This is a genomic window from Cytobacillus sp. QJM3NY_8, from assembly GCF_056173585.1.
The window spans coordinates 2686711-2744381 of the sequence record NZ_CM149681.1; the positions used below are offsets into that span (position 1 = coordinate 2686711).

The 57671-nt window shown below is 43.7% G+C and carries 57 protein-coding genes (2 of these 57 only partly in view); 3 read left to right on the plus strand and 54 right to left on the minus strand.

The window, feature by feature from the left end; translation table 11 throughout:
• Nucleotides 1–514, minus strand: the beginning of a protein-coding gene (locus AC0VZ9_RS13990) for a methyl-accepting chemotaxis protein (RefSeq protein WP_009334422.1). It extends 740 nt beyond the left edge of the window; the window shows 514 of its 1254 coding nt (coding positions 1–514); its start codon is at nucleotides 512–514; its stop codon lies off the left edge, out of view.
• 220 nt (nucleotides 515–734) lie between these two features.
• Entirely contained in the window at nucleotides 735–1895 is a 1161-nt protein-coding gene (locus AC0VZ9_RS13995) for an MFS transporter (RefSeq protein WP_009334421.1), read from the minus strand.
• 245 nt (nucleotides 1896–2140) lie between these two features.
• Between AC0VZ9_RS13995 and AC0VZ9_RS14000 the strand changes: the two genes are divergently transcribed.
• Both AC0VZ9_RS14000 and AC0VZ9_RS14005 read left to right on the plus strand, forming a co-directional pair.
• Nucleotides 2141–2305: a hypothetical protein gene (locus AC0VZ9_RS14000; RefSeq protein ID WP_009334420.1), complete on the plus strand. Its 165-nt coding sequence runs from the start codon at nucleotides 2141–2143 to the stop codon at nucleotides 2303–2305.
• A 319-nt stretch (nucleotides 2306–2624) separates the two neighbouring features.
• Nucleotides 2625–3647, plus strand: a complete 1023-nt coding sequence (locus tag AC0VZ9_RS14005) for a DUF1646 family protein (RefSeq protein ID WP_251174542.1) — start codon at nucleotides 2625–2627, stop codon at nucleotides 3645–3647.
• Nucleotides 3648–3702: 55 nt separating this feature from the next.
• Here the strand turns inward: AC0VZ9_RS14005 and AC0VZ9_RS14010 are convergent, their stop codons facing one another.
• From AC0VZ9_RS14010 to AC0VZ9_RS14240, 47 genes are all read right to left on the minus strand, one after another.
• Nucleotides 3703–4680, minus strand: a complete 978-nt coding sequence (locus tag AC0VZ9_RS14010) for a quinone oxidoreductase family protein (RefSeq protein WP_475396353.1) — start codon at nucleotides 4678–4680, stop codon at nucleotides 3703–3705.
• Nucleotides 4681–4806: 126 nt separating this feature from the next.
• Nucleotides 4807–5946: a glycerate kinase gene (locus AC0VZ9_RS14015; RefSeq protein ID WP_009334417.1), complete on the minus strand. Its 1140-nt coding sequence runs from the start codon at nucleotides 5944–5946 to the stop codon at nucleotides 4807–4809.
• A 21-nt stretch (nucleotides 5947–5967) separates the two neighbouring features.
• Entirely contained in the window at nucleotides 5968–7251 is a 1284-nt protein-coding gene (locus AC0VZ9_RS14020) for a GntP family permease (RefSeq protein WP_180321090.1), read from the minus strand.
• Between the two features lie 106 nt (nucleotides 7252–7357).
• Entirely contained in the window at nucleotides 7358–8458 is a 1101-nt protein-coding gene (locus tag AC0VZ9_RS14025; RefSeq protein WP_009334415.1) for a CdaR family transcriptional regulator, read from the minus strand.
• Between the two features lie 105 nt (nucleotides 8459–8563).
• Complete coding sequence (locus AC0VZ9_RS14030) at nucleotides 8564–9172, minus strand: precorrin-2 dehydrogenase/sirohydrochlorin ferrochelatase family protein (protein WP_009334414.1); 609 nt, start codon at nucleotides 9170–9172, stop codon at nucleotides 8564–8566.
• The gene (locus tag AC0VZ9_RS14035; protein ID WP_264159241.1) at nucleotides 9153–9926 is read right to left on the minus strand and encodes a sirohydrochlorin chelatase; all 774 of its coding nucleotides are present in this window, start codon (nucleotides 9924–9926) and stop codon (nucleotides 9153–9155) included. Before AC0VZ9_RS14035 ends, AC0VZ9_RS14030 begins: the two co-directional genes overlap by 20 nt.
• Nucleotides 9927–9955: 29 nt before the next feature.
• Nucleotides 9956–10732 (minus strand): uroporphyrinogen-III C-methyltransferase, encoded by a 777-nt coding sequence (gene cobA / locus AC0VZ9_RS14040; protein WP_009334412.1) that lies wholly within the window; start codon nucleotides 10730–10732, stop codon nucleotides 9956–9958.
• A 162-nt stretch (nucleotides 10733–10894) separates the two neighbouring features.
• On the minus strand, nucleotides 10895–11494 hold the full coding sequence (gene cysC / locus AC0VZ9_RS14045) for an adenylyl-sulfate kinase (protein ID WP_009334411.1): 600 nt from the start codon (nucleotides 11492–11494) through the stop codon (nucleotides 10895–10897).
• A 12-nt stretch (nucleotides 11495–11506) separates the two neighbouring features.
• Nucleotides 11507–12652 carry a sulfate adenylyltransferase gene (gene sat, locus AC0VZ9_RS14050; RefSeq protein WP_009334410.1) on the minus strand — a complete coding sequence of 382 codons (1146 nt, stop codon included), beginning with the start codon at nucleotides 12650–12652 and terminating at the stop codon, nucleotides 11507–11509.
• Between the two features lie 26 nt (nucleotides 12653–12678).
• A complete protein-coding gene (locus AC0VZ9_RS14055; RefSeq protein WP_009334409.1) occupies nucleotides 12679–13743 on the minus strand; it encodes an inorganic phosphate transporter in 1065 nt (354 codons plus the stop codon).
• 15 nt (nucleotides 13744–13758) lie between these two features.
• Complete coding sequence (locus AC0VZ9_RS14060; RefSeq protein WP_009334408.1) at nucleotides 13759–14475, minus strand: phosphoadenylyl-sulfate reductase; 717 nt, start codon at nucleotides 14473–14475, stop codon at nucleotides 13759–13761.
• Nucleotides 14476–14579: 104 nt separating this feature from the next.
• Complete coding sequence (locus AC0VZ9_RS14065; protein WP_372675480.1) at nucleotides 14580–14702, minus strand: YezD family protein; 123 nt, start codon at nucleotides 14700–14702, stop codon at nucleotides 14580–14582.
• Nucleotides 14703–15408: 706 nt separating this feature from the next.
• Complete coding sequence (locus AC0VZ9_RS14070; protein ID WP_009334407.1) at nucleotides 15409–16473, minus strand: M14 family zinc carboxypeptidase; 1065 nt, start codon at nucleotides 16471–16473, stop codon at nucleotides 15409–15411.
• A gap of 261 nt (nucleotides 16474–16734) precedes the next feature.
• A complete protein-coding gene (locus AC0VZ9_RS14075) occupies nucleotides 16735–17721 on the minus strand; it encodes a Gfo/Idh/MocA family protein (RefSeq protein WP_475396354.1) in 987 nt (328 codons plus the stop codon).
• Between the two features lie 96 nt (nucleotides 17722–17817).
• The gene (locus AC0VZ9_RS14080) at nucleotides 17818–18651 is read right to left on the minus strand and encodes an ABC transporter ATP-binding protein (RefSeq protein ID WP_009334405.1); all 834 of its coding nucleotides are present in this window, start codon (nucleotides 18649–18651) and stop codon (nucleotides 17818–17820) included.
• Nucleotides 18652–18772: 121 nt separating this feature from the next.
• Nucleotides 18773–19315 (minus strand): gamma carbonic anhydrase family protein, encoded by a 543-nt coding sequence (locus AC0VZ9_RS14085; RefSeq protein ID WP_009334404.1) that lies wholly within the window; start codon nucleotides 19313–19315, stop codon nucleotides 18773–18775.
• Between the two features lie 18 nt (nucleotides 19316–19333).
• The gene (locus AC0VZ9_RS14090) at nucleotides 19334–20845 is read right to left on the minus strand and encodes a tripartite tricarboxylate transporter permease (RefSeq protein WP_475396355.1); all 1512 of its coding nucleotides are present in this window, start codon (nucleotides 20843–20845) and stop codon (nucleotides 19334–19336) included.
• A gap of 30 nt (nucleotides 20846–20875) precedes the next feature.
• Entirely contained in the window at nucleotides 20876–21382 is a 507-nt protein-coding gene (locus tag AC0VZ9_RS14095; RefSeq protein ID WP_009334402.1) for a tripartite tricarboxylate transporter TctB family protein, read from the minus strand.
• Nucleotides 21383–21468: 86 nt separating this feature from the next.
• Nucleotides 21469–22290, minus strand: a complete 822-nt coding sequence (locus AC0VZ9_RS14100) for an enoyl-CoA hydratase-related protein (RefSeq protein ID WP_009334401.1) — start codon at nucleotides 22288–22290, stop codon at nucleotides 21469–21471.
• Nucleotides 22291–22309: 19 nt separating this feature from the next.
• The gene (locus AC0VZ9_RS14105; protein ID WP_009334400.1) at nucleotides 22310–23530 is read right to left on the minus strand and encodes a CaiB/BaiF CoA transferase family protein; all 1221 of its coding nucleotides are present in this window, start codon (nucleotides 23528–23530) and stop codon (nucleotides 22310–22312) included.
• 157 nt (nucleotides 23531–23687) lie between these two features.
• A complete protein-coding gene (locus AC0VZ9_RS14110; RefSeq protein WP_009334399.1) occupies nucleotides 23688–24341 on the minus strand; it encodes a GntR family transcriptional regulator in 654 nt (217 codons plus the stop codon).
• A gap of 264 nt (nucleotides 24342–24605) precedes the next feature.
• On the minus strand, nucleotides 24606–25595 hold the full coding sequence (locus AC0VZ9_RS14115) for a tripartite tricarboxylate transporter substrate binding protein (RefSeq protein ID WP_009334398.1): 990 nt from the start codon (nucleotides 25593–25595) through the stop codon (nucleotides 24606–24608).
• Between the two features lie 360 nt (nucleotides 25596–25955).
• Complete coding sequence (locus tag AC0VZ9_RS14120; protein WP_475396356.1) at nucleotides 25956–27290, minus strand: (Fe-S)-binding protein; 1335 nt, start codon at nucleotides 27288–27290, stop codon at nucleotides 25956–25958.
• A 16-nt stretch (nucleotides 27291–27306) separates the two neighbouring features.
• Nucleotides 27307–28743, minus strand: coding sequence for an FAD-binding oxidoreductase (locus AC0VZ9_RS14125; RefSeq protein ID WP_009334396.1), 1437 nt, complete (start codon nucleotides 28741–28743; stop codon nucleotides 27307–27309).
• Between the two features lie 12 nt (nucleotides 28744–28755).
• The gene (locus AC0VZ9_RS14130) at nucleotides 28756–30651 is read right to left on the minus strand and encodes a sigma 54-interacting transcriptional regulator (protein WP_192908650.1); all 1896 of its coding nucleotides are present in this window, start codon (nucleotides 30649–30651) and stop codon (nucleotides 28756–28758) included.
• Between the two features lie 122 nt (nucleotides 30652–30773).
• The gene (locus AC0VZ9_RS14135; protein WP_009334394.1) at nucleotides 30774–31472 is read right to left on the minus strand and encodes a hypothetical protein; all 699 of its coding nucleotides are present in this window, start codon (nucleotides 31470–31472) and stop codon (nucleotides 30774–30776) included.
• Between the two features lie 29 nt (nucleotides 31473–31501).
• A complete protein-coding gene (locus AC0VZ9_RS14140; protein ID WP_475396357.1) occupies nucleotides 31502–32668 on the minus strand; it encodes a pyridoxal-phosphate-dependent aminotransferase family protein in 1167 nt (388 codons plus the stop codon).
• A gap of 639 nt (nucleotides 32669–33307) precedes the next feature.
• Nucleotides 33308–33499 carry an IDEAL domain-containing protein gene (locus AC0VZ9_RS14145; protein WP_009334392.1) on the minus strand — a complete coding sequence of 64 codons (192 nt, stop codon included), beginning with the start codon at nucleotides 33497–33499 and terminating at the stop codon, nucleotides 33308–33310.
• 192 nt (nucleotides 33500–33691) lie between these two features.
• A complete protein-coding gene (gene mdh, locus AC0VZ9_RS14150; RefSeq protein ID WP_217024666.1) occupies nucleotides 33692–34642 on the minus strand; it encodes a malate dehydrogenase in 951 nt (316 codons plus the stop codon).
• A 36-nt stretch (nucleotides 34643–34678) separates the two neighbouring features.
• Nucleotides 34679–35065 (minus strand): BMC domain-containing protein, encoded by a 387-nt coding sequence (locus tag AC0VZ9_RS14155; RefSeq protein WP_009334390.1) that lies wholly within the window; start codon nucleotides 35063–35065, stop codon nucleotides 34679–34681.
• A 1-nt stretch (nucleotide 35066) separates the two neighbouring features.
• The gene (locus AC0VZ9_RS14160; RefSeq protein WP_019383115.1) at nucleotides 35067–35339 is read right to left on the minus strand and encodes a EutN/CcmL family microcompartment protein; all 273 of its coding nucleotides are present in this window, start codon (nucleotides 35337–35339) and stop codon (nucleotides 35067–35069) included.
• Nucleotides 35321–35995 (minus strand): hypothetical protein, encoded by a 675-nt coding sequence (locus AC0VZ9_RS14165; RefSeq protein WP_475396358.1) that lies wholly within the window; start codon nucleotides 35993–35995, stop codon nucleotides 35321–35323. The genes AC0VZ9_RS14160 and AC0VZ9_RS14165 overlap by 19 nt, the downstream gene beginning before the upstream one ends.
• The gene (locus AC0VZ9_RS14170; protein WP_009334387.1) at nucleotides 35992–36645 is read right to left on the minus strand and encodes a phosphate propanoyltransferase; all 654 of its coding nucleotides are present in this window, start codon (nucleotides 36643–36645) and stop codon (nucleotides 35992–35994) included. Before AC0VZ9_RS14170 ends, AC0VZ9_RS14165 begins: the two co-directional genes overlap by 4 nt.
• 31 nt (nucleotides 36646–36676) lie before the next feature.
• Nucleotides 36677–36970: a BMC domain-containing protein gene (locus AC0VZ9_RS14175; RefSeq protein WP_009334386.1), complete on the minus strand. Its 294-nt coding sequence runs from the start codon at nucleotides 36968–36970 to the stop codon at nucleotides 36677–36679.
• Nucleotides 36971–36986: 16 nt separating this feature from the next.
• The gene (locus AC0VZ9_RS14180) at nucleotides 36987–38516 is read right to left on the minus strand and encodes an acetaldehyde dehydrogenase (acetylating) (protein WP_009334385.1); all 1530 of its coding nucleotides are present in this window, start codon (nucleotides 38514–38516) and stop codon (nucleotides 36987–36989) included.
• Between the two features lie 34 nt (nucleotides 38517–38550).
• A complete protein-coding gene (gene eutL, locus AC0VZ9_RS14185) occupies nucleotides 38551–39204 on the minus strand; it encodes an ethanolamine utilization microcompartment protein EutL (RefSeq protein WP_009334384.1) in 654 nt (217 codons plus the stop codon).
• A gap of 12 nt (nucleotides 39205–39216) precedes the next feature.
• Nucleotides 39217–40233, minus strand: a complete 1017-nt coding sequence (gene eutC / locus AC0VZ9_RS14190; RefSeq protein ID WP_475396359.1) for an ethanolamine ammonia-lyase subunit EutC — start codon at nucleotides 40231–40233, stop codon at nucleotides 39217–39219.
• Between the two features lie 12 nt (nucleotides 40234–40245).
• Nucleotides 40246–41610, minus strand: a complete 1365-nt coding sequence (locus AC0VZ9_RS14195) for an ethanolamine ammonia-lyase subunit EutB (protein ID WP_009334382.1) — start codon at nucleotides 41608–41610, stop codon at nucleotides 40246–40248.
• A 17-nt stretch (nucleotides 41611–41627) separates the two neighbouring features.
• Nucleotides 41628–43076 carry an ethanolamine ammonia-lyase reactivating factor EutA gene (locus tag AC0VZ9_RS14200; RefSeq protein WP_475396360.1) on the minus strand — a complete coding sequence of 483 codons (1449 nt, stop codon included), beginning with the start codon at nucleotides 43074–43076 and terminating at the stop codon, nucleotides 41628–41630.
• A 161-nt stretch (nucleotides 43077–43237) separates the two neighbouring features.
• Complete coding sequence (locus AC0VZ9_RS14205; protein ID WP_009334380.1) at nucleotides 43238–43738, minus strand: EutP/PduV family microcompartment system protein; 501 nt, start codon at nucleotides 43736–43738, stop codon at nucleotides 43238–43240.
• Between the two features lie 15 nt (nucleotides 43739–43753).
• Entirely contained in the window at nucleotides 43754–44095 is a 342-nt protein-coding gene (eutS, locus tag AC0VZ9_RS14210; protein ID WP_009334379.1) for an ethanolamine utilization microcompartment protein EutS, read from the minus strand.
• Between the two features lie 28 nt (nucleotides 44096–44123).
• Nucleotides 44124–45383 (minus strand): ethanolamine utilization protein EutH, encoded by a 1260-nt coding sequence (gene eutH, locus AC0VZ9_RS14215; protein ID WP_019383123.1) that lies wholly within the window; start codon nucleotides 45381–45383, stop codon nucleotides 44124–44126.
• Nucleotides 45384–45561: 178 nt separating this feature from the next.
• Entirely contained in the window at nucleotides 45562–46134 is a 573-nt protein-coding gene (locus AC0VZ9_RS14220; protein ID WP_009334377.1) for an ANTAR domain-containing response regulator, read from the minus strand.
• A gap of 2 nt (nucleotides 46135–46136) precedes the next feature.
• On the minus strand, nucleotides 46137–47561 hold the full coding sequence (locus AC0VZ9_RS14225) for a sensor histidine kinase (protein WP_019383124.1): 1425 nt from the start codon (nucleotides 47559–47561) through the stop codon (nucleotides 46137–46139).
• 180 nt (nucleotides 47562–47741) lie between these two features.
• Nucleotides 47742–48608, minus strand: a complete 867-nt coding sequence (gene eutC, locus AC0VZ9_RS14230) for an ethanolamine ammonia-lyase subunit EutC (protein WP_009334375.1) — start codon at nucleotides 48606–48608, stop codon at nucleotides 47742–47744.
• 16 nt (nucleotides 48609–48624) lie between these two features.
• On the minus strand, nucleotides 48625–49983 hold the full coding sequence (locus tag AC0VZ9_RS14235) for an ethanolamine ammonia-lyase subunit EutB (protein ID WP_475396361.1): 1359 nt from the start codon (nucleotides 49981–49983) through the stop codon (nucleotides 48625–48627).
• A gap of 214 nt (nucleotides 49984–50197) precedes the next feature.
• A complete protein-coding gene (locus AC0VZ9_RS14240; RefSeq protein WP_071156087.1) occupies nucleotides 50198–51238 on the minus strand; it encodes a DmpA family aminopeptidase in 1041 nt (346 codons plus the stop codon).
• Nucleotides 51239–51347: 109 nt separating this feature from the next.
• On the opposite strand from AC0VZ9_RS14240, the gene AC0VZ9_RS14245 reads away from it, so the two are divergent.
• Nucleotides 51348–52523, plus strand: coding sequence for an MFS transporter (locus AC0VZ9_RS14245; protein WP_009334372.1), 1176 nt, complete (start codon nucleotides 51348–51350; stop codon nucleotides 52521–52523).
• A gap of 479 nt (nucleotides 52524–53002) precedes the next feature.
• Here the strand turns inward: AC0VZ9_RS14245 and AC0VZ9_RS14250 are convergent, their stop codons facing one another.
• The 5 genes from AC0VZ9_RS14250 to AC0VZ9_RS14270 form a co-directional block, all read right to left on the minus strand.
• On the minus strand, nucleotides 53003–53788 hold the full coding sequence (locus AC0VZ9_RS14250) for an SDR family oxidoreductase (protein WP_071156091.1): 786 nt from the start codon (nucleotides 53786–53788) through the stop codon (nucleotides 53003–53005).
• A gap of 12 nt (nucleotides 53789–53800) precedes the next feature.
• Entirely contained in the window at nucleotides 53801–54574 is a 774-nt protein-coding gene (locus tag AC0VZ9_RS14255; protein WP_071156093.1) for a class I SAM-dependent methyltransferase, read from the minus strand.
• A 119-nt stretch (nucleotides 54575–54693) separates the two neighbouring features.
• Nucleotides 54694–55671 (minus strand): quinone oxidoreductase family protein, encoded by a 978-nt coding sequence (locus AC0VZ9_RS14260; protein ID WP_217024632.1) that lies wholly within the window; start codon nucleotides 55669–55671, stop codon nucleotides 54694–54696.
• A 25-nt stretch (nucleotides 55672–55696) separates the two neighbouring features.
• Nucleotides 55697–57472 (minus strand): acyl-CoA dehydrogenase family protein, encoded by a 1776-nt coding sequence (locus tag AC0VZ9_RS14265; RefSeq protein WP_256816746.1) that lies wholly within the window; start codon nucleotides 57470–57472, stop codon nucleotides 55697–55699.
• Nucleotides 57473–57671 carry the final stretch of a 2-phosphosulfolactate phosphatase gene (locus AC0VZ9_RS14270; RefSeq protein ID WP_009334367.1) on the minus strand. Its footprint extends 548 nt past the window's final position, so only the last 199 of its 747 coding nucleotides appear in the window; the start codon falls outside the window, past its right edge; it ends in the stop codon at nucleotides 57473–57475. It abuts the gene before it with no gap.

Below are 57671 nucleotides of genomic sequence, written 5' to 3' on the forward strand. Positions count from 1 at the left end.
CGGACATCTGCATGATGACATGGGATGCAGTTCCGACCCCCTTGACCTGATTATCGGCACCTGCTGCTACTTCTTCAATGACCTCAGCTATGTGGCTTGTTGCCATATTTGTCTGCTGGGCACCTGATGATAGCTGCTGTGCATATTGTGTGACTTCGTTAGAAGCTATAACCACTTTATTCAGCACTTCCTGCCAGGCAGCTGCAGTATGATTCAAAGCTGAAGCAATCGATCCAAGCTGTCCCACTGATTTTTCGTCAAGTCTTGTGGACATATTTCCATCTGCAAGTTCATCGATAAAGGCATTAATTTTGCTGATGGGTGCAATAAACTTTCGGTAGTTCATAAATGCGGATAATATTCCAGCAAGCGAACCGAGAATCATAATAAAAGCAATGGTAATCCAAAACGCATTGCCTTTCAATCCATTACCAACGCATACTGCAACGCTTATGATCAATACAGTCGGGATAATAACGATTAAAGTACGGAGCATATAGCTTAGTTGACTCATGAAACGGACCCCTTTTTCTATCATTTATTATTATAAAAAAATGATTTACAAATTCCTCCTCAACTATCTTCTTTTACCATCTGACAATTTGATTATAGTGGATGAAAGGAAAATATATCAATATATTTCGAAAGATTATTTTTAAAATAATTGAAATAGTTCGTCAGTTTTCCACAAATAGAAATGCCAGCCTTCCAAGAAGCTGGCATTTTACTCATATCTATTCAGCTGCAGCAGTCCTTCTCTCTTTTTTAGCCATGGAAAGAACTGCAGTGCCAAGAGCAATAATAATAAAAATACTGCCTGCAGCCGCATTATATTCTACTGAGGTTGTCTCGATCATGATGCCGCCGATCATGCTTCCGAATGCCATTCCCATATGAACTGCGGAGTTGTTCAATGTTTGCTGGATATCAGAAGTTTCGGGTGTCACTTCAATTAAATAGCTGTGTATGGCCGGTGTGACCGCCCAGCTGAGCATACTCCAAATGACTACCGCAATCAGGAAAACGGGCAGAGAAAAAGCGGCAAACGGCAATGAGAAAAGGGTAATCCCAAACATGGCAAGAAGCGTCAAAATGACAGATTTTGCACCAAAACGGTCTGCCAGGAGGCCGCCGATTCCTCCTCCGATGACAGCCGCAATTCCGAAAATCAGGTAAACAATGCTGACCCAATTGCCGTCAAGCCCCATTTTCATCTTCAGGAATGGAGTAAGGTAACCGTAAAAAGTTAAATGGCCAGTCATTAACAGGAACGATGTTATCTGTGTTAGAGCGATTTTGCGGCTTTTCAGGGTTTTAAGCTGGATGCCTATTGGAACAGCGGGCTTTGGAGCAACTTTGCCCATAAAGAAATGAACGCCTGCCATTGATATGACTGTCAGTGCAGATATGAGAACAAACGGAGCGCGCCAGCCAAAAACATTTCCAAGCATCAAGCCAATGGGCACACCCAGCACAAGGGATGCACTGATTCCCATAAAGACGATGCCGATGGCACGTGCACGATATTCTTCTGTGACGATGTAGGAAGCCATTGTCATACATAATGCGATAAGCAGTGAGCCGCTTGCTGCCGCTAAAACCCGGCCAATTAATAATACACTGTAAAGGGGGCTAAGTACGGCAACAATATTACCGGCCAAAAATACAGCCAATGATATCATCATTAAACGGCTGCGTTCCATTTTAACCGTAATCGTAAGCAGGACGGGCGCAGCGATGGCAAAGGCGAGCGAGAATACAGTAATTAACAGACCTGCCTGCCCCAAACTGACACCCAGATCTGATGCTACAAGATCCAGCAGCCCGCCTATAATCAATTCCACCATTCCAACAACAAACGATATGATTGCTAATAAATAGATGCGTTTATCCAAGCTGAACTTCCTCTCTAGTATCAAGCTGTTCAAAAATTTTAATAAAATAACATCTTAACATACCAAATAGATTAAGCTCAAAGGATAGAATAATCTAAAAATAATAAATGCTGCTTTGTAAATATATTTTCTTTATTGGGATAAAATATAAATACCTTACTAAAACAACTTCCATAAATTACATGTTTGAATATAACAATTAAATAGGAATGTAAATAACAAATACTGTAAAGGAGTTGATTCATTTGTTGGACAATCAAGCAAAGAAAGAGCGCAGTTTATCCCCTCTAGTATCATCTGCTGTTGACGAAAGACAGCCTGCCGGTACAACTCCTGCTGACACAAATACCATAAAAAGCATCGAACCTGAATTTGATCTTTCCGGAACAGTATTAAATGACTATAACTAAGTGAAAATCCCTGCGGGTCTCCTGCAGGGATTTATTTTCACTTTGATAACTGTCTAGCGCAAGCAGCCTACCCCCCTCGAGGTGATGCCCCCAGGACAAGGAAGGCTTCGTCAGCATAATCATCGCACGACCAAAAGCGGCAGCTTTTGGGAGGATGGGGGTCATGCAGACGTTGCCACAGGACGCGGCGTTCTTAGACTGCGTTCATTCGTGGGCAAGGCGCTTCCGCTTTTCTTTTGGCAAGTTTGTCCGATTCGCAGCATATGCATGTAGTATTCCTTGTGTTTAACTTGGAAAATAACCAAATGGAGCAGGATTTATGATTTATTTGTTAGTGGTTATTTTCATTATTGTTCTTGTCATGCCTTTTCTTTCTGAGTTCGTGGAAAAAAATCTGGAGATGTTTTTGTTTGTGATGGGGCTTTCAGCTGCACTGGCAAGCGGAGTTCTAAATAGCGGACTTTTTGTAAAAGCAGCACAGGAACCAGTAAAAATTACGCTTGCTGTCTTTATTGCAGGTCTGCTGTTTAAATGGTTTCAGGCAAATTTGGAAAGAAGCATCCTATCCGTAAGCCGGATTATGCCTTTTCGATTATTTGCAGCTTTGACTGTGATTTTTCTTGGGTTAATTTCAAGTGTTATTACAGCTATTATCGCTGCGTTAGTTCTTGTATTAATCGTCAGTGCGCTTCGGCTGGAAAGAAGCTCTGAAATCAGGCTGACCGTACTCGCCTGTTTTTCGATTGGCCTGGGTGCAGCCTTGACGCCGATTGGCGAGCCGCTTTCCACCATTGCAATCAGTAAAATGAAAGAAGACTTCTTCTTTTTGATGGAATTGGTTGGACCGCAAATTACCGTTGCCCTCCTATTTTTCGGAATTATGGCCGCACTTGCTGTTAAGCCGCCTATTTCAGGGAAAGCGTCCTTTACTAAAAAGCCTGCTAGTGAAAACTATGAAGAAATCTTTGTCAGGGCTTTGAAAATATATTTCTTTGTCATGGGCCTGACAATGCTTGGGGCCGGGTTTGAACCGTTAATCAATCACTTTTTAATAGGTTTAAATCCGCTTTTATTATATTGGATCAATATGATCTCTGCCGTACTGGATAATGCAACACTTGCAGCTGCTGAAATTAGCCCATCAATGGACCATTTTACGGTTCAATCCATCCTCCTTGGACTGCTGATCAGCGGAGGAATGCTTATTCCAGGCAATATTCCCAATATTATTGCTGCGGGTAAACTGCAGATTACGAGTAAAGAGTGGGCAGTATTTGGTGTTCCTTTTGGGTTGGTCACGATGATTGGGTATTTTGTGCTTATATTGGTCACGGGAAATTGAAAGGGGATTGGCGGCCCGTTTCAATTTCCCTTTCAATCTTGTTCACATAATATTATTATTGTATATCCAACAATATTTTTCCGGTACTCATTCGGCTTTCGATCAGTTTATGGGCTTCAGCTGCTTCTTCCAAAGGAAACCTGTTCCCAATTCTAATATTCAGTCTCTCTTCTTTTAAAAACTGCATGACTTTTTGTGCTGTTTCCCTGAGTGATTCCGGACGCTTCTTTCTTGTTGTCCCGAGGCTGTAGCCCAAGGCAGAACGGCAGCTCTTATGCAGGTCATTCGTGTTTATGATCCCTGGTTTGCCGCTCGAATTGCCGAATTGGATAAGTCGGCCATATTCAGCCAGACAACTGAAACTTTTCTGCGTTTTGCTGCCGGCAAGGGAATCCAGGATAATATCCGCACCTTTTCCACCGGTTATTTCAATTACCCTTTTTGCAAAATCAATCTCTTCGTATACAATGACATGATCTGAACCTGCTTCCACAGCAGCAGGCACTTTCGTTTCATTGCCAACAGTTCCGATAACCAGATCTGCTCCTAATATCTTTGCCATTTGGATTGCAGTAGTGCCTACCCCACCTGCTGCTGAATGAACCAGAACGGTTTCCCCATTTTGGATTCTTGCAATATCTGCAAGCAATTTATAAGATAAGAAAGAAACAGTCAGGGATGCTGCAGCCTTATCCAACGCTACTTCATCCGGCACTGCAAACGTCAGGTTTTCTTCAGCTGCAGCGTACTCACCATAAGATCCTTCAGAAGGGAACGCTGCGACGCGATCTCCAATTTTGAATTTTGTAATTTCACTCCCTATTTCCACTACTACCCCTGCTGCATCAAGGCCGGGAATAAACGGAAATCGGCCAGTTCCTCCCTGCCCAATTCTCGCTTTCACATCCGCAAAATTGACGCTTGCATTTTCCACTTTAATCAATACTTGATCCCGCATTATTTTTGGAATTTCCATTTCTGTGTAAATTAGTACGTCCGGACTACCGTATTGTGTGACTGCAATTGCTTTCATATGATTGGCCTCCATTTATGTAATCCTTTAACATATTCGATATTTGCGAAGAATAAGCCTCTTTTTGCTAAATCTGACTACTCGAATTAAGGCTATAAAAAAGAAGCTGCATTTCGCAGCCTCTCATTATAATGACCCATTCATTTTCATACTGGCAGCTATGTTTCTCGCTGTTCTTTCCATATATATTGCTGCCTTTTCCAAAGCTTCAGGAAGGGTTACAACACCTGGAACAATGCTGAATAGAGCATCGATTCCGTGTTCATGAACAATATCGCTGTCGTCAGATAAAGAACCTGCAAGACCGATTACCGGTATCCCATGTTTCTTTGCCGCTCTAGCCACACCGATTGGCGTTTTTCCATATATGGTTTGGCTGTCAATTTTTCCTTCTCCAGTAATGACAAGGTCCGCATCCTTTACCTCATTTTCAAAGTCTACGGCATGAAGGACGATTTCAATCCCTTTTTTTAAGTCTGCATTTAAAAGGGCAAGCAAACTTCCGCCTATTCCTCCGGCAGCGCCTGCTCCCTCAATATGGCGAAATGATTTGCCAAGGGTGTTTTCGACCACATCTGCGAAATGCCCTAAATTCTGATCCAGCAGCTCGACCATCTCAGGTGTCGCTCCTTTTTGAGGGCCAAAGATAGCCGAGGCACCTCTTGGACCGGTTAAAGGGTTATCAACGTCACAGGCCACTTCGAAATGGACATCTCGGAGCCTTGAATCAAGGCCTGACATGTCTATTGCTTCCAGCTGCACAAGCGACCCTCCGCCTTGTCCGATTTCACTGCCGGTTTTGTCAAGGAGTTTACCGCCTAAGGCTTGAATCATTCCAGCTCCTGCATCATTGGTAGCACTACCGCCAATTCCAATAATAATGTGCTGAACTCCTAAGTCCAATGCAGCTGTGATTAACTCTCCTGTTCCCCTGGTTGAAGTAATTAAGGGGTTCCGTTTTTCTGAAGGAACCAAATGCAAGCCTGACGCAGCTGCCATTTCAATGACTGCTGTCTTTCCATCCCCCATTAATCCAAAGAATGCTTTAACAGGTTCCCCGAGAGGTCCTGTAACAGTTCGCTCTATGATCGAACCTTCCGTTGCATCAACAAGCGATTGGACTGTTCCTTCTCCGCCGTCAGCCATCGGCATTTTTTTATAATCAGCTTCGGGAAATATGAATTTAAAACCTCTTTCAATGGCATTCGCAGCCTCAAGTGCCGATAAACTTTCCTTAAATGAATCCGGGGCAATCACGATTTTCATATTTGATCCTCTCCCTTTCTATTAGCCAAAAAGCTTAAAGACTCCAAATATAAGTGTAGAAATGACTGCAAGAGTTAAACCGATAAGCGATTCATATGGCATCAGCTTCAGGCGTTCTTTAATATCCATATTGACACTTCCTGCCGTTGCGTGGAAAAAGCTTCCGTGCGGCAAATGATCCAGTACGGTTGCACCTGCATGGATCATGGCAGCGCCTGCAAGCGCTGATACTCCCAATCCTAAAATGGTACTGCCAAACACACCGCTTGCCACTGCTGTACCTGCAGTTGTGGATGCTGTAGCAGCTGACATGAAAATACCAGAGACAGGCGCCAGCAGATAGGCTGGAAGACCTGAAGAGGTTAATCCATTAATGATCACATCTTTTAAGCTTGAGTTTGCTATGATTCCAGCCAGGGTTCCTGTTCCAAGAAGCATAATGGCAACGCCTGACATCTTGTTTAAACCTGAAATAGCATACTCATTGATTTTTCTTGTCTTCTTCATCGCAATGGCTCCGATAATTCCCCCGGCTGGAAGTGCCACCATCGGATCAATATTGATATCAAATAATGGGCGAAGCGCCAACAAAACAATCGTAACCAGCGGCGCAATCATGGCAGTGATAAATAATGGAAGCTTTGTATTACTGTTCACTTCCACTTCCCCATCTGAGATAGCTGAACCCTTATTTACAAGTTTCTTTGCAATGAAATACGTAACAGCAAGTCCGAATATGGCCGGGATGATTCCAGCAGCCATAACCGAAGTAAGCGGAACACCGAATGCGTCTGAAGCTGCAATGGCATTTGGGTTGGGTGACATGATGTTCCCTGCTTTCCCTCCACCAATCATCGCCAGCAAAATGGCTGTTTTGGAAAGTTTTGCCCGTTTCGCGATAGCTAAGGCAATAGGTGATACGGTAATGACTGCCACATCAACAAATACACCGACCGTTGTCAGGATCATTGTTGCCACTGCTAAGGCTAGCAGCGCTCGGGTTTCTCCCAATTTTTTAACTATTGTTTCGGCAATCGATGAAGCTGCGCCAGATTCTATCAGTACTCCTGCCAATATACCCGCAGCCAGGATTCTGAGCACCGCCGGTATGATGCCTTTTGCTCCTTCCATCATTAAATTAACAGTGCTTGCAATATCTGCTCCGCCGACTAAACCGCCTATTAAAGCACCTGCAACCATTCCATAAGCAGGCGGAACTTTTTTAAAGATTAATAGTATGGCAATGACTAAGGCAGTTATTGCTCCTAAAGCGCTTACAGTTACATCCACATTTAGCCCTCCCATGATGATTAGCTTATAAATCTATTGTAAGCGTTTGCCTTTTCTATTACATCGTGAATGATGATGAAAAAAACGGATAGATCACTCTATTAATTGTGCAATCGCACAATTAATTTAAGTCGTTTACTAATTTTGCCACATAAAGTTCGAATAGCATCTTTACATTACGCGGGTCTTTTCCCGTAAGTTCTGTTATCTTATCCAGACGGTATCTCAGGGTGTTGCGGTGGATAAATAAGTGATCCGCTATTTTGCCAAGATCGCCTCCTTCTTTTATGAAAACATCAAGCGTATGTGCCAGTTCCCCTTTTTTATCCTGAGCAAGGAGCCGGTCATAGAAAGAAAATGTATGTTCTTCCTTTTGGGCGAGCATGGATAGCTTAATATCCAGCCAGTACGTTTCATAACTGTAATAATCGGCGTCACGATGAATCTTTGGACCAAGGACAGTCAGCTGCTGCGCATGCCGATAGGAGGACTTCAATCCGCTTATGTTCTCCGATGTGTTTCCAATAGCAACTGCCGCCTTCCTCTTTGAAAGGCCGGCGATCCTCTTTAAAGCAGCGATTTGTTCTGTGGGCTCCCCTGCTTTCAATATGACAATTTCATTATTGAACGTAACCCCTGTTAAATCCTGTTTTCCCAATTCAAAATGGATGTCATTGATCAGCTTTTGATTCATGGTTCCAAGGTCTTCGTGCAGCTTGAGCACAATCACGGTTCTCGGGATTTTCAGGTCATATCCCAGGAAGCCGGCCCTCTCTTCTAACCACGCTTCATTCAATGGTTCTTCAGAAATAAGGAGGTTCACTATCTCACTTTGGAGCCGCTGCTTCCATTGTACTCTCTCCAAAAGAAACGATTGCTCCAAAACCAGTTCTGCTGCCATTTTAACAAGCTCTGCGAAATTCCTGATTTGCTCAGGTTCCCCCGTTATACCGACAACACCAATAATTTGATTATGAAAACGGATCGGCAGATTGATTCCAGGCTTGGCCCCTTTAAGCTCTGCGGCACTTCTTTCATCAATCTCCACACTTTCCCCTTTTTTTAGGACCAGCAGAGCTCCATCATGAACCTGATTGATCCTTTCCTTTTCACCAGTACCGATAATAACCCCTTCTTCATTCATAACATTTATATTTTTTTTCAGAATTTTCATAGTCCGCTCCACTATTCCCTGAGCGAGTTCATAAGATAAAAAATGCACATTCCCCGCCGCCTTCCTGCTTCGTTACTATCAATGTACCATAGTAGATTTGCACAATAAAACAAAATAAAAAAACCGTGTGTCAGGACACGGTTGAGGAGTTGATTATTTTAATGAGGACAGATATGCCCATTTACTTTCCCGCTCATCCTCCGACAGGCGATAGCGGTCATCCAGCAATTCGGCGAGAAGCTCATTTTTCTCAGCTGAATGAATAGAAAGTTTTTTAATATGTTCACGGCATTTTGCCAGAAATTCTGAATATCCCGTCCAGCTTTCATCAAATTGTTCATCCAGCTGTTTTTTTAGCATCCGGGTCAGCTTGGGGCTTGCGCCATTCGAGGTGACTGCGATTTGCAGCGGACCGCGTCTTACAGCTGCCGGAAAGATTGCATTTCCTTCTCCTGCATCATCGACAACACAGACAAGCTGATATAAATCAAGCGACCTCGCCAGCTGCTGGTTGGTTTCACGAATATTTGTGGCCAGAATCGATAAAAAAGCATCTTTAAAATCTTCAGGATGCGCCTCCCGCTGAATGAGCTCATACCCTCTTTGATGGGCAAGACAAATGATATCGTCGGTAAAATCAGGAGCAACAAAAGTGATATTGGCCCGTTCTCCATCAAGTGTTTTCGCTTTTCGAAAGGCAATTCTGCCGCCGCCTGCAATAACGATCTTCTTGTTGGTTAAATTAATGAATAACGGATGCATTCACATTCACCTCTCCATTCGCTTTTTCAGCGACTAGATTCTGGATTGCCACATGTTTTCCTAAAGTATCAGTAAGGTTCACAGAGGATCCTGCTTTTATTTTCTTATTGACCTCTCTTACTACCTCACTTAATAAAAGCCCCGAGAATAATAGATAAGGAATGACGATAATCCTCCCTCTGGCCTCATTGCAAATGGAATCAAGTCCATCCTTGAAGGACGGCGCAGCAGCTGCCAAATAGCAGACTTGCACATTCCTTATACCAAGCCGCCGGCTGATTCCCCTTTTGATTGAGTTAAAGGATTGAAGAATTGAAGGGTCACTGCTTCCTCTCCCTACAATTAAAAGCGAATCATTAGAACGGATTGGCTGTGCTTCATCTGCCGCAAGTTCTGCAATTGCGTCAAGAATGCTGTCCTGGACTCCAAACGGATCCGCCATCCTTACAGTTATGGCCGGATGCTTTTTTATTAAAGGGGCAAGCGCTTCAGGGATATCCTGCTTAATATGACCCGCAGCCAGCAAAAATAGAGGCACAATGACAATTTCTTCCGCTCCCTCATGGACACAGTATTCAAATCCAGCCTCAATGTCTGGCTCTGTTAATTCAAGGAAACAAAGCTTTTGTATAGGAGCGTCTACCTTTTTCATGACACTCCTGATAAAAAGAGATGCTTCGGCAGCGCCTTTTTTAGAACGTGTGCCATGGCCGATGTATAGGACAGCTTTCATTTGGCGCCTCCTTTCCTTGATGGACTTTCTTCATACTGCTTAATCGTAACCTATCCATGCACCACAGGCAGATGAGGCGCAATTTCCTCTTCGAACCAATTAATTTTATGATGCATTTTTACAACTTCCCCAATGACAATCATGCTTGGATTCGAAATTTTTGCTTCTTTTACTTTGCTCTCGATATTGGCAAGCGTGCCCGTAACTGTCCGCTGATTTGAAAGAGTTCCCCAGTGTACGAGTGCAATTGGTGTTTGAGTGGATTTTCCGTTATGAATGAGATTTTTAACAATATTAGGCAAGTGGGAAACACCCATATACACACAAATCGTGTCAACTGCATGTGCCAGTTGGGCCCACTGGTGTTCAGCTTCTTCGTTTCCGGCCTGATGTCCGGTGACAAAAGCGAAACTTTTGCTTAAGGTACGGTGTGTTACAGGAATTCCCGCATAAGCAGATGCCGCGATTCCTGCAGTCACTCCAGGTACAATTTCAAATGGCACATCATTATTGGCACACTCTTCTGCCTCTTCCCCGCCCCTGCCGAAAACAAATGGATCACCGCCTTTTAGCCGGCAAACCAGCAAACCTTTTTTTGCATATTTAACAAGCAGGTGATTGATGGTTTCCTGCTTCATGACGTGATGATTGGGAAGCTTGCCGCAATAAACGAGCTGCGCTTCTTTTTTTGCATGATTTAACAGCTCCCGGTTCACTAGACGATCATATAGAATGACATCTGCCTCCTGCAGGCAGCGCATTCCCTTAACAGTCATAAGTTCCGGATCTCCCGGGCCGGCACCTACTAAAAAAACTTTTCCCGTCATTCTCATGACCGCCCTTTCTGTAATATCTTATAATATATGCCTTTTAATGCTTTTCCTAAGCTAATAATCTAGTTGTTTTCTATAATACCATTTTTCGGGGTGAAATAGTAGGAATTATTTTTTCAGAAAAGGAGTCTCCTATTAAAAAGAGACTCCCGGTTTTTATAGGATATTCTTCTCACGCAAATGTGTTAATATCTGCCCGACTGCTTCTTCTACTGTGTACTGGTCAGATCGGACCGTGATTTCAGGGTTTTCAGGTGCTTCATACGGGGAATCGATTCCTGTAAAATTCTTTATTTCCCCGCGCCGTGCTTTGGCATATAATTTCTTTGGGTCCCGCCGTTCACATTCTTCGAGCGGACAGTCGATGAAGACTTCAATAAATTCTCCTTCTTCAAACAGCGCCCTAACCGTTTCTCTGTCCGAACGGAATGGAGAGATAAAGGCAGTTGTGACGATCTTGCCGCTGTCCACAAACAGCTTCGCAACTTCCCCAATACGCCTGATATTTTCATTTCTGTCGGCTTCTGAAAAGCCAAGATCTTTATTTAAGCCGTGTCTGACATTGTCGCCATCCAGTACATATTCATTGATTCCCTGGCGAAACAGTTCGTGGGATACAGCATTTGCAATTGTTGATTTGCCCGAGCCTGATAGCCCGGTAAACCAAAGGACCACACTTCCATGGCCGTTCTGAGCCCGCCTGTCTTCCTTCGTAATCGCAGAGTCATGCCAGGTGATGTTTGTTGCCTTTGTCATTATATCCGCCCCTTATACCGTTTCTTTTTCTCTCATGCCTTCAATTAATACTTCGACTACCTCTTTGCGGCTGAAAGTGGAAGGCGGCAGCTCCCCGTTCCGGAGCATTTCCCTTACCTTTGTGCCGGATAGAATGACACGGTCTTCTTTGCTGTGAGGGCAGGTTTTATCAGATGCCATGCCTTCGCACTTATTGCAGTAAAAGCTGTGCTCAAAGAACAGCGGTTTGATGCCAAGCTCCTCTTCTGTAAAATGGCTGAAAATATGCTGCGCATCATATGTGCCATAATAATTGCCGACACCGGCATGGTCTCTGCCGACGATGAAGTGTGTGCAGCCGAAGTTTTTCCTTGCAATGGCATGGAAGATTGCTTCACGCGGACCCGCATATCTCATTGCTGCGGGATAGACAGCCAGCTGCGTGCGCTCTTTTGGATAGTAATTTTCCAATAGGACCCGGTAGCTCTTAAGACGGACATCAGCAGGGATATCATCTGATTTTGTTTCCCCTACAAGCGGGTTCAAAAACAGTCCATCCACCGTTTCCAAAGCAGCTTTTTGGATGTATTCGTGTGCCCGGTGTACAGGGTTCCTTGTCTGGAAGCCAACCACTGTTTTCCAGCCTTTTTCTTCAAATAGTGCCCTTGTTTCTTTAGGCTCAAACCATACATCCTCCGCTACGCCTTTACCAGGTTTTTTAATCAGCGTTACCTCGCCTGCAGCATAAACCGGACCGCGTTCAAAAAGCCTTTTCACTCCTGGGTGTGCCAGCTCTTCCGTCTTGTAGACTTCGCTCGCTTCCTTGGTTAAGTCAGGCTCATACCATTCTGATACAGTGATGACTCCGTACACTTCACCTTCGTTTACCAGCTTAAACTTTTCACCGGCTGTGAGCTCTTTGGCTTTTTCCGCTGAAACCGGCAGTGTAACCGGAATGGACCAAATGGTTCCGTCTGCTAATCTCATTTTTTCAACAACAGATTCATAGTCTGCTTTTCCAAGGAAACCTGTCAGAGGACTGAATAAGCCAACACCTATAAGTTCCAGATCACTCAGTGCTATGGCGTCTATTAAAATTTCTTTTTCAATTCCTGTCAGGTCATAATTTGGATTATAGTTTTGAATTAATTTTCCTCCATGAGGTTTCGGCAGAGCCATTCTTCATCAACCTTTCTTTTTCGGATTTACTTTTTTTCAGTAATCGGACTTGCAGCAGCTGGTGCCTGATTCATTAAGAATTTCACTCCGAATACGGAGATTAGAACACCGGCCATAGCAATCACCGGATATACATTTTGTTCAATGAGCAGCTGGATGAGCGTATAGGATAGGACCATCGATAATACCGGTGAAACAACCCATACAACTAATAGCTGAATGACGATGTCCTTCTTGAAGACTGATCGTCCCTGCTTTACAAATCCGATTCCGATGATGGAGGAAGTGGTGATTTGCGTTAAAGGGACAGGGATTCCAAAAACGGAAGCGATCGTAACAATTCCTGCTCCTGTTCCTGAAATGACACAGCCTTCTTCAAGACGGATTTTTGTAATTTTTTTGCCATTTGTTTCGAGGACATTTTTCCCCAGTAAAATGGCTCCTAAAGCAACAAACAGCCCTCCCCAGAAGATTCCGCTGCCAGTGCTCATAATGCCTGCACCAACAAGCGGGCCGACTGCATTGGCAACATTATTCATGCCTGCCGAGAATGCTTCAAACACGCCCATAAAAATGACGAGCATGGCTAAAATCGGAGCAGCCTTAGGCTTTTTAATCAGGTTCTGTACAAAGTTTCTCTTTAAAAATGCGGCTGCCGCTATGGCAATTAAAAAAGCAGCAAATGGAGTAATCAGCCAGAACATAACGATCCAGGCAAGCTTTCCGGCAAATACGGATTGGTAGACGATTCCAGCACCAACAACAGAACCGACTGTCACCTCACTGGTAGACAGCGGGATGCCGAAAACATTTGCAAGAAACAGCGATAATGCGGCAGATGCAATCACAATCAGCGCGATGGCAACTGTGAAGGTCTCTTTAGGGACAATACCGCTTCCCATTGTTTTTACCACTTCTCCTCCGCCAAGCCATGCTCCGAAGAAAACGGCCAAGCCGCAAAGAACAAGAGCTAAAATGCGGTTTTTTAGGACACCTGAACCATACGCGATCCCCATGGATGCTGCTGCTCCGCTTGCCCCGATATTCATGGCGAAAAATAAACCGACTGTGACCGCTATAATCGTAAGCATGGTATCATCCTCCCTCTAGCTCGTGTGAAGGCCACATTCCGTTTTGCCAGTCCCGGACCATCGTCCGGCACGGGAATCGCCATTTTCATCGACTGCCTGTGTACAGGGAAAACAACCGATGCTTGGATATCCATTGTCATGCAGGGTGTTGTATGGCAGGTTTTTTTCCCTGATATAGCCCCAAACTTCATCCCATGTCCAGTGAATCAGCGGGCAGATTTTGATATTCTTGAACTTTTCATCCCTGTTAAGGAATTGAGTATTCGCTCTTGTCGGCGACTGCTCCCTCCGAAGGCCAGAAATCCAGGCCTGCTTTGGTGTTAATGCTTCTCTTAATGGAATCACTTTGCGGATCTGGCAGCATGAATTGGGCTCCCTTTTCCAAAGGGCTGAACCATATTCTGCAGCCTGCTGGTCCAGTGTCAGCTTGGGCTCTTTCCGCTCAATCCGAAGCGTTGGGAAACGGGCCTCGATTTTATCAATGACTTCATAGGTTTCAAGGAAGTGGAGCCCTGTATCCAAAAAGACAATATGTGCATCAGGTTTGATTTCGTGTATTAAGTCAATCAGCACAATGGCTTCTGCCCCGAAACTCGATGCATAGACAATCTTGTCGTCAGGATAATTTTTATAGGCCCATTCCAATACATCTCGGGCGCCTTTTGATTTATCATCAATTCGGAATGCATCAGAGATCTGATTCCAATTTTCATATGTCACTGCAGTGCTCATCTTGCAGTACTCCTTTCACTTTCTTGAAAATTTTTTCTCAACCAAAAAAGGCAGTCTTCCCGCCTGAAAAAATCCTTCAGGAGGAAAAACAGCCTCTAGTTTGTCTAGTCAGCGCGCTTATTTGGTTGAAGACGAACCTTTTCGTTCTTCTCAAGTTGTATGACTTTGCCATCCTGGACGACCAATGTGATCGATCCGAATTTAATGCTCCCTAGCATCTGCTTCAAGTGAGCAGATAACTCTTCCCAGTCAGCCTGTTTCAGTGAGGCTCGCCTCCTTTATTTAGTCTAGGAAATTATAAGTTTATTAGTTTATTTTTGGTGATGTTGAGATTAATCCTACCATACCCATAGGAATTGTCAACAACTTATTTAAATAAAATTATAAAAATCTGATAAATGGGCTTTTCTTCACTGAAAACTGTTAAACTTACTTGATTTTTTGGTAAAGTACCAGGTCTTTATGGAACTATCCACGCTGAATCACCCTTGGTATTTGAGATATTCGTTTTGAAATGGCTATTATGCAGGATCTTTTGGTTCTTGTTTGAGATGTAGTATCTATTATGGGGATTGATGCAGTTTCTTTGAACTTTTGCTGGAGAAGCTGCATCGAACTTAGCGATTGACGCTAGTTATTTTGGTTCTTGTTTGAGATGTGATATCTATTATGGGGATGGTGCATCATTTTATAACTTTTGCTGGAGAAGCGGCTATAACTTGAAGATTGACCCAGTTTCTTTTGGACTTTGTCCAAAATGTTGTGTATATCCTGAGGGTTGACGCATATTTTTTACTTTTGATAAAGATGCTTTAGGTTGACGCTGGTTGCTATTGCTTTAACCAGAGATACGCCATTCAGCTCATTAAGGCTTCCCTTAGGCTGGTTTTTGCATAAAAAACACCCCCGGCAATGGCCGGAGGTGAATCACTTTTACTCATCAGCTTCTTCACTTTGTCTTGTTGTCTGTTCAGGCAAAGTATCCCAGAAGCTTGTGTCAGCAGAATTGATTGAACCATCTGCTATGGCTTTTACTGCCGCATCGAGTGTCGTGATTGTTTGCTTGATGAGATAACCGTTGCTCTTTTGTCCAAGGGCATAAGGCTCATAGTTGTGGTCGGACATTCCGCGCATTTCAAAAAGCAGGGTAGAAATGTCGTAACGGACAGCAGCCCCGTTTCGGCCAATGTTTTCACCTGTTCCGCCGACATATTTTCCAATATGGCCCCAGCCTGTATGGTGAAGTGCATTAAACACTACTGAACCCAGCTTTTTGGATTTTTCAAGAACCTCAGGTTTTACGTTGCTGTTAGTTGGATAAAGAATGGATCCCGATACCAGCTTTCCTTCTGTTTCACTTAAGGTACCCTGATGATGAAGATCGATCATGTAATCAATTTTGTATTTTTGGAACACGTTTTCATGGAGTACACGTGCCTCAGGCTCCATTTCGCTTGTCTCTTTATCATGTTCCCGGTTCAAGTCCACACGATTTGCATTATAGCGGGTTAAATGGCGATCGCCATCGGCAAGATAATCGTCAAGTGAGAAGTTCACATCTCCCATTGCTCCATCCGCGTTCAGCATAGGTATCACAAGAATATTGACATCTTTAAGGACTCCGCCTGACTTGCCGGTGCCAAGGTGCTTAATAAACTCCAACGCTCCTTCAGTTGTCAGCTGCTCATTCCCGTGCTGCTGAGTCAGAAAAAGAATGGTCGGATTTTCAGGATTGGATATGTATTTTGCCATGTAAATATCACGGCCCTTTACTGTCTGGCCGATTACTTCAAGCTGCATGGCCTCCTGCTTGGCATCCTGCGTCTTCAAATATTCTGTTAAACTATCATATGTATGCAGAATGGAAGTCTGAATGGATCCATTGCCTGCGCCTGGACCATTTCCAACGGCACCTGCAGGCATCCCCACTGCTGTAACTGCACCTAAAGCCATTAAACCGGATAGTGATACAGAAAGAACTTTTTTCTTCAAAGTCATAAATACATACCCCCAAATTAATAGTTATCTTTCACTATTAATTCTAGTGAACTAATTTAAGAGTGATAATAGAGTATGATGCCTATTCTTTTGACAAATTTCGCATTCCGAAATAAGTATAAAATGAGGAGTTTACTAACAAATTATCGTGTAAAATTAATCCAAAATTACCATTCGAGAGACTATATTACAAAAAATCCCTTTTTTTCAGGTGTAAAAAGAACTAAAAAGGACCGAACATAAAATGTCCGATCCTTCGTTCTAATTCAGGTCTGCCGGGTAGACTACACCAATTTGCCTCCGAGCTTCTTCAATAACCTCCATTGTTATCATCGAGTTAGCGTAGGAGTTGATATCAGATTCAGTCTTTCCAGCCTGAACCAAACGGATGAATTCCTTAGTTTCGTAATACATAGAATCACTTAATTGGTCCTGAGTGAGGTCCTCCCTCTCTCCATTCCGATAATGCAATTCAACCTTTTCAGGTGAACTTATTCTATCTATAACGATATTTCCCTCTTCCCCTTGAATTTCTGCAGGCAGACTGGAATCGGTTATTTTACTGTACATGATGACCGCATCCATGTCAGGGTATTTAAGGACCATGCTTCCTTCCCCGTCGACTCCAGATTCCAGCACATAGCCTGCTGCTTTAATCTCCACAGGTTTACCGAATAAAGCTACAAGCGGATACACACAGTAAATCCCGATGTCCATTAGTGAACCATTAGAAAAATCCGGATTGAATGCATTCAGCACAGTTCCCTGCCTGTATGCATCATAACGTGAAGAGTATTGGCAATAGCTTGCAAAATACCTGCGCACCTGTCCGATTTTATGAAGATTTTCTTTTACAGCCAAAAAATTAGGCATAAAGGCAGACTTTAGGGCTTCCATGAGAAGAACATTGTTTTCCCTGGCAGCAGCTATCATAGATTTAAGTTCCTTTGTATTTGAAGCAACCGGCTTTTCGCATAAGACATGAACATTATTTTTCATAAATAGGATGGACTGCTCAGCATGCAGGGAATTCGGGCTCGCAATATAGACCGCGTCGATATCGCCGCTTGCGGCCATCGTCTTTAAATCAGTAAAAGTCCTCTCCACACCGTACTTGGCTGCAAATTCTTTTGCTTTCTCTTCTGTTCGTGAATAAACAGCTGTCAGCTGAAAATCTTCAACCTGCAGTGCCGCTTTTAAAAATCTTTCTGTAATCCAATTAGTGCCTACTATACCGAAACGAACCAATTCTATTCCTCCATTTTTATGTATAAGATATCTTCATATAATGAAGGACAATTTGCTAAAAATCAACCGTTTGCCATTCTTCCAGGCAAATAGTTTTCATCGGTGTCCAGCCTCGGTAAACTGGGATGCGGCTTTTACCCGTACCCAAGGACGCCCATTTTCCCAATCTACTGTTATTGGTACACGGAATGTTTCTTCAAGGAGCGAATCTGTCAGCGTGTCTCTTTTTTTGCCTTGTGAAATGACGTTTCCTTTCTTCAGCAGCATGGCATGGGTTATCGAAGGAACAATTTCCTCGATATGATGGGTAACATAAATTATTGTGGGACCATCTTGATGAGCAGCCATTTTCTCAATCGAGCGAAGCAATTCTTCCTGCGAATAGATATCAAGCCCATTGCATGGTTCATCGAGAATAAGCAGCCTTGGTGAAGCCATTAAGGCTCTTGCAATCATGGCTTTTCGTTTTTCACCCTGTGAGAGGGATGTGAGGTTTTGATCCTGGACATGGCTAATATTGAACTGATGCATTAAGTCCTTTGCTTTTTCCAGGTCCTGCAGTGTTATTTCTTGATAAAGGCCTATAGAGGCAAATCTCCCGCTCAAGACAATTTCCAGGGCAGTTTCTGATGGACGGAATTGAAATTTATCGTCCAGGGATGTGCTAACCCAGCCGATGGATTTTCTAAGCTCCGGTATATTTGTCTTGCCATAAAGATTTCCTAATACTGAAACTTGCCCGCCATTTGGCCACAGATAGCCGGTAATCATCTTCAGAATCGTTGTTTTCCCTGATCCATTCAAGCCTAATAAGGCCCAATGTTCTCCTTTTCTGACATGCCATGAAACTTTGTTCAGTATCTGCTTTCCGTTTCTTTTCCAGCTTATCTCATCCAGTGAAATAATACTGCTGCTCTTCACATAACTCATTCATATCCTCCTTATCCTTTTATAACGGCCCAAAAACCTTAAAACTAAATAGAGCTGAAGACAGTAAAGACTTCCATAGCACCTGCTGGAAATCCTGTGTCTCAGCTCATCCTTTTAAAAATTACTTATTTTCTGCATCAATCATCCCGGAAGCAATACCAGCCCGGCGAAACTTTACAGCGTTTTTTTGATAAAATTCTGCCCCTGCTATGATACGCTCCTGCAGTTCCTCCTTCACCGGCTTTAAGGCTTTCGCAGGAACACCTGCTGCAAGGAAGTTTTTCTCAATCACTTTATTTTCCCCTACTACTGCTCCTGCCGCAATGACTGCACCATTCTTAATGATGGCACCGTTAAGTATAATCGCTCCCATGCCGATCAGGGCACCATCTTCAATGGTACATCCATGAATCACACAATTATGGCCGATTGTGACATTCTGTCCAATGCTCACAGGGTAACCTTCATCGACATGAATCATCGTTCCCTCCTGAATATTGGTGCCCCTTCCGATTCTGATGGAATCATTGTCCCCGCGCAGGACAGAATTGAACCAAACGGACACATCAGCCTCCAGTTTTACATTGCCGATGATATAGGTGTTAGGTGCCAAATAGACGGTTTCATGAACGTCTGGCTTCAGTCCTTCAAAATCTAAGATCAATTCCGGAACGCCTCCTTCTTATGAAGCTACAGTTTGATCTGAATCGCTCGCATTGTTTTTGCGCTTCTTAATCCACTTATTAATGAATGGATACAATATACTGATGATGGATAACACAATGAAGGTTAAGGCAATCGGCCTTGTGAAGAAGATGGAAATATCATTGTTCGACATCTGCATGGCCCTTCTGAACTGGTCTTCAGCAATGGGACCGAGCACAACGCCAAGCACGATAGGTGCCAGCGGAAATTTGGCATTTTCCAGATAGTAGCCGATAATTCCGAATACCAGCATCATAGCCACATCAAAAATCGAATTCCTGACTGCGAAAGTGCCAACAATACAAAAGAGAACGATAAGTGGTCCAATGATTGTGTAGGGCACTTGCAAAATTTTAGAGAATACCGAAATAAACGGCTTGGCAATGACTAAAATCAGCAAGTTGGCAACAAGAAGACCCATCAGGATGGTATAAATGAGCGAACCCTGTGTTGTAAACATCAAAGGCCCCGGCTGGATTCCATGCAGAATAAAGGCGCCAAGCAGTATGGCGGTTGTGGCGCTTCCCGGAATTCCCAGGGAAAGCAAAGGAACCATGGCACCCATTGCTGCTGCATTATTGGCAGACTCTGGTGCAGCTACCCCTTCTGGAATTCCAGTTCCAAATTCCTTTGATCTTTTTGACCACCTGGCAGCTTCACTGTAGCTGAGCATGGCTGCAGTAGTTGCACCTATTCCCGGAAGGATTCCAATAAATACACCTAATAAGGAGGAACGTCCAATGACGCCAGAAATTCGTTTCATGACATTCCAGTTTGGAAGTTCGGAACTCACTTTTTGCTTTGCCTTCACCTTGTGGACCTGCTGAACTCTTCTCAGCACCTCTGATATAGCGAATAATCCAATCAGAACAGGAATGAAGTCAATACCCGACATTAACTGGCCTGAACCGAATGTAAATCTTGGCACACCAGTCATTGTATCGATGCCAATAGTGGCAATAAACAAACCGAAGGAAACACCAATGAATCCTTTAACCAGGTTGCCTGCACTCAAGGAAGCTACTACCGTCAGACCCATTAGAGCAAGCGCAAAATACTCCGGGGACGAAAATCTAAGCGCAAAAGAGGCGAGAAGCGGCGTCAAAAAGATTAATACCAGCGTTCCAAAAACACCCCCTGTGGCGGAACTGAAGATGGAAATGCCGAGGGCTTTCCCCCCTTCACCCTTCTTCGCCATGGGATACCCGTCGAAAACGGTTGCTACCGCTTCAGGTGTGCCTGGGGTTCTAAACAGAATAGCGCTTATAGACCCTGAAAAAACAGATGTGGCATAAATGGAGGTCAGCAGCAAAAATGCTGCAGCAGGATCCATTGCATAACTGACAGGAAGAAGAATAATGACCAGCATGGTTCCGCTTATACCCGGTATCCCTCCTCCAATGAAACCAAGCAGGACACCGACCATAAGAATGAAAAAATTAAAAGGCTGAAAAAGATTCCCAAAACCGCCTAAAAGTCCTTCTATCATTAAGTTCACCTCTTTTATTAAAGTTGGCTATTAATAAAACAGCAAGCTAAGTGAATAAAAAATCCCTGTTCCCCGCGGGAAAGGCAGATTCAATAAAATGGGAAACAGCACGATAGAACCGGCAGTTGCCAGAATACCTGTCAGCAGAGCCCGAATATAGCTTTTCATACCGAACAAAAGCGCCATCACAAAAATCCCCAGAATCGTTGCAGCAATAAAACCAACATAGCCAAGAATAAAAATATAGGTGGCAAGAACTGCAAACAAGAGGAAGAACTTTTTCGGATGAACGAGCTGCTCCTCATTATCTGCATCTGCTGAATCAATGTCATCTCCCTTTATATTCTCAACATTTTTCACCTTTAGAGCCCTCATCAGCAGGATAACTGATAGAATTAGCATCAGGATCATTAAAGCTGCCGGCCATGTTCCTGCAGAAATGAAATTCCCTGTCCTATTTTCCACCTGGAGTGACATAACCAGAAAAAAAGACGAAAAGACTATCATGATAATCGAAAGATTTCGTTCCAGCTGCATCTCTTAGCCCCCCAAAATTTAGTAAGTTAATTGGAGGAGGCTGTGAGCCTCCCTGCCATTTTAATCACACTTTATTTCCTATCTACTTAAGAATATTTAAAGTCAGGCTTCCGTTTTTCCAAAAATGAACGCACGCCTTCCCGATAATCCTCTGAAAGAAACGATTCAATCACAAGCTCGGCTGTTTCAGGTGAATCTTCAATGGCCCCGGCAAGCACTTCATTAATGATTTTTTTTGAACCCCTGACTGACAGCTGAGCATTTCTGCAAATTAACTCTGCATATCTGACCGTTTCCTCTTTAATGGCTTCTGCAGGATATATCCGATCGATGAGACCAATCCGATACGCTTCCCCGGCATCCAGGAGCCTTCCTGTGTAAAGAATGTCCTTGGCTTTCGCCGGGCCGACAAGATCTACAACATTTTTGGTTCCCGGTGTATTGTATACTAGGCCAAGCTTTGCTGGAGTAATGCCGAAATTGCCCTGTTCATCAGAGAATCTAAAATCACAGGCAACCGCAATTTCACATCCGCCGCCAACACAAAAGCCCTGTATCATGGCAATCGTTGGCTTAGATGCATTCATGATTGACTTTTCTGCTATCATCGTAGCCTTGTTATACTTTTCAGCGCCTTCTGCTGTATACCTTAATGTCTTAAATTCGCTGATATCTGCGCCTGCCGAAAAAGCAGCAGATCCAGTCCCTTTAAAAATGATTACTTTTACATTGGCATCATTTTCGCATTCCTCAATAAGCTGCGGAATCCTCAACCAGATTTCATAACTGAGGGCATTCCTTTTATCCGGCCGGTTGAAGCATATGAATGCAATTTCTCCTTCAACCTGAAGATAAACCGGTTCACTGTACGTCTTCTCCCTGCTGAATGCTTCCAGATTCTTAGACATATCACTAACGACCTTTCTGTTATTTTTTATTCAGGATGGGCTTTTCTTCCAAGGTCTTCACAGCTCCTGATTTTGTTAAATTTCTTATGGAATCTTCGTCATAGCCCAAACCATTCAACACTTCAATCGTGTCCTGTCCGAAGAGAGGAGATGGGATTTTCACCTCACCTGGAGTTTTTGAAAATTTTGCGGGAATGCCAATCATCTTCATTTTTCCGATTAATGGATGCTCCACTTCCTGAATCATGCCTCTTGCTTCATAATGCGGATCCTGAACCGCCTCTGCAAAGTTGTTGATTGGTCCCGCAGGCACCCCTGCTTTTTCACAGAGATCAATCCAATGTCTGGTATCTTGATGCATTAATACAGCCTCAATATCTTCTTCCAGTTCACTCACATGTTTGTTTCTCAATAAATTGGTTTTATAGCGCGGATCTGTCAGCCATTCAGGCTTTTCGGCAACATCTTCGCAAAATCTTTCCCATGTCCTTTGATTGGCACATCCAAGCATCATATAACCCGATTTTGTTTTAACCGCCTGGTATGGAGCAGACACACGGTGCCTCCAGCCGGTTGCTTCCGGTATCGTTCCTTCAGCAAAATAGGCCCCTGCCTCCCACGTAAACCATGGAAGCCCGATCTCAGCCAGGGCAATATCCACATGCTGTCCTTCCCCTGTCTTCATCTTATGGATAAAAGCTGCCAATATCGAATAGGCTGCAGTTATGCCTGCCCCGATATCATAAACGGCGATGCCTGATTTCATTGGCCGCATTCCTTTTTCTCCGGTCATGCTCATAAGCCCTGTCATCCCCTGGGCTACCAGATCGAACCCGCCCTTATGGGAATAAGGGCCAGTCTGGCCATAACCTGAAATAGAACAGTAGACTAGCCCAGGATTAATCTTCTTTAGGCTTTCAAAGTCAATGCCAAGTGATTTTGTTACTCCCGGGCGGTAATTTTCAACAACAACATCTGCTTCTTTAGCCAATTGATAGAAAATTTCTTTTCCTTCATTTGTTTTAAGGTTTAATGCTATGCTTTTTTTATTTCGGTTTATCTGAAAAAAGCAGGTAGATTCCCCGTTTACATAAGGGCCCATTTGGCGGGAATCGTCTCCGCCATTCACTTTCTCCACTTTCATGACTTCCGCACCGAGATCCGCAAGGACCATAGTGCAATACGGACCAGCCATGATTTGCGATGCATCAAGGACTTTCATTCCTTGTAATGGTCCCACTCAGAACACCCCATTTTGAAAATATTGTCTCAGAAGTGAGCCCGATGTGACCGGCAGCTGTTCATTTCTATACATTCATAATCTGTGCATGTTATAATAAAATCGATTTTCATGAGAATGGAGCATTTCTATTTTGGCGAGTGGAGATGCTCTTTTTTTATTCGCAGATCATATTCATTCCGCGTTCCAGATCGTTGCGCAGATGATTCTCTGCAGATTGGTAGACAGCTATCTCGTCCCGGGCTTTAAGAGCATGAAAGATTTGCCTATGTTCTTTAAGAATTTCTCTATTATGCTCGTTGTTTTTTAGGATATTGGCCCGGTATAGCAAAAGAAATGAACGTACTTGCTTAAGCAAGTGCACTGCCCGCCTGTTTGGGCTTGCATCCAAGAGCCGATCATGAAACTTAGCATTCCATTCAAGTAAAAGTAGATGGTTTCCTTCCAAAAAGGCATCTTCAGCTCTTTCAAGAATTTCTTCAATGCAATTCAGCCGCTCTTCTGTAATCGCTTTCAAAACAAGTCCCATTATTTGAGGTTCCAGCATAATGCGAGTTTCATATAAATCCTTAAAATCAGTTTCATCCAGTTTTACAATAGATAGCCCCAGCTGATCCTGAACCAGCAGTCCTTCTATTTGCAGCTGGCGCAGTGCTTCTCTTAACGGGGTCCGGCTTATATTATATTTTTCCGCCAGATGGGAAACATTGACCTTCTCACCAGGCTTTAATTGTCCTGACAAAATGGATTTTTTTATAATGTCATAGATTTGCTGATAAAGCGGCTGCGTAAATTTCAGGCCCTGCACCATCTTTGCCTATCCTCCTTTAAATGAATTATCTCTGCCTGTTGCTGTATACTGTGTGCTGTATCCTGGATACAGCTTCAAGGGCGATCATATCTGCCAGTCGGAATGGCAGTCAATAACCTGAACAAAATCTCTCAAGATTATATAAAACTAGTTTTACTTCGACAAAAATCTTCAGCAGCCTATCGAGCAAATCTATGAAAATCTATCATGAAGCTTGCAGGAGGCAAAAAGGCAGATATTCTGCCTTTCGGCAATTCTATTCAATCATTCTTTTAATAGAGAACCGTAAGTGTCGATTAGCTTTTTAAATTCGGCATTATACTCTTCTGAATTTAGCCAGCCATCCCGAAGGTGCAAGTAATTGGCTTTTTCATACTCTTTATAGTCCGGGCGATTTTTCGCTTCCTCAAGGGCTTTTTCAAGCGCTGAAATGATTTCAGGCGGCGTATCCTTATGGACCATGAAGCCTCTGCCCTGGCCGTCTGTTACATCTATCCCCATTTCAGTTGATATCGGAACGTCCTCAAAACCTTCCATTTTCTCTTCAGTAAAGGCAATCATCATCTTAATATCTCCGCTTTCCAGCTGGGCAATCGATGGTCCAGGTTCCTCTGCAATGACATCGATATGTCCCCCGAGCAGTGCTGCTGTCATCTCTCCAGAACCTTCAAATGAGATATAATTAAACTTTGTTCCAGTGGCTTTTTCAAACTGTTTGACTACCAGTTCATCAAAGCCGGCTGAACCTGTACCGCCAATTGTGATCTCACCAGGTTTTTCCTTTGCCTTTGCGATAAGATCTTCAATATCCTTGAACTTGCCATCGCTTTTTACTTGGAGGGTCATGGTATCATTTTGGACCCTTCCGACAGAAGTTAATTTGCTCAAATCATTTTTTTCCACTCCTGCTGCAATATTTACGGGATGATTGGATGTTGCAGACCAGATGGTATAGCCATCAGCCGGCTGCCTTGCCACATGGTCAGCCGAATTAATCCCCGCCGCACCAGGCATATTCACAACATTTATGTTTACACCAAGAATATCTTTAAGTTCTTTTGCAATGGCCCTGGCAAAATTGTCACTCCCGCCGCCCGCGCCAAAGCCAACAATAATTTCAATCTGCCGCTCGGGAAAATTGCCGCTGCTTTTCTTTTCCTCCGAGCTTGCTCCCTGAGGTGAAGAATTACATGCCTGCAAAAAGAATACCAATGCAATTGCCAGAGACAAAAACGAAATCCTCTTTAATTTCATGTTAATTTTCCCCCATATTAAGAAAAGTTTTAAATTTCTGTAAATTAAAAGCGTATTATTCCCTATAAAACAACTTAGAATGAAGATTACTTAATCAGACATGGACCTATTCCTCGATCTGGATCGTCACCTCCCTGTTTCTGTCATGTTTCATTAAACTTCAATGCAATTTTTGTGCCGAAAAGCAAATAACTCGATTAACTTTTTTACCGGGAACCAAAATCGTAAGCGGTTTCAAATTAAATGGGACATTCACACTTTTAATGAATTTAAATTCTGAATTCCTTCCAATACACTTATCAATCATTTTTGTTCTCTTTTGAAACAAATTGTCCACTCTTCTGTTTCAATTTGAAACTTTTATTGTTTTCCTGGAGATTCTGCCCTTTCAATTGACTCCATCAGATAGTCGGCAACATGCTTTGTTTCAATCTGATCCTCCATTCCTTCACGATGAACCCCCAGTTTCATTTGGAGGAAACAGCCTGGATTGGCTGTTATTAGAACAGCTGATTCAGTTTCTTTGACTCTGGACATTTTCTTATCCAGTATTTCATTCGCAAGTTTTGGCTGCAATAAATTATAAATTCCGGCAGACCCGCAGCAATATTTCTTTTCAGGGAGATCCACATATTCCGAGTTTGGAATTTCCTTCACCAATTTAGCTGGAGCATCCTTCACCTTCATTACATATTGCAGATGGCAGGAAGGCTGATAGGTTACTCTTTCACCTCTGCCGGCAGTTTCAGGCATTTCTCCTTTTTCATATATGATCTCACTGATATCCCTTATTTTGGCAGAAAATACTTTAGCCCTCTCCAGCCAATGTTGATCCCCCCGGAATAAATCTGCATATTCCGCAAGTGCAGCACCGCATCCTCCGGCATTGGTAATAATATAATCCACATTTGCTTTTTCAAAAGCCTGAATATTCGCTTTGGCCATTTCAATGGCCCTGTCTTTTTTTCCGCTATGATGGTGGAGTGCTCCACAGCACATCTGCGCTTTAGGGGTTACCACATCAAATCCAGTCTTCGACAGCAGTTTAATGGAATTATCGTTTGTTTCTCTGAACATGAAATCCATGATGCAGCCATGGAAAAAGGCTACCCGGCCCCTTGCTGCCTTTTCTTCATCAGCCCTCGGAGTAAACTCAGCATGATGTTTCCTCCCAGAAGGCGGTAAAATGGAAGGCGTGATTCTTTCCATTTGCCTCATCTGCTCTGGGAAGAATTTCAAAATGCCCAGTCCTCTACTTATATACTGAAGCCCGCTTTTTTGATAAAACCACAGAAGATTGCCAACAGTATTAAGCCTTTTTTGGTTGGCAAGAACATGGTCAAAGAAGTAATCTTTAAAAGTCCTTACCGGATATGCAGGTTTTTTAATATCTGTTTGTACAGGTGCTTCAGCCGCTGCTGCTATTCGCTCCTTGGCGAGCATGACGATATCAGGGACCTGAACATCAATAGGGCATGCATCCACACAGGCTGAGCAAAGCAGGCAGCGATCAAGCTGATCTTTGATTTCCTGATTTACGGGGATATTGCCCTCAATCAGACTTCTTGCCATCAATACTCTGCCCCTGGGACCATCAGCTTCCCTGCCTGTGATATCTAAGGTAGGACAAACATTGCGGCAGGCACCGCAGCGCACGCATGTTTGCATGGATTCCTTCGCCGTCAGCAATTTCATTACATTCACCTCCAACCTAGTTAGGCAATGCCATCTTGCCTGGATTTAAAATATTATTTGGATCAAGCGTCCTTTTAATGGCCCGCATCACTTCCATGGCAGGACCATGCTCTACATCCATATATTTGGCACGGACAATTCCAACTCCATGCTCGGCTGTCGTCGTTCCTTCCATTTTGATTGCCAGTTCATGAATATCGTCGATCATTTTCTGCACATTTTCCATTTCAATTTCATTATTCATGTTCACTACCGGTCCGGTATGCATATTTCCATCACCAACATGACCGTATATTCCGCAGATGATGCCATATCGTTCTGCGATATTATGAATCTCCCGGAGTGTTTCAGGGAGTCTCGAAATTGGCACACAGATGTCTTCGCCGCCATACACCCGGAAACCGCCCGGCTTTAAAAGTCCAACCGCAGCACCAACAAGCTTCCTTGCCTGCCAGAGCTTTTCACACTCATCCGGCTCATCGCTGAACTTTATATAATTCGTAAATTTTTCGACTACCTTCCTGAGCCGGTTCACCTGGGAGGTTACCTCCTCTTTGGCACCATCCACTTCAAAAACAAGAATAGCTTCATTATCCAGGGGAAGATTCAGCTCAGGCTTCATCATGTTGACAGCCTTCGTACAATTGAAGTCCATGATTTCGATGGCTGATGGCTGCAGGCCTGAAGAAAAAACAGCGTTAACCGCCTCTCCCGCATCTTCCAATCTTTCAAATGAGCATAAAACAATACCTCGTGTGACAGGGAGCGGCAATAATTTCAGACGAAGGCGCGTTACAATTCCAAGAGTGCCTTCTGAACCAATCATTAAATGGGCAAGGTCGTAGCCGGAGACCGATTTAAGCGCCTTCGATTTTGCTCCGCCAGTCACAATGATGTCACCGGTGGGCAGTACGACTTCCATTCCCAGGACATAATGGCGGGTAACACCGTATTTGACTGCCCTCAGCCCGCTTGAATTGTTGGAAACCATTCCTCCCACTGTGCACATATTTGCGCTTCCCGGGTCAGGAGGGAATCTTAGTCCATAAGACTTCAAAGCCTCATTTAAATCATTTTGGATGACTCCCGGCTCAATTACTGCCTGCATATTCCTGTGATCAATCTCCAGGATTCGGTTCATTTTCGATAAATCCAGCATAATGCCGCCTTTAACCGGGACGGCTCCGCCTGTTTGCCCGGTGGCTGCCCCTCTCGGGTATAAAGGTATTTTAAATTCGTTGGCCAGCCGGACACATTCACTGACCTCTTCAGTTGACAGAGCAATAACGGCCACTTGAGGCAGTTTCGGACGGAGCTGTGTTTCAAAGGATGCATCATAGGAGTAGGTCATCATATCAGTGCAATTGGTTAATAGCCGGTCGTCTCCGAAGATATTTCTTAATCGGGATATCACGTTTTCATCCAGCGGAGGCGGTGTCATTGTTTCATTCATTCTTTCTCCTCCTTACAAACTATTTATTTTTCGCCAGAGGGTCGTCCTGCCGATCCCCAGAATCTTTGCGGCTTCTGTTTTATTGCCGTTTACCTGCTTCAGCACGTTCAGTATATACTCTTTCTCATAGTTTTGAAGCTTCGTTTCTTCATCTACTTCATTAATGCTGTGTTGTTTCAGCACATGCAATTTGGAAAAGTCTTTCCCGCCTGCAGCTAAAACAGTTTCTGAATCAATCAATTTCTCAGGGGAAAGAATCATCGCTCTTTCAACAATGTTCCTGAGCTGGCGTATATTACCCGGCCAATGATAGCTTTGCATAATTTTCATAGCTTCAGCAGTGAAGCCCTTAATATTTCTCCGAATGCCCGGTTCCAATTCTTTTATGAAAAAATCGCATAACAATGGAATATCAAGGATCCTTTCACGCAAGGACGGAATTGGGATATCAAGAATATTGAGGCGATAATACAAATCAGCCCGGAAGCTCCCATCTTCGACCATCTTCTCAAAATCACGGTTCGAGGCAGCGATTACCCGAATATTAATGGGGATCACTCTTTCATCCCCTAGCCGCATCACTTCCCCTTCCTGCAAAACCCTGAGGAGCTGGGCCTGGAGGGATTCAGCGAGTTCGCCAATTTCATCAAGGAAGATGGTTCCCTGATGAGCCAATTCAAATAAGCCGGTTTTTCCTCCCTTTTTCGCTCCCGTAAAGGCTCCTTCGACGTAGCCGAATAATTCGCTTTCCAGCAGGTTTTCAGGGATAGCCGCACAATTCACTGCAACGAATGGCCCTTCCGTTCGCTTGCTGAAGCTATGGATTAAATGGGCGAATACCTCTTTTCCCACACCTGTTTCACCCGTCAGGAGAATAGTAGAATCCACCTGAGAATATTTCTTCACCTTTTCGATCGCTTTCTGATACACCTCACTTTCCCCGACAATATTATTTAAACTGTATTTTGTGACATGGCCGCGGTGAAGGAGCTTTTTACGGATTTCCTGCTCCTGCTGCTGAAGTCTATGAACCTCCTGAAACGTACAGACAGCTCCAAACACCTTTTGCTCGTGCCTGATGGGTATTCGATTTGCAACCACTTTTACACCATTGGCATCCTGAATGCGGTTCAGTTCTTCCTTACCAGTCGAAAGAACTTTTTTCATTTGTGAATTAACGAGGATATCATCAATCTGCTTACCGATTACAGAATCATAAGGCAGGTTCAAGATACTGTAAACGGAAGGATTGCATACTGTAATAACCCCTTTTTCATCCACAGCAATTACACCATCAGCAATAAAATCAAGAATTGCCTGGAGTTCCTTGGTTCGTTTCAATTCTGTGCGCCTTACTTCAATCAGGCTTCTTGCTTCATGAATGGCCTGGATGACCGATTCCACTCCAGACGTTAATATCACTGTTTTTATCGAATTATTTTTGACTTTGTTCGTAAAAATACTTTTCCCAATCAGGACATCTATCTCTTTTTTGCTGAGAGCCTCGACAGCTGCTTCAGCTTCCTCAGGTACAATTACGCAATGCTTTTCAATCGATAACCCCAGCACGGATTCAATTGTTTGGATCCCCTGCAAAACATCCCGGGTGTCGGCTATTCCAATCTTCTGTCCGAGCTTTTGCGCTTCTTTGATGGTTCGGAGCAGATCATATCCGGTTATGGGAATCTGCACGACGGGTATGCCAAGATCGGACTCAATGAGCTTTAATCCCAGGGTTCCTCTGCTAATGATTACTTCTGTGCCGGCTTTTTCAAATTCTTTAGCAGCTGCAATAGCATTCCGGAAGCTTACCTTTCTTATCGCGACATCTTCTCCTGTTTTTTTCGCTGCTTCCTTTGAAACCTGTATAAGCGCGTCAATTGGGGTTAAAATGGCAATTTCGGACATTGCTTCACCTCATTTTCCTTTTTCTCTTGGACAAGTTTTATAATTATATTAAGTTTATCTTATCAGATGCCAAGGAAAATTTCGGTAAGTTTTCATAATAATCAGTCTATTTGTTTGATAAATTAGATCAGAATAGTTTCTGATTTTATTTTAATCACGCCTTCAACCTGGCCAAACGGGCCATCTGGTGAACACATCCCCGCTGCTGTGCCGGAAAGCTGAAAAAAATAAGAGAGATCCTTAAGGTCCTTATCATTCAGCTGTTCAAAAACCGTACCTCCTATAATCACTGCATTTCCTATTAAACTGTCCTCAAAAATGTCCAGCAGATGGGTGCAGAGCATTTTTCCGTTTCCTTTTCCAGTTAAGGCTCCGTTGATTTCAATATAAGTCGTTTCAGGTATGAACATACTAAATGATCCGGATGCCAGGCAAGCCGCCATTGAATCCGGCGAGATAACAATGGGAATGGCCCCCCTTCCTCCAAGACACTTAATATCCTCATCTATTCCTGCAATAAGCATTCCATTCAGCGGAATATTTTCTGAACGGAAATATTGGGCCAAATCGCAATCTATTAGTCTTATTCCTTTTCCTAAACAGAACTTACGGATGGCTTCATCTTTCGCATCTCCATAAGAAAAAAGAATCTTGGCCGGATTTTTAACGGTTTTGTACCCTTGTCTGATAAATCCTTTGATAACATTAAGGGGATTTTGGCCGCTGACGAATAGGAAATCTGGGATCACATTGATCTGATCCCCTGGAGTAACTGATGGGAGATTTGCCAGTTCAGCGAGTCGTTTTTCAAATATATTCACCCGGCTCACGTCTCCTTAGGACCAGAAATTTAACAGTATGGATTTTCGAGCCAATGCCGCTGTGCGGCGGAAACTCCTGCACCTAACTCCACTTCGTATCCGCTCTTCAATAAAGCAAGCTCCATTGCAGCAAACATCTTCAGCATATCTGCCGCATCCGTATATCCCATATGGCCGAGACGCAAAATCTGATTCTTCACCTTTCCAAGACCGCCTCCCAATGCGATATGGAATTCTTCCCGCATCATCTTTCTGAATTCATCGGCATTATTTAATTTTACGGCTGTCAGGGTTGGACTGGCAGCCGAGTCATCCACCAGCAATTCAAGACCTAAAGCCCTTACCCCTGCCCTTGTCATATCCCGAAGTGCAGCATGCCTTTTATATTCAGCTTCTATTCCTCCGCTTCTTTCTATCATATTGCAGGCCTCAAGCAGCCCGCATACAAGTGATATATTTGGGGTATAAGGTGTTCCAGTTCCTGATTCCAGGCCTTTTTTATAAAGTTTAAGGTCAAAATAGAAGGATGGGCACTGATGATTATTTACAGTATTCCATGCTTTTTCACTCAAAGTAATCAATGCAAGTCCTGGAGGCAGCATTAAAGCTTTCTGTCCTCCAGTTGCCACTATATCAATGCCCCATTCGTCCATATATAGGGGTGTGCCGACTATCGAGCTGACAGCATCAACGAGGAATATGGCATCTGTTTCTTTTACAACTGCTGCAATCTCTTTTATGTTGTTGATTGCAGAGGTGGATGTTTCACAATGTGTCGCAAAAACAGCTCTTGCCTCAGGATTTTCCTTTAATGCTTTTCTCACATCCTCAGGATCGACAATATTTCCCCATTCCGCATCGACCCGGACGGTTTTGCAGCCAATGTGGTCTGTAATTCCCTGAAGGTACTCACCAAAATAGCCAACAACGCAAAGGATGATCGTATCATTGGGGCCAACCGTATTAATAATTGCTGTTTCAAGGGCGGAAGCTCCGCTTGAGGTAAGCGGAATCACCAGGTTTTCAGTCTGGAATATCGTTTTGGACTTTTCAGTCGTTTCCTGAAGTACATCCTGGAAGGCTGGATTCCGGTAATCCATCATGGGGTGATCGAAACTTCTTAGCATGGCACGCTGTATTTCTTTCGGAACCTGAACCGGCCCCGGCAATCTTAAATCCAATTTTTCTTCAAACATAGCTTCCTCCCCTTATCGTTTCTGATTTATATCTTGCTAATGAGTATTGTTGCAATTTCCGTGCCAAGGTTGAATGTCTTTCTTACAAAGGTTTGTTTGTTAGAGGAGTGTTTCAGCGTTTCATTTTGGAACGATGTGGAACAGTTTGGTGAAACAGCTGGTGGTGTTAGAAATTTTCGAATTGGGTTCTTATTTTGGGATGGTGGTACCGTTATGACGATGATTTTTTGAGGACTCCTGATTTTCGGATTATTGACAGCGGTTATAACAACGGGATTTTTATCTATATTCTATTTAGGTGTTGAATTACCTATTAACTTCCATTTTTGCTTTACTACTCTCTTTTTCGGCGTAAATCCATTGGATTAACTAGCATTTTGGCCTTACTCCACTCAATTTCGTCGTTAATCCATCAGATTAACCACCATTTTTCTTTACTGCTCTTTTTTTAAGCCTTAGTTAGTTTTTTTGACTGCTATTGTTTCCTTCCTGTTCTGGATTTTGCAAGCAATTATGCTGAAGCTTTTCATTGTTTAAAATTGGGCTTTCTCAATCATTCATTAAAATATATTAAACAACAAAAGGCAGCCCCATTCTTTCGAACAGGCTGCCTTTTTTACATTATTAATTGTGGGCTTTCTAAGAAATCTTCTTTAATTCATCTGTTAAGCGGATGAATTCTTCCTTGTTTCGGCTAGTCAATGCTTCATCAATTTTTTCGCGAAGCTTTTCTTTTCGGTATTCCTTAAGAGCTTGATTTAGGACTTGTTCTGCTAACACTGACACGTTTTCCTCAGACTGTTGCGGCGAGTTAAGTAGACGTTTTTCCATTTAAAATCAACCCCTTGACCTTTTTTCTATTGTAACAGAAGTTTTCAGATTATTCAAATCATTTTTTACTGGAAATTTTGTCAGCAGCTGCTAAGCTTGTTAAATACAATGTACCCGGTTAGTGAACAGTTTAAACAAAATACAAAAAAGCTAACTCGTGAGAAAAAATAATTTCCTCACAAGTCAGCCCTCTTACGCTTTGGCTGTTTCAAGTATGCTCATTACATTTTGTACTGACTTAACAGATTGATCAAGAGCTTTTTTCTCATCGGCAGTCAATGGAATTTCAATGACACTTTCTATTCCATTTCCGCCCAGGATTGTAGGCACTCCCAGATAGATGTTACTGTATCCATACTCACCTTCCAAATAGGCAATTGAAGGAAGGATTCGTTTTTTATCTTTCAGAATCGATTCTGCCATTTCAACCATTGAAGCTGCAGGAGCATAATAGGCACTTCCCTGGCCAAGCAGATTTACAATTTCTCCTCCGCCTTTTCTGGTTCTTTCCACAATCGCTTTGATTCGGTCGGCAGGGAGTATTTTCTCCAGTGGAATGCCGCCAGCATACGAATATCTGACCAGCGGAACCATATCATCTCCATGACCGCCCAGGACAAAACCTGAAATATCTTCAATGGAAACTCCCAGCTCTTGAGCCACAAACGTATTAAATCGGGCTGTATCTAATACTCCCGATTGGCCGATTACCCTATTTTTCGGAAAACCAGTAGTTTTATAGCAGACAAAGGTCATTGCATCGACAGGATTGCTTAACACAATAATATAGCTTTCCGGGGCGTATGTTTTTATATTTTGAGAAACTTCGATCATAATCTTTTCATTTACAGCGACAAGATCGTCCCGGCTCATTCCTGGTTTTCTTGGCATTCCGGCAGTAATCAATACTAAATCGGCATCTTGAATGTCTTCATAGCTTGAAGTGCCGGTTATGCTGGCATTGAAGCGCTGAATCGGTCCAGCTTCAAGCATATCCAGGGCCTTGCCTTTTGTTGGGTTCGTCTGTGAAGGTATGTCAACTAAGATTATGTCTCCCAATTCTTTTTGGGCCAGCATCAATGCTGCTGTCGCACCCGTAAAGCCTGACCCGATTACGGCAATCTTTCTTCTCTTAAAAGTCATGGCTGTTCCTCCATTTCATCGTACTAGTGGAGTACTTTAATTATCTTCAACGCTATCCAGTTCCGCCGCAGATATCTGTTTCTTTTTGCTGGCTCCCTTTTTTACGGGGGGTGCTTCAGGAGCTGGCTCTTGTTTCATTTCCTTTGGTTTCCTGTCATCTAATAAAGCTTTCTTGATATCTTCATCAGGATGAGGTATAACATGCGCTGACACGAGTTCACCCACTCTGGCTGCTGCTTCCTTACCTGCATCCACAGCAGCCTGAACAGCACTTACGTCCCCCTGAACCAAAACCGTTACTAAAGCGGCGTCCACTTTTTCCTGCTTCACCAAAGTAACATCAGCAGCTTTCAGCATGGCATCTGCTGCTTCAATGGACCCAATAAGCCCTCTTGTTTCAATCATGCCTAGTGCTCTTGCCATCCTATTTCACCTCTTTCTTTTCAACGTCAACAGAATCGATAATTCCAATAATCAATGCATCAATTGGCAATCTTATATCTCCGGACATATTTGAAGCCGAACTTCCACGCGTAACGAGAACTTGATCACCGACTCCTGCCCCAATACGGTCAACCGCAACGAATGATTTTGCTGCTGAAAGACCATGAGGCTCGACAACCAAAAATTTCAGGCCCGTTAAATTATCTTCTTTTCTTGTGGCCCATACATTGCCGATTACCGTTCCCATTTCCATGTGTTTTCAGCCCCTTTTGTATCCATTACAATGATGCTTTTTCCCAATTCCCGTGCTGTATCGCGTGCTAAAGGTGTTATAATGGTCTGTTTATCTGCGAGGATTTCATTCATTTTGCATTCTTGAACATCTCTTTGTGTGATCAGCTTCTTTGAGAGAGGCTGATCTGCGCTGATAGGCTTTGGCGCTGCAAAATCTTCCAGGCTATTGATTTCAACCCCGAACTTTAACAGCTTTTCCTTATACTCCATTAAGCTTAAAGAATACTCCCCGTTTGTTTTTTTCTCTCCATTCAGGATTTTATAAAGTTTTGTTTTCGGAATTAAGGTAACAGGGACATAGTCCATAATACAGGCTGAGAGAAGCTCGCTTTCCGGTGTATCGCAAATGCCCAGTGCCCCTTTCACAAACAAGTCCTGGGAAGCATCAAGAAAAATAACCCTCATAACATTATGCAGCTCAGCTTCTTCGCTAAAGTCATAAGGAAGGACATTCCAGTTTTCCTCTAACACTTCTAATATATTTGGATCGACTTTCCCTAAATCTCCAACTGCGAGGATATTATGTTTAGCTTTAGAATTTGGAGCAGATTTGGCACCAAATAAATTTTTTACCACTTCTTCAACTATTTGTTCAATTAAATGCCGGTCAATCATAATCTTTCCTCTTGCCTTACTAACCTGCCAGCTGTTTTACCGGTAATCAGTCCTGCATTGGCTTCATCAGTATCAATATGCATTTCAAGTCTATACCGGGGTGAGATTCTAATTAACACATTTCCAAAGGATATTGGACGTTCTCCCTCTGCCTCAACTTTAACGTATTCCCCATTTTTCACGCCGAAAGTTTCAGCATCTTCCGGAGCCATATGAATGTGTGCCTGCGCGATAATAAGACCTTCTTTTTTATAAATGCTGCCCTTGGGTCCTATCAGAGTTACAGGTGAAGATCCTTCTATTTTCCCGGATTCGCGGAGCGGGGGTTTCAGCCCCAGTTTGATCGAATCAGTACGGCTGACCTCTACCTGGGTCATATTGCGGGCAGGACCAAGAATGCGCACCTTTTCAAGGCTTCCTCTTGGTCCTGCGATGGTTATAGTTTCGTTAGCAGCAAATTGGCCAGGCTGAGATAAATCAGCTTTTTCGGTAAGCTGATAGCCTGTTCCAAAAAGAATCTCCAAATCTCTTTGATTTAAATGACAGTGCCGGGCAGAGACAGCCATTGGAATTGAATGATCTTTTCCTGAGGAATCTTTTAGCCTTGAGACGATTTCCTCTACAATCGATTGAATGGCTTGCTCGTTCATGGATTTAAGCTCCTAACTTAGTAATCTTGTATTAAAGCTCAGCATCAATTTTTGGAAGAATGCTCTCCAATTCATTATGAGGACGAGGAATGACATGAACAGATTTCAATTCTCCAACACGCTGTGCTGCTGCAGCTCCCGCATCCGTTGCCGCTTTGACAGCACCTACATCACCGCGCACAAGCACCGTAACAATACCGCCCCCTACATGTACCTTTCCAACTAAATGAACATTCGCAGCCTTCACCATAGCATCTGCAGCTTCCACTGAAGCAACCAGCCCTTTAGTTTCGATCATGCCTAATGCAGTTAATTCTCTAGCCATTTTTATTTCCTCCTAATTAGTTAGTTTGATATTTTTTCATCACTTGATTGACCATGTCGGCAATCATCTTTGCATCCACTTCGCCATCTGGCGATACTTGCTTGAGAACTTGATTAACAATATGATCAACATCCGGGCTGCCGGCTAGTTCTTTTTCAGCTTTAGAAGATGATGATGCCGGTTTTGGGATGGTGATTTCTTTCGTACCATAAGCCATTCTTTTAATATTGATCAGGTGGCGTGCTGTTACATTATCAGAGGTAATGTTGCCGCCGAATGAACCGCATCCCAGAGTCAGAGAAGGCATCAATCCGGTTGTCGCCCCAACAGCCCCAATAGACGAGAGCGTGTTGACCATCATTCTTGAAACTGGCATTTCAAGAGCAAAATCCTTAGCCACTGCATCGTCATTCGTATGAATTGAGAGGCTATGCCCTCTTCCGCCCAAATTGAGCAGCTGCAGGCAGATATCTTTTGCCTCCTGGCAGCTTTCCGCTGTATAAAGGGCAAAAACCGGAGATAGTTTTTCAATTGAAAATGGTATGTCTTTGCCTACTCCAGTTTCTTCAGCAATTAAAACTCTTGTTTCTTCAGGGACTTGGATACTGGCCATGGCTGCGATTTTAACAGCACTTTGACCGACGATATCCGGATTCAGCTTTCCCGGTGAAGGCGAAATGACTTTTTCCAACGCCGCTTTTTCATGGTTATTTAAGAGATAAGCCCCATTATTTCTCAGTTCTCTCATGGTCATTTCTTTGATATTGCGATCGACGACAATCGATTGTTCACTAGCGCAAATCGTTCCATTATCAAAAGATTTACTGTCAATGATCATTCTCACCGACTGGTCCACCTTAGCGGTTTTTTCAATATAGCAAGGCACATTTCCAGGCCCTACTCCATAGGCAGGCTTACCTGAGCTATATGCAGCCCTGACCAGTCCGCCGCCTCCTGTTGCTAAAATGAGATTGATGTCGCGATGCTTCATTAATTCGTTTGTTGCACTCATTGAAGGCTTTGAGATCCATCCAATCAATCCTTCGGGTGCACCTGCCTGTATGGCTGCTTCATTCACAATTTTTAAAGCTTCAACTGTACATTTCACTGCCCTTGGATGTGGGCTCACGACAATGGCATTTCTTGTTTTTAGAGCAATCAGTGCTTTAAAAATGGCTGTTGAAGTAGGGTTAGTCGTTGGAATGATGCCTGCAATGACACCGTAAGGATAAGCTATTTCCGATACTTTATTTACCCGGTCCTCATGTATGATGCCTACTGTCTTTTCATCTTTGATAGACTCATAGACAGCCTTGGAACCGACTTCGTTTTTAATTTTTTTGTGCTCGGCAATGCCCATCCCTGTTTCCTCTACCGCCATCCGGGCAAGGTAAAGTGACTTGGCATAAGCAGCATCAGCGGCTTTTTTGACGATTTTGTCAACCTGCTCCTGCGTAAAGGCCATATACTTAAACTGCGCTTCCTTGGCCCGCTTTACCGCATCCCGCATTTCCTGCATGGATTGAAGATCATGATCAAATTGCAAGATTCCACGCTCCTTTCAGGATATTTTGAAAGAATTAGTATTTTATAGGGTTCTGAGAAATTTCCATAATGGCATCCCGGAAAGCATCAGCTGCTGCCTGGCATGCTGATTGAGAGCCGGTCAGCAGTCCCCCGCCAAAGTTGGTTTCCGAAGGCGGCCCGAAAAATTTAACCATTTCAACATCCGCTGCCTTTAGAGCAGCGTCAAGTCCATAAACGGCTTCCAAAGGAGGGGCTATTAAATACGCTATAGGCTCTCCGATTTTGATGCCTGCTTCCTTTGACAGATAGGACCCTGTTCTGGAAACAACATGTGCATAAATGGCATGCGCTTTTTCCTCATCAAGCGCTTCAAAATAAGCATCGGATTCAGCTGTCTGGAGGACAGCCTCCATACCGCTTTTGACTTCATCAGGAGACGGCCCTGCCAAAATTCCAATCATTTCACCTGATAATGGCCCAGAAGCATGAGCAGCACCCGCATAAAAGGACCTGGCATAAACCACTTCGACATCAGCTCTTTTAGTAGCTTCATCGAGTGCGGTATAGCCTACGTCATCGACTGTTGAGGTGAAAATCGCCAGGCTTCGGTGATGGGGCTTAAGCTGAAACTGCTTTGCAAGCTCTTGGTCCACGTTAGGAATCACCCGAACAGCCAATATATCAGCGTGAATGCGTTCTAATCCCATTTTTTCTGCCTCCTACCCTTCCTTTTTCACGAGCGATACACCACTTGCTTCATACTTTAAAACTTTTTGGATGACCGTTCCGAGATAGGCGCCAGCCTCTGCGGGAGGAATTCCGCCTTTATGTATATTGGAAATTACCATCCGGTCAGCTTCGATCGTTCCTTTTCGGGGTTCATAGCAAAGGTAGGCACTCAGTGATTCTGCACTGACCAGACCAGGACGCTCGCCAATCAATAAAACAACTACTTTGGGCTTCAGGAGCTCGCCTACTTCATCCATAACAGCCACTCGGCCTTTTTCGATATAAAAAGGGGTCCCCATATCGAGGCCTAAACTTTTTAATGATTGCTGAAGGGATAGATATACATCCTCTGCATTTTCTTCAATCGCACTTGAGCTAAGCCCGTCAGACATAATGATTTGAACAGCCGGTCCCTTTTGGCATTTAGCAAGAATGATTTTTTTGGCTTCTTCTGATAGCTTTCTGCCATAATCGGGTCTTCGGATGTACACTTCTTTTTCATTTACCATCGTATTGACTTTAAAGAGTCCAAGATGGTTTATAAGCTCATCATTTACATCTCCAAAGACAGCATCGACTGCTGCTGCATGGTCAAAGCGGAATTTCAGCCATGTGTCTGTCTTCGGTCTTGTTCCTGCTCTTCCCACCCCGATTCTTGCAGGTGTTTTGCTCTTGAGTGCCTCCAGCTCTACTGGATCTGCCGGATGATCAATGCCTGCCTTTTTTGAATAATTTTCGTTCTTATCATGACTCGCTTTAACTGTTGAGGTCATTTTAAGAGCATTTGTATTCTGATAGCTTTTAATTTTTATTAGACTGTCTGTATCCTCTTTTCCAGCCTTGATCACCTCCACTGCCATCTTGGATGGTTGTGTGCTGGGGTTTGATGTATGTTTCCAAAATTTTACTCCTGCGCTGCTTTCTTGCCCTTTCACATCAGAGGTTTGCTGCGATTGAAGTTTTTCAACTACAAGGCGTGTTACTTTTTCAATCAGTTCAGGATTCATTCATTTCAACTCCTATCGTGAAAAAATGGTTGGATCGCCTGCGATTTTGCTCAGCTTTCCATTTTCGAAGATTCCCATTTTCTCAAGCCAATCCCTGAATATTGGAGATGGCTGCTTATTCATCGTCTGCCTAAGCGTGGCAACGTCATGATAGCTCATGGATTGATAATTGAGCATGCAATCATCCCCCATTGGGGCAGCAATAATAAAATTCACTCCAGCTGCTGTCAGCAGAACGCCAAGGTCTTCGATATCGTTTTGATCGGCCTTAATATGATTCGTGTAGCAGATATCAACACCCATAGGGATGCCATGCATTTTTCCCATAAAATGATCTTCTAGCCCGGCCCTGATGACTTGCTTATTGTTGTACAAATACTCCGGCCCAATGAAACCTACCACTGTATTTACGATGTAAGGGTCATAATGCCGGGCAAAGCCGTAATTTCTCGATTCCAGTGTCATTTGATCCATTCCAAAATGCGCTTCAGCGGAAAGCTCTGAACCTTGGCCCGTTTCAAAATATAAACGCTGTGGCCCGGTGCCGGTGCCGAGAGTTCTTGCCATGTCATTTGCTTCCTCAAGAAGTGAGGCAGTAATTCCGAATGATCGGTTGGCAGCCTCTGTTCCGGCTATGCTTTGGAAGATCATATCTGCAGGTGCTCCCTGTTCTATAGCCTTCATTTGAGCTGTTACATGTGCAAGCACACAGTTTTGTGTTGGTATTCCCCAGTCCTTGATAAAAGCATGTGTGGCATGGAGCAATCTTTTTACACTCTCAACCGAATCATCCACTGGATTAATTCCAATCACTGCATCCCCTATGCCGTAGGATAAACCTTCTTTGAGGGATGCGATCATGCCATCCACATTATCGGTTGGATGATTAGGCTGCAGACGGGAAGCCAATGTTCCTTTATATCCAATCGTTATATTGCATTTGGATAGTATTTCGATTTTGTTTGCCGCGTGAACAAGATCAAGATTAGACATGATTTTTGCAGCGGCGGCGATCATCTCACTGTTCAATCCCCTGCCGATTCTTTTTAAATCTTCTCCTGTAGTGTCATCGTCCAGGATATATTCACGAAGTTCAGCAACTGACCAATTTTTTATGCTCTGATAGACGGGTTCATTCATCCCGCTTTCTATAATTCTCGAAACCTCATCCTCTTCAGGCGAAAGCATAGGATTTTCTCGGATATCAGATAGGGTTAAATGACTTAGAACCAATTTGGCGGCGATTCTTTCCTGGACGGTTTCCGCTGCGATTCCCGCGAGGCGGTCCCCTGATTTTTCTTCATTTGCTTTTGCAAATAGATCTTTTAGATTTTCGAATTGATACACATTTCCTAAATGACTCGTTTGCAGCTTCATAAATAATCCCCCCTTTCTTACCGATGGAATGTCAATGTTTTAATGACAACAGGTACTACATTGGTTTGAAGCAGGTGGCCGATATCTATGTAATCTCCATGCTCTACCTTAATCTGGTCGATGCATACGATACTTTGCCTTGTTTCCTGAACTTTAATCGTCTGGCCAAGGACTTTAGCATGGTCGCTTTCTAATACGACAACAAGCGGCTGTTCCGGAATCGGCTTTGCTTCTAAGGATTTCAGCAAGACTGAAGATAACTCCTGAATATCACGAAAGCCCAAATATGGCAGAGCCGTTAAATACAGGGCGAAATTTTGTCCCTCCTTCTGAGGGTCATAAATTTCCACCGCCTTTTTTACTGCTTCTTGAATCTTATGGAGACCTTTTTCCAAATTGTAATCAAACCGGATCTGATAGACGGGCAAATTGCGAATTGGCAGTTCATTGCCTTCAGCATGGATGGTCGCACCGCTGATTTCTGTCGTTTGTGTACCTGCCCCGAGAACTGTTGCCCTGACCGTTTCATCCGGTTCCACCCATTTAAAGGAGGCCAGCTCACGGCAATTTTGCAATGACTGTGCCAGCTGTTTTCCAATATCGTCGTACTGGGCAGGAGAGGAATCAGCATTCTCAAAGTGGTACAAGCATTCACCGATCCCGCCTGAAAACATGATGTAATCTATCTCCTCTGTCCAATTTGGATCATGTCCCAGAAGCAAAGGCAAATCATCCTTTAGAAGATCCTTCCTTAGCATTCGGGCAATTGCTTCTGCCATGTAGTCTGTCAGTTTTCCGATGATAGGGTGACTTCTGCTGTCCCCTCTTTTTAAATCAGCTCCCCATTGCCGAAGGATTTGTTGAACAGGAGGAGAAATACTATTTATTTTGCCGTCTGTAAATTCAATCAGCCGGCCGCCGATATGCAGGGTGCATGTTCCGCACAGCCTTCCTGAATGATAAACTGCAGCATTGGCAGTGCCTCCGCCAATATCAATATTAGCCACAGTTTTTCCAGTCCTTTTGGATAATTCATAAGCTCCTGAACCTTTTGCAGCAATGATTCCTTCTAAATCAGGACCGGCAGTGGCGACAAGGAAATCTCCTGCATGGTCAGATAGGTAATGGACCATTTCTTCGGCATTCTGTTTTGTTGCCGTTTCTCCTGTAATAATGACAGCCCCTGTTTTAATATCAGCCGGCCGGATTCCCGCAGTAGTATACTCCTCTCTGACAAGCCTCTCTACAGCTTCAATATCTATTGATGAAGCGGTTAGAAGAGGAGTCCGGTAAATCGGGCTCCGGTAAAGCACTTCCTTTTCGATAATTTCGATTCGCGGCATATGGGTTCCGCCAGCCATATTCATGAGAGAAAATCTGCTGATGACGAGTTTGGTCGTACTCGTTCCGATGTCGATTCCTGCGCTGATTATATTCTCTTTTTGTGCATCGTAACGCTTCAACATGATCCCCGCCTTACTGTAGCAATTTAACAATTATGCAGGAAATAAAAAAAGGCACCGCATATGAGCAACCATTAATTGGTTGTTCATACAAGGCGCCTTTGCCTAATCTATTTTTTTGTATATTTAAAATATATTCTATTATCTTCGTTTTGTAAAGGGTTTCATCTGAAAATTACGACATCATCCGGCAATGAATCTGCATAATCCTGCATTTCCTGAAGAGAATGGCATTTCACGAGGCACCGTATTTCATCTATTCCTTTTCCGGAAATAGAGGAGGTAATGACAATAGGCCCTTTGGGAACTGCATTTCTAAGCTGGCTGATTGCTGAGTTTACATCCGCTTGATCAGAATCGCATTTTGTCACGACTCCAATTGGCAGCTTATTAAACCCATTGCTAAAACCTGGCGGAAAAATGGTTTTCCGCTTTGTAGAATCCTGCAAATATAGTACATGGGTCACTTCGAGTGCCGTAGCCATGATATTTTTATAGAAAAATGGATTCTCTGTATATTCGCCCGGCGTATCCACAATCCAGTCATAATAGTTCAGGGCCTGTGTTTTAACCGCTACCGCTTTGCGGCCAAGAAGAGCATTTGTTAAAGTCGACTTTCCAGCCCCGATGGAACCGATCAGCATCGCTCTGTTCATTTTGGACATTCTATATACAGCTCCTTATGATTTAGTTATTTCCGAAGGAGTGTACCTCAGTGTTTCAGATAAAAAGCGGTTGATTTCCTCCATGGCCATTTGCACAGCTGATACGGTTCCTACAATTACAAGGCTGCCTGTGAATCGGTCCAGGAACCCGATCTGCACGTCTGCCGCTTTGGTCGCCAGATCTCCTGCAATAATAACCGTTTCACTTGGTGTCAGTGTTAAAATACCTAACGCTCCTGCCTGCTGGATCCCCAGTTTTTCAAACATATCCGGATCGGGATTTGCGATTAAGTGGCTGAGTGTTACTTGTTTTCCCGGCACAAATTCTTGAATAAATCGTTTTTTTTCTTCATTCATTGCTTAGGCCCTCCCAGGTGACTCCTGCTTATATTGCTTTTTTAACCTTTTCTTCTTTCGTTAAATATTCATCTTTTCCGATAATGCCAGATTCACGGTCTTTTTTCTCCAATTCCAAAGCCTTAGGTACAGACAGCCAGTATGCTAAACCAATTCCGATGATTCCAGCAGAAATTTTACCGGCTATAATCGGAAGGATTAATGTTGGCTGGAAATTTGCTGTAAAGGATAAATGGTCACCAAGTAAAAAGGCGGCACAGACTGCAAAGGAAATATTAATGACTTTATCTTTAGGCGGCATTGTTCTGACCAATTTAAACATCGCAAGGATGTTCGCGATTGTGGCAACTATCCCTGCACTGCCTTCCTTGCTTAATCCCACTTTACTGCCAAGTGCCTCCAGCGGGCCGCCGGCATACTTTTGAAGAAGATAAACCATCGGAAATGCACCGGCAAGCATGATTCCAATATAGCCGGCAGTCTCAAGCGCCCGGAACTGATCCTCCGAATCCGCCATGATTGGGTGGAAGCCCCATCCTCCAAATACTGTTGTGAATAATCCAGTAAAAATTTCCACGATGGAAAATACCAAAACCAGCTTAATTCCCGCATCTAAAATACGTCCAAACCACATGAACCCGTTGATCATTAAATCCGGCAGGAAATATAACCCCAGTGCAATCAGGACAACAAAGATTAAAAGCGGACTTAAATTCAATAAGATTTGTCCCAAACCAAGCGCGAACTGATATTTCGCCTCGCCGGAGGTGGAAATGAAATCCCTGAAACTTGAGCTGGAAACCGCAATAATCACACTTGAAATGAAAGCACCGATTGGAATGGTCAGAACGCCTGACATCACCCCGAGAGCCATATATTTATGGTCTCTCTTATCAAGCATAGCCAGGCCCATCGGTATGGAGAAAACAATGGTTGCCCCCGCCATAAAACCGACAATCATCGCCATGATCCAGCCTTCCTGTGTTTGCTTTAACACTTCAGCTAACTGGTAGCCGCCCATATCGGTTGCCAATATGGCAGTTGCAGCTATTGCAGGATCTGCCCCGATCGCAGCAAAAAATGGACCGCAGACCTTATCGATAAACCACGATAAATATGGAATGGAAGCCATTATCCCGGCAGCCGGTACAAAAATGTGGCCAACAGCATGAAGCCCCTCCATAAATTGCTTGCCTAACCCCTCATCACTGTTGCGGATGGCTGCAAAAGCTCCAGCCACAGCACAGGCCATGATAATGTAAATAACGATTTTACCTACCATTTCCATCATAAATCCCTCCCTAAAAAGTTTTATATGTTAACGGAATCCTGCAGCTTCTTTACAAGAACATAGGATAAACAGCAGTTTGATAGTAAAAAAATAGGTAAAAAGACAAAAAGGTGCCGCACGTCAGCTTTTGCAGACGCATGGCACCTTTGCCTGTTCTATCCACTTGTAAAAGATATTAAGCGTTATATTTTACTATGATACGCTTTGCCACATTTTCCAGTGTAACCTGTTTGTTCATGCTGATCTTTCGCATTTTCTTAAAAGCATCTTCTTCATGCATGTTAAACTTTTGCATTAAAATGCCTTTTGCTTTTTCAACTATTTTTCTTTCATTTAATTTTTGATTCATGGATTCCACCTGTTCCCGGAATGCATTTGCATTCTCAGCCTGCCTGAGCGCAATTTCAACAGCTGGAATCAGACTGGCTTCATTAACAGGCTTAACAAGGTAGCCGAGTATATTTGCCTGTTTGGCTTTATCAATATATTCCCGCTGACTGTATGCTGTTAGGATCAGGATGGGTGTATTGATTTTATTGGAAATGATTTCACTTGCTTTTAGTCCATTCAGATTAGGCATCTTGATATCCATCAGGATTAAATCAGGCTTTAATGAAAGAGCAAGCTCGACCGCTCTTTCACCATCGCCTGCCTCAGCAACTACTTCATATCCAGCGTCCTGTAGCATCAAGCTTAAGTCCATGCGGACAATCGATTCATCCTCCACAACCATTATTCTTTTTTTCACAGCTATTCCGCCTTCCTTTCAAAGGGAAATTGCACAGCTGCAATAGTCCCTGTTTCAGCCCGTTCGATTAAAAAATGACCGGATAAGTCGTGCTCGATCATCATTTTCACAATATCTAAGCCTAGAGAAGGTTTTGCTTCCGGGGAATACCCTTCACCGTTATCGATGACTTCAACCTTAATTTCATCATTCGAATACTCGAAACAGACCTCGACTATTCCTTCATGCATATGTTTAAATGCGTGCTTTACACAATTCTGTATAAGTTCATTGATGACCAGAGACAGGGATACAGCTTTTTCAGAGTCGATTAAAAGCTTTGGTCCCCTATACTGAATATGTATCTTTTTCTGCTCGTGTTTTGCTTCATGGACCAGCATATTGCCAACTTTCTCTATTAGGCTGTATATATCTACTTCATCTACACTTGAGCTCGAGAGAATAATTTCATACACCGAAGCAATACTCGAGATGCGGTTCAGACTTTCCACGAAATGCACCTTGCTTTCTTCCGGCACACCCCTTCTCATCTGGAGCCTCAAAAGGCTGGCAACAGTCTGCAGGTTATTTTTAACACGGTGATGGATTTCCCGTATGGCCACAGATTTAACAGCAATCTCCCGTTCCTTTTCCCTGAGCTCTGTCAGGTCTTTAAGTATGATGAAGGTTCCATCCGACTTACCGGCAAGATCAAGACTTATTTTCTTAACACGGAATACCTTATTCATCATTTTCATTTCTTTTACAAGGAGCTCTTCCGGCTCGTTAAGAATTTCTTGAATACAGGGAAAACAATCAATCAGCGGGACGCCGGGCCTGCAATTTTCCTTGCCAATTTCGTGTATGAGATTAGTTGCTGAAGGATTGTTATAAACAACCTTATTTTCATGGTCAATAAAGAATAGTGATTCCTCAATTACCTCTGGGATGATCGGCCGGTCTTCTGCCATTCCAATGAGTATACCGCTCAAGGTTTCAGTCGCTTCTGATAACGCTTCCAATTTGAGCTGCCGCTGCAGCTTCTCACTGATGTCCTTCTCCATAATCAGTGCCCCGATGACACGGTCCTCTGAGCCTTTAATCGGCACCACGCTTTGTTCTACCGTCTTGCCCTCCTGTGTCAAGGCGCGATTGAGAAACATATTTTTCCCTGTCCTCAGGGTATATAAAACGGCGGGTTCAAAAGCTTCATAGGCGAACTTTCCTGCGACAGGCTTCTGATAAACGGATTTAGCAGTATTTGGGGCGGCTTCAGCTACTACTATCGCATGTTTACCTTCTTTAGTAGGACAATCAACAAAAACGTTTGCCTGGTTCAGATCGGCGATTAATGAGAGATTGGCAGAGACCTCTTTAATTCTTTCGACATCCATTTTTGAAAGACTTGTATGAAGAGTGCATAGCTCTTCGACTGAGAAGTTTGGCATAGACGGAGATCTCCCAATAAGTATTTAAAAATGTCAGAATATATAAAAATATTAAAGGGAATGCCGAAGAATGTCAACATCGTTTTCAATTGTTTAATAGGAAATTTGGTACAGTTATGGAATTATCCTGGATAATGGAAAAGGCAGCTGGAAAAAATGTAATCCTGCTGCCTTCCTATACTACTTAAGCTGTGCTAATTTTACACCGCTCGCTTTATGCTTTAATATAACCTCTATTAAATCAGCCAGATGGGCACCCGCCTCAACAGGGGGGACCCCTCCCTCATGAATATTGCTGATAACAGTGCGATCTGCTTCGACAGTATCCTCATTGGGCTGGTATATCAGGTAGGCACTAATGCTTTTAGCAGTTGCCAATCCTGGCCTTTCTCCTATGAGTGAAATAATGCAATCACAATTGACAATAGAAGCTAAATCATCCTGAATCCAAACTCTGCTCCGCTTTATAAAAACAGGATCTCCAATGGTAATCTTTTTCGATGTTAACCCCTGGACAAGCGCTGGCAGCAGATCTCTTATATTTGCCTCAACACCTGTTGAACTCAGTCCATCGGATACAATGATTTGCACCTGTTTATTTTTCGGAAGATTTTCTGCAGCCCATTTTCTGGATGTTTCATTGAGTTGCCTCCCGCTGTCCAGGTCCATTAAGTATTGGTCCATCGTTTCAGATTTTGAAAAGAGCACAGGCAGCTTTAACTCCTTCAGCAAATCCTCAGAAACGTCTTTAAACACTGCGTCCTGGGCTGCTGCGTGATCTATCCTGAATTCCAGGTAATTCTTTGTTTTCATTCGTGTTCCAGTATGTCCAATCCCAATCCTGGCAGGCGTAATGGATTGCACCCTCTCGATCTCTTCCCGATTGGCTGGCTGTTCTACACCTACTTGGCTACTCTTTTCATAATTTATATTGCGGCCCTTTGATTCCTTTGTTTCTGCAGGTTCTTTTACAATAGGACTGTTTTTTATTTGCCCTCCTTTTTGGAGTTCTTCCATTACCTGCTTCACGATTGTCTGAATATCCATTACTGATTCCCCCTTCCTACTTAAAAATTGATAAATCTCCCGCTCGTTCGGTTAGTTTGCCATTTTCCATAATTCCCATTTTCTCAAGCCATATCTCAAATTCGCGAAGAGGGCGGAGCCCAAGCATTTCTCTTAAGCTTGCATCATCATGATAGCTGGTATCCTGATAGCTTAGCATAACGTCGTCTCCGCCAGGCACGCCCATATAAAAATTCGCACCGGCAAGAGCAGTCAGCATACCAGCGATTTCCTGATCATTTTGATCTGCCTGCATATGGTTTGTATATGTAGGGGCTATCCCCATTGGAAGTCCATGCATTTTCCCCATAAAAAGGTCCTCGAGATCTGCACGAATCACTTGTTTGCCGTCATAAATCGTCTCAGGCCCGATAAAACCGGATACATTATTAACCATGAACGGTTTCCAATGCCGGGCGTATCCATAGGTACGGGCTTCGAGTGTCTGCATATCTATGCCAAGATGGGCATCAAGCGATACCTCCGATCCCTGGCCAGTTTCGAAGTATAGCTGATTCGGACCAGTTGATGTCCCTTGTGTGGCCATCAGCTGAAAGGCTTCATCAAGAATTTCCTTTGAAACTCCAAAATCATCATTTGCCGCCTGTGTACCAGCAAGGCTTTGGAACATAAGAGCTATAGGGGCACCTTTTTTGAGGGCATGCATTTGGGTTGTAATATGGGCAAGAACACAGTTCTGCGTCGGGATATCCCACTTTTGAATAAAATCATGAGTCATATGTAAAATTCTCGAGACTGATTCGATAGAGTCATTGTTGGGGTTCACACCTATGACAGCATCACCCGAACCATAGGACAGACCTTCTTTCATTGATGCAAGAATACCCTCGGGATTATCAATGGGATGATTAGGCTGGCAGCGGAATGCCAGGCGTCCAGACTCGCCAATTGTTGTGTTGCAATGCGCAGTTGGCCTGATTTTCTGCGATGCCATTACAAGGTCAATGCTCGACATCAGCTTTGCTGTAGCAGAAATCATTTCGCTCGTCAGACCCCTGCTGATTCTGAACAAATCCGACGTACTGGTATGGTGGGATAAAATATAATTCCTTAATTCTCCAACAGACCAGTTTGCGATATCCTTATAAATAAAAAGATTAAGATCATCATATATGATGCGGGTTACTTCATCCTTTTCATATGCAATAACCGGATTTTCATATATTTCCTTTAGTGTTATCTCACTTAACACCACTTTGGCTGCCATTCGTTCAAGAGAAGATCTGGCAGCAATGCCTGCCATTTTATCCCCTGATTTCTCCTCACCGGCTTTTGCCAAAACATCTGAAATTGAACGGAATTGATAGGTTTCATTCTTTAGTGTACAAGTAAACATAAATTGCCTCCCTTCGATTATAGGGAGTGGTATGCACCAACTCAGCTTATTACAGTAAGCGGTTACATTCACTCCATACAAAAAGGCGCCTTAACAGAATAAGCCATAAAACAGCTTACCTATTAAGGCGCCCTCACCTGGTATTTTCACTTATCCATCATTATATCAAGTAATTAACTGAAAAGATAGACTTTTTAGAATGTAGATAAATGTCTTATGAAAACATACCCTCGACCACTCTTTCCTGCCTCCCTTTCGTCGTTTCTGCCTGGGATAAGGAATTGAGAATTGCTTCCTCCGCGGATTCGGCAGCACCTTGGAAAAGCTTGTTCATAAGCGGATGGTCGTCTCTGATCAAATGGGCAAATTCAACGTGTTCAGTGCTCTGGTGAGAAATGGTTCTGGCAGTTGAAAAAGCAATGACAATATCCCCGCTGCCGTTGCTGTAATGACTTCCTGTCCGGCCGAGGCCAATACCGCATCTCTTGGCAAGCCTTTTCAGCTGCCTGTCACTGACTGGTGCGTCCGTGGCAAGGATGATCATAATCGAGCCATCGGGCGTTTCCTTGGTTTCCTGCGGAATTTCTGACAGGCCGTATTTCCTGAATGGAAATTCATCTTTATTGCCAAAATTGGTGACCACCAGGCACCCGATTATGTAGTCTTTTGAGCTTTGTTCTTCGCTTATGACCCGCGATGACGCCCCTACTCCGCCTTTATATCCGAAACATACCATGCCTTTTCCTGCTCCGACCGCACCTTCCTCCGTTCTTTCCGAATTGGCATTTTCAATGGCTGCTATTGCATGTTCCGGTTTCACAGGAAGTGCACGAATGGAATTTAGATACCCATCATTGCATTCACCAACGACAATATTGACCGTTCCAGTTGTGTCTCCAATTTCAGGAGTGGTTCGTAACATGTGTTCCAGGGTTCCATGTGTAACCGCCGGAACTCCAAATGTGTTTGTCAGCATAATGGGAGATTCAATCATGCCCAATTCTTCAACCTGAACCAGACCAGTCGTTTTTCCAAAGCCATTGATGACATAGCTCGCTGCCGGGACCTTTTCACGGAATAAATTTCTGCCATGAGGCAAAACTGCGGTTACACCAGTACAGACATATTGGTCATTATCATTGAGAGGATAGTGCAGAGTGATTTGGCCTACCATGACCCCTTCTACATCTGTAATGCAATTCTTTTTGCCAGGCTGCAGTTTTCCAATCGTTACTCCTCTTTCTCTAATCTTCATTTGACTCCTCCTTAAAGTGGCATTCATTAGAATTTCCATTTGTTTTCATTTATAATAGAAAAATATTTAGGTTTCCTAATCATTTTACATCGTTTTTGGGAGGATTTATATGGCTCAAACTATAGCAAAAAAACAGAATGCAGGCTCTGAGAAGATTTGGTCTAGAGATTTTGTGCTCATATTGATGTCCAACTTTTTTATTTTTCTCGGATTTCAAATGACATTGCCCACGATCCCTCTTTTTGTTGAAAAATTGGGAGGGAATGACCAGCTGATCGGGATTGTAGTCGGCATCTTTACATTCTCTGCTCTGCTATTGCGTCCTTATGCAGGACATATGCTGGAGACAAAGGGAAGGCGTTTTGTCTATTTAACGGGTCTTGCGATTTTTGTTCTTTCGGTTGGTTCATTTGGATTTGTTAATAGTTTAATCTTCTTATTTGTCTTAAGGATTGTCCAGGGATTTGGATGGGGTTTTTCAACTACAGCCTCCGGAACGATTGCCACCGATTTGATACCTGCTAAGCGGCGCGGGGAAGGGATGGGCTACTTCGGTCTTTCCGGGAACATAGCCCTGGCTTTCGGCCCCACCCTGGGACTGGCGCTTGCCGGAGTTATATCTTTCAAGCTCTTATTTTTAATTTGTGCCCTGCTGGGTTTAGCCGCACTGGTATTGTCATCTAGAATCAACTACAAGCAGGCTGAAAAACAAAGTGTTCCCCTTAAGCGATGGGATATCTATGAAAAAAGTGCCTTAAGGCCATCATTTCTTTTATTTTTCATTACCGTTACCTTCGGCGGCATCGCTTCGTTTCTTCCAATATACTCTGCCCAAAAAGGCATAGGCGGAATACACTGGTATTTCCTGCTGTTTGCGATTGCCTTAATGATTTCCCGGACGTTTGCCGGCAGATTATATGATCAACGGGGGCATCAGGCTGTGTTTTTACCTGGTGCGGTGCTGATTTTAGCAGCCATGTTCCTGCTGGCATGGCTGCCTAACAGCATGATCATGTATATAGCGGCCATTTTTTATGGTCTAGGGTTCGGATCAGTCCAGCCTGCCCTTCAGGCCTGGTCTGTAAAAGAAGCGCCTGCCAATCGGCGCGGGATGGCTAATGCAACATTCTTCTCCTTTTTTGATCTTGGAGTTGGGATAGGTGCAATGGTCTTTGGCCAAATCGCCCATTTGTTCGGCTACAGCAGCATTTATATGACAGCAGCCGGTTCGGTAGGGATCTCCATACTATTATATATCTGGATACTGATTACAAAACGAGGTTAATGAGAAAGACGATTTTCCTAAGAGATGCGGAAAATCGTCTTTTTATTATGCTGAGTTTTCCAGCAGGTGCACCGGGTTTGGACTCTCACACCAGGTTTTTCGATTTCTCTGTCCGAAGGTGTGCCGGGTTCGGACTCTCACACCAGGTTTTTCGATTTCTCTGTCCGAAGTTGGCCCGGGTTCGGACTCTCACTACGGGTTTTTCGATTTCTCTGTCCGAAGTTGGCCCAGGTTCGGACTCTCTCTCCGGCTTTTTCGATTTCTCTGTCCGAAGTTGGCCCAGGTTCGGACTTTCACACCGGGTTTTTCGACTTCTCTGTCCGAAGTTGGCCCAGGTTTGGACTCCCACACCGGCTTTTTCGACTTCTCTGTCCGAAGTTGGCCCAGGTTTGGACTCCCACAACAGGTTTTTCGATTTCTCTGTCCGAAGTTAGTCCGGGTTCGGACTCTCACACTAGCTGCACGAACAAAAAAACCTGCTATAATGCTTTCACCATCCCGCCATCGACCAAAATGGAGCTTCCCGTCACATAGCTGCTTGCGTCGGAAGCCAGGAAAGTTACGACGTTCGCAAACTCTGCCGGGGTTCCATATCTGCGCAGCGGGATATTGCTTTTGGCTCTTTCTGTAACTTCTTCTTTGGAGATGTTTTGCCGGTCCGCGTTATGCTGATCCAGGTAATCAACCCTGTCTGTCGCAATCCTTCCCGGAGCTACTGTATTGATTAAGATATTATAAGCTGCCAATTCCTCAGAGAGCGTTTTGGTCATTCCGACAATGCCCAAACGGAATGTATTCGAAAGCAGAAGGCCTGGTATCGGCTGTTTAATGCTTGAAGAAGCAATATTAATAATCCTGCCGCCATTTTTCTTTAATTCGGGAAGCGCCTCCCGGATCAGCCTTACATGGCTTAATAGATTTAATTGAAACGCTTTTTCCCAATCTTCATCTGTCAGGGATTCAAACGTTCCCCCGGGAGGTCCCCCGGCATTATTGATCAAAATATCGATTCCGCCAAGTGTTTCAGCTGTATATTTGACTAACTGTTTGATATCTTCCGGATTGGTAACATCTGCACGGTGATACTCAACATCAACATTATATTGGTCACGGAATTCCTTTTGAACAGCTTGCAGTTTTGCTTCATCCCTGCTTGTAATCATCACATTGGCGCCTTCCTGTGCAAGCTGTGCCGCAATTGCTTTACCTAGTCCCTGGCTTGAAGCCACTACTAGCGCTTTTTTATTTTTCAGGTTTAAATCCATCACCATTTCCTCCTATTGTTTCACGCAAAGTGCCATCCATTCATCCACTTTAAAGGATTGCACCCTGCCATCATGAAATTTGATTTGAAAGTAATCTGCAGCAGTTCGATCAGCCTGCAAAATATAATCTTCGACTGACTTAATCTGTTCGTCACTTTCGGCTGTCCGCCTTACCCAGGACGGGAATTCAAATATTTTCTTTCTGCTCTTCGAGTTCGTTTCATGCAGCCCTGAAGCAGCAAATAGCTTTCTCCACTCTCCTGTCGACAAACACCGGCAATGACTGTCATCCCGCAATTTCTCAACAGTGTTCATAAAGCCAGCCAGCTCTTTTTCTTCAGGTGATACGTTATCGATCAACAGGAAATGACCGCCTGGTTTTAATACCCTCCCGGCTTCCGAAATGAACTTTTCCGGATTGGGAAAATGATGGGGGGCTATCCGGCAGGTTACGGCATCAAAGTACTTATCCAGAAATGGCAAATCTTCAGCATCCGCGAGGACATACCAGATATTTTTAAAGCTTTCCAGATGGCGTGCAGTATTGGCCAGCATTTCTTTTGTCAAATCAGCAGCGAAGACCTGGGAAACAAAAGGTGCCAGACTTTTGGCCACATGCCCTCCTCCTGTGGCGATATCCAGCACCACCCAATCTTTCTGCGGATTCAGAGTTTGAACGAGCTGATTAAGCTCAGCCGCATCTCCATGAATTTTGCTTGTCACATATTTTTCTGCATTTTTACCGAAAGTATTTTGTACCTTTTTCTTTACCTCGTCCTTTTCCATATAAATCACCCTCATCAAAAATAGGATCAGCTCTACTATTTATGTTCTATATAAATCCCTATATTCCTGTCAGTTTAATAGAAAAAGAGCCTGCCACATGGTAAATGGCAGGCTTCCGATTATCTTGCAGGTACAAGAATAAGCTTTCCTTTTGTTTGCCTCGACTGCATCCGCTCATGTACCTTGGCAGCATCCTCCAGAGGATGGATTTCCCCAATTGTCAGCTTCAGCTTTCCTGCAGCTGCATATGTCAATAATTCCTTCATACTCGGCTGCAGCAGTTCGGGTTTTCTCATAATCTGCGGAAGGAAAAATCCGATGACTGATTGGTTCCGACCCATTAGGGATGACGGATAAAACCGGCTTTGCTCCCCGCTTGCCACACCATATATGACAAGGCGGCCAAAGGTGGCAAGGCATTTCAGAGTTTTATTAAAAATTTCCCCGCCTGCCATTTCGAGTGCAACATTCACACCTTTTCCGCCTGTTGCTTCCAGCACTTCATTTTCCCAGCCTTCTTTTGTGTAGTTTACGAGAACATCCGCACCCATTTCTTTCGCAAGCTGAAGTTTTTCATCGGTGCTGGCAGTGGCGATGACGGTACCTGCACCGAATAATTTTGCGAGCTGAACAGCAAGTGTTCCTACACCGCCTGCCGCTGCATGGACAAGGACGCTTTCACCCGCTTCAAGTCTGCCCATCGTTTTTAGTATATGATAGGCACTCAAGCCCTGCAGAGGCAGAGCAGCAGCCAGGTTGAAATCCAATCCTTCCGGCAGGGGAATCAGCCCTCTTTCATCAGCTAATACATACTCCGAGTAGCCGCCTGATTCAATTAACGTAACCACTCTTGTGCCAACAGGAATTTTCGCATCTTCACCTGCTGCAGCGACAACACCTGCCACTTCAGCACCAGGAATGAACGGCAGAGGTGTCGGCACGACGTATTGCCCTTCTCTTCTTGCGGTATCTGCATAGTTCACCCCAATGGCATGAACCTCAATTAATACTTCACGTCCTGTCGGCTGAGGCCGGTCAACCTCGATTAAGTTAAGGACTTCAGGTCCTCCATACTCTTTGAATTGGATGGCTTTCATTTTAAAACACTCCTTCTCTATATATCTAGCAGCAATACTCGCCTTTATCATATACAAGCTCAGCGATCCTTCTGTTTCTCGCACTTTCCTTCCCAAAGGAACTGAACCTGCCGCATTCTCGGATGACTAATCCGATTAACTGATCTCTTTTCCCTTCAGAAGCCAATTCTGACACAAGCTGACGGGATAGTCTTTCTGCATCCCATATCGCACCTTCGATAAACGTTCTTGTCTGAAGAATCTTCAATTCTTCTTTTTCTTCACCATTTTCCTGAATAGCTTTATAAGTACGATAGACAGCCGATTCTGAAGCATAAAGGGCAATGGCCAGATCGGCGAGCTTCATAAGTGCTTCCTGTTCATGAGCAAGTGAGCTGCCAAATGCTTCGTAAGCGAGTCCGGCGTTTAACAGGAATAGGTTTCTCATCGTATCAACCGCTGCTCTTTCTTTCTCAAAAATGCCCTGGCCGATTGGTTCAGGTTTGCTCAACTGAACAACAGCCTCCTCCACTCTTGCGGCTAAATCGATATCACCCTTCAATGCTTTACGGAAAAGGTGTGTAGGAATCAGCAGTCTATTAATCTCATTTGTTCCCTCAAAAATACGGTTAATGCGGGAATCACGATACATTTGTTCCACTCCGTATTCCTTGATGAATCCTGCTCCGCCATGAAGCTGCAGTACTTCATCTGCCGCATAGTCGAGCGTTTCCGATCCAAACACCTTGCAGATCGCACATTCTGTGGCATATTCGCTCATTCTTTTTCCAATAAGTTTTAAATCAGATGAATCGTATAAGTCTGCTAATGATTCTTCCAGCAGGTTTGCAGTACGATACTGCAGTGATTCAGCAGCGTAAATTCTACCTGCCATTTTTGCGATTTTTTCCTTGGTAGCTGGAAAATCACCAATGGATTTTCCAAATTGCTTTCTTTCCCCTGTGAATTGTATAGCTTTCTTCAATCCGGTTTTGGATGCCCCCATGCAGGCAGAACCTAAATTGAAGCGGCCCAGATTCAGGACGTTCAGAGCAATAATATGGCCTTTGCCCACTTCGCCAAGCAACTGATTGGCTGGCACAGGACAATCTTCAAAAATGACCGATCTTGTTGAAGATCCTTTGATGCCCATCTTATTTTCTTCCGGACCAAGGGAAAGCCCTGGTGTATCGCGCTCAACGATAAACGCGGTAAAATGCTGGCCATCCACTTTAGCGTAAACAATAAACGTATCTGAAAATACAGCGTTAGTAATATAAATTTTGGTGCCATTTAAGATATAATGTGTTCCTTCCTGATTCAGAACAGCTGTTGTCTGGGAGGAAAGTGCATCTGAACCTGCGTTCGGTTCTGTCAGGCAGTAAGCCCCAATGTACTCCCCAGAAGCAAGCTTCGGCAAATATTTTTCTTTCTGCTCCGGTGTCCCAAAGTAAGTAATAGGGAGGGTCGCAATACAGGTATGGTTGGAGTGGGCTACCCCATAACCGCCTGTTGAGGCAATGCTTTCACCGACAATCCCCTTACTGATTTTATCCAGGCCCAGACCGCCGTATTTTTCAGGGATGCTATGTGCAAGCAAGCCAAGTCCCCCCGCCTTCCTCAGCAAATCCGTAACCAGCTCAAAGTCCTGGTTTTCAATCCGGTCCTTTTCAGGCTGTACCATTTTTTCAGCAAATTGTTTAGCGGTTCTGCCAATCAAGATATGCTCATCTGTAAAATCTTCTGGTGTGTATAGTGTTTCAGGAATAAGCTTTGTGAACAAAAAACCCGCACCGCGATTAGCTGTTTTTACTTCTTCCATTTACGGATTCACTCTCCTTCTAAAGCGGTCTGATGGAACCGCTCTGCCATTTTTCAGAATGGGAACAATCGCTTCCATGTCAATCTGTGATGCGAACTCTAAATCTTCTGCCAGCCCGTGCCGGGCAAAAAGCCTGCCTACCCTGGATGATGACAGAATGTCAAATGCGCTTCCTGATGCACCCCGGTAAAAATGCAAA

Coding starts and splice junctions, on each gene's coding strand:
- AC0VZ9_RS14250 (WP_071156091.1), bottom strand. CDS start 53,788: ATGGATTTAAACCTGAAAAATAAAAAAGCGCTAGTAGTGGCTTCAAGC.
- AC0VZ9_RS14165 (WP_475396358.1), bottom strand. CDS start 35,995: ATGATTGACCGGCATTTAATTGAACAAATAGTTGAAGAAGTGGTAAAA.
- AC0VZ9_RS14175 (WP_009334386.1), bottom strand. CDS start 36,970: ATGGCTAGAGAATTAACTGCATTAGGCATGATCGAAACTAAAGGGCTG.
- AC0VZ9_RS14130 (WP_192908650.1), bottom strand. CDS start 30,651: ATGTCCGAAATTGCCATTTTAACCCCAATTGACGCGCTTATACAGGTT.
- eutC (WP_009334375.1), bottom strand. CDS start 48,608: ATGGATATTCAGACAATCGTGAAGCAGGTAATGGAAGAACTCCAAAAA.
- eutS (WP_009334379.1), bottom strand. CDS start 44,095: ATGAATGAAGAAAAAAAACGATTTATTCAAGAATTTGTGCCGGGAAAA.
- AC0VZ9_RS14170 (WP_009334387.1), bottom strand. CDS start 36,645: ATGAACGAGCAAGCCATTCAATCGATTGTAGAGGAAATCGTCTCAAGG.
- AC0VZ9_RS14145 (WP_009334392.1), bottom strand. CDS start 33,499: ATGGAAAAACGTCTACTTAACTCGCCGCAACAGTCTGAGGAAAACGTG.
- AC0VZ9_RS14020 (WP_180321090.1), bottom strand. CDS start 7,251: ATGGGAGGGCTAAATGTGGATGTAACTGTAAGCGCTTTAGGAGCAATA.
- eutC (WP_475396359.1), bottom strand. CDS start 40,233: ATGAATCCTGAACTGATTGAAAAAGTAACACGCCTTGTAGTTGAAAAA.
- AC0VZ9_RS14260 (WP_217024632.1), bottom strand. CDS start 55,671: ATGAAAGCCATCCAATTCAAAGAGTATGGAGGACCTGAAGTCCTTAAC.
- AC0VZ9_RS14115 (WP_009334398.1), bottom strand. CDS start 25,595: ATGAAATTAAAGAGGATTTCGTTTTTGTCTCTGGCAATTGCATTGGTA.
- eutH (WP_019383123.1), bottom strand. CDS start 45,383: ATGGAAATGGTAGGTAAAATCGTTATTTACATTATCATGGCCTGTGCT.
- AC0VZ9_RS14100 (WP_009334401.1), bottom strand. CDS start 22,290: ATGTCTAAGAATCTGGAAGCATTCAGCAGGGAGAAGACGTACAGTGAA.
- AC0VZ9_RS14060 (WP_009334408.1), bottom strand. CDS start 14,475: ATGAGCACTGCAGTGACATATGAAAATTGGAATCAGATCTCTGATGCA.
- AC0VZ9_RS14055 (WP_009334409.1), bottom strand. CDS start 13,743: ATGCTTACGATTATAGCGGTCACAGTCGGTTTATTTTTCGCCATGAAT.
- AC0VZ9_RS14005 (WP_251174542.1), top strand. CDS start 2,625: ATGATTTATTTGTTAGTGGTTATTTTCATTATTGTTCTTGTCATGCCT.
- mdh (WP_217024666.1), bottom strand. CDS start 34,642: ATGACTTTTAAGAGAAGAAAGATTGCCGTAATCGGGTCAGGCTTTACG.
- AC0VZ9_RS14070 (WP_009334407.1), bottom strand. CDS start 16,473: ATGACTTTGAAGAAAAAAGTTCTTTCTGTATCACTATCCGGTTTAATG.
- AC0VZ9_RS14225 (WP_019383124.1), bottom strand. CDS start 47,561: ATGCCAAACTTCTCAGTCGAAGAGCTATGCACTCTTCATACAAGTCTT.
- AC0VZ9_RS14240 (WP_071156087.1), bottom strand. CDS start 51,238: ATGAAGATTAGAGAAAGAGGAGTAACGATTGGAAAACTGCAGCCTGGC.
- AC0VZ9_RS14110 (WP_009334399.1), bottom strand. CDS start 24,341: ATGGTGCAGGGCCTGAAATTTACGCAGCCGCTTTATCAGCAAATCTAT.
- AC0VZ9_RS14255 (WP_071156093.1), bottom strand. CDS start 54,574: ATGGAAAAGGACGAGGTAAAGAAAAAGGTACAAAATACTTTCGGTAAA.
- AC0VZ9_RS14265 (WP_256816746.1), bottom strand. CDS start 57,472: ATGGAAGAAGTAAAAACAGCTAATCGCGGTGCGGGTTTTTTGTTCACA.
- AC0VZ9_RS14125 (WP_009334396.1), bottom strand. CDS start 28,743: ATGAATGAAACAATGACACCGCCTCCGCTGGATGAAAACGTGATATCC.
- sat (WP_009334410.1), bottom strand. CDS start 12,652: ATGGCTCTGCCGAAACCTCATGGAGGAAAATTAATTCAAAACTATAAT.
- AC0VZ9_RS14010 (WP_475396353.1), bottom strand. CDS start 4,680: ATGAAAGCAATTGCAGTCACACAATACGGTAGTCCGGACGTACTAATT.
- AC0VZ9_RS14120 (WP_475396356.1), bottom strand. CDS start 27,290: ATGAAATTGCTGACGGCGAAGGAATCCATGCAAACATGCGTGCGCTGC.
- AC0VZ9_RS14015 (WP_009334417.1), bottom strand. CDS start 5,946: ATGAAAATCGTGATTGCCCCGGATTCATTTAAGGAAAGTTTATCGGCA.
- AC0VZ9_RS14195 (WP_009334382.1), bottom strand. CDS start 41,610: ATGAAGCTGCAAACGAGTCATTTAGGAAATGTGTATCAATTCGAAAAT.
- AC0VZ9_RS14160 (WP_019383115.1), bottom strand. CDS start 35,339: ATGGAAATGGGAACGGTAATCGGCAATGTATGGGCCACAAGAAAAGAA.
- AC0VZ9_RS14200 (WP_475396360.1), bottom strand. CDS start 43,076: ATGTTGAAGCGTTACGATGCACAAAAAGAGAATATAATCAGCGCAGGA.
- AC0VZ9_RS14235 (WP_475396361.1), bottom strand. CDS start 49,983: ATGTTTACTTGTACACTAAAGAATGAAACCTATCAATTCCGTTCAATT.
- cobA (WP_009334412.1), bottom strand. CDS start 10,732: ATGACGGGAAAAGTTTTTTTAGTAGGTGCCGGCCCGGGAGATCCGGAA.
- AC0VZ9_RS14245 (WP_009334372.1), top strand. CDS start 51,348: ATGGCTCAAACTATAGCAAAAAAACAGAATGCAGGCTCTGAGAAGATT.
- AC0VZ9_RS14090 (WP_475396355.1), bottom strand. CDS start 20,845: ATGATAGAAGGACTTTTAGGCGGTTTTGGGAATCTTTTTCAGCCTTTT.
- AC0VZ9_RS14155 (WP_009334390.1), bottom strand. CDS start 35,065: ATGGCAAGAGCACTAGGCATGATTGAAACAAGAGGGCTTATTGGGTCC.
- AC0VZ9_RS14080 (WP_009334405.1), bottom strand. CDS start 18,651: ATGAGTTATGTGAAGAGCAGCAGTATTATTTCACTGGATGAGATAAGC.
- AC0VZ9_RS14205 (WP_009334380.1), bottom strand. CDS start 43,738: ATGTCCAAAATGAACAGAGCGATGCTGATCGGTTCCATCGGGGCTGGA.
- eutL (WP_009334384.1), bottom strand. CDS start 39,204: ATGGGATTAGAACGCATTCACGCTGATATATTGGCTGTTCGGGTGATT.
- cysC (WP_009334411.1), bottom strand. CDS start 11,494: ATGACAAAGGCAACAAACATCACCTGGCATGACTCTGCGATTACGAAG.
- AC0VZ9_RS14095 (WP_009334402.1), bottom strand. CDS start 21,382: ATGCAGCTGGAACGAAATCTTTCGATTATCATGATAGTCTTTTCGTCT.
- AC0VZ9_RS14030 (WP_009334414.1), bottom strand. CDS start 9,172: ATGCATCCGTTATTCATTAATTTAACCAACAAGAAGATCGTTATTGCA.
- AC0VZ9_RS14140 (WP_475396357.1), bottom strand. CDS start 32,668: ATGTTTGAAGAAAAATTGGATTTAAGATTGCCGGGGCCGGTTCAGGTT.